The 54462-nt window shown below is 73.1% G+C and carries 52 protein-coding genes and 1 pseudogene (2 of these 53 cut by a window edge); 21 read left to right on the top strand and 32 right to left on the bottom strand.

All coding sequences use genetic code 11. The features are described 5' to 3' along the window. Positions 1-284: the 3' portion of a 1,4-alpha-glucan branching protein gene (locus ACIHAR_RS00980; RefSeq protein WP_365456350.1), read on the top strand. The gene continues 295 nt to the left of window position 1, outside the view; only the last 284 of its 579 coding nucleotides appear in the window; its start codon lies beyond the left edge, outside the window; it ends in the stop codon at positions 282-284. A 343-nt stretch (positions 285-627) separates the two neighbouring features. Here ACIHAR_RS00980 and ACIHAR_RS00975 read toward each other — a convergent pair whose 3' ends face one another. Further along, on the bottom strand, positions 628-2127 hold the full coding sequence (locus tag ACIHAR_RS00975) for a long-chain fatty acid--CoA ligase (protein WP_400015686.1): 1500 nt from the start codon (positions 2125-2127) through the stop codon (positions 628-630). Positions 2128-2276: 149 nt separating this feature from the next. Here ACIHAR_RS00975 and ACIHAR_RS00970 point away from each other — a divergent pair, with 149 nt between their 5' ends. Further along, positions 2277-3482, top strand: coding sequence for a PucR family transcriptional regulator (locus tag ACIHAR_RS00970; protein WP_400015684.1), 1206 nt, complete (start codon positions 2277-2279; stop codon positions 3480-3482). Between the two features lie 133 nt (positions 3483-3615). Here ACIHAR_RS00970 and ACIHAR_RS00965 read toward each other — a convergent pair whose 3' ends face one another. Further along, positions 3616-4152 carry a winged helix-turn-helix transcriptional regulator gene (locus tag ACIHAR_RS00965; protein ID WP_400015682.1) on the bottom strand — a complete coding sequence of 179 codons (537 nt, stop codon included), beginning with the start codon at positions 4150-4152 and terminating at the stop codon, positions 3616-3618. Between the two features lie 79 nt (positions 4153-4231). On the opposite strand from ACIHAR_RS00965, the gene ACIHAR_RS00960 reads away from it, so the two are divergent. Further along, on the top strand, positions 4232-5665 hold the full coding sequence (locus ACIHAR_RS00960) for an MFS transporter (RefSeq protein WP_400016310.1): 1434 nt from the start codon (positions 4232-4234) through the stop codon (positions 5663-5665). A gap of 399 nt (positions 5666-6064) precedes the next feature. On the opposite strand, the gene ACIHAR_RS00955 is transcribed toward ACIHAR_RS00960, so the two are convergent. The 4 genes from ACIHAR_RS00955 to ACIHAR_RS00940 form a co-directional block, all read right to left on the bottom strand. Further along, entirely contained in the window at positions 6065-6952 is an 888-nt protein-coding gene (locus ACIHAR_RS00955) for an arginase family protein (RefSeq protein WP_365456362.1), read from the bottom strand. A gap of 235 nt (positions 6953-7187) precedes the next feature. Beyond that, the gene (locus ACIHAR_RS00950) at positions 7188-7595 is read right to left on the bottom strand and encodes a DUF6336 family protein (protein WP_365456365.1); all 408 of its coding nucleotides are present in this window, start codon (positions 7593-7595) and stop codon (positions 7188-7190) included. Between the two features lie 68 nt (positions 7596-7663). Then, positions 7664-8053 carry a hypothetical protein gene (locus tag ACIHAR_RS00945; RefSeq protein ID WP_400015679.1) on the bottom strand — a complete coding sequence of 130 codons (390 nt, stop codon included), beginning with the start codon at positions 8051-8053 and terminating at the stop codon, positions 7664-7666. A 112-nt stretch (positions 8054-8165) separates the two neighbouring features. Then, the gene (locus tag ACIHAR_RS00940) at positions 8166-10319 is read right to left on the bottom strand and encodes a hypothetical protein (protein ID WP_400015677.1); all 2154 of its coding nucleotides are present in this window, start codon (positions 10317-10319) and stop codon (positions 8166-8168) included. Positions 10320-10496: 177 nt separating this feature from the next. Between ACIHAR_RS00940 and ACIHAR_RS00935 the strand changes: the two genes are divergently transcribed. Further along, positions 10497-11837, top strand: a complete 1341-nt coding sequence (locus ACIHAR_RS00935; RefSeq protein ID WP_365456374.1) for a DUF4241 domain-containing protein — start codon at positions 10497-10499, stop codon at positions 11835-11837. A gap of 155 nt (positions 11838-11992) precedes the next feature. Here ACIHAR_RS00935 and ACIHAR_RS00930 read toward each other — a convergent pair whose 3' ends face one another. From ACIHAR_RS00930 to ACIHAR_RS00910, 5 genes are all read right to left on the bottom strand, one after another. Then, positions 11993-12571, bottom strand: a complete 579-nt coding sequence (locus tag ACIHAR_RS00930) for a TetR family transcriptional regulator (RefSeq protein WP_365456994.1) — start codon at positions 12569-12571, stop codon at positions 11993-11995. A 117-nt stretch (positions 12572-12688) separates the two neighbouring features. Then, positions 12689-13759 carry a sialidase family protein gene (locus ACIHAR_RS00925; RefSeq protein ID WP_365456377.1) on the bottom strand — a complete coding sequence of 357 codons (1071 nt, stop codon included), beginning with the start codon at positions 13757-13759 and terminating at the stop codon, positions 12689-12691. 469 nt (positions 13760-14228) lie between these two features. Then, on the bottom strand, positions 14229-15551 hold the full coding sequence (locus tag ACIHAR_RS00920) for a cytochrome P450 (protein ID WP_400015673.1): 1323 nt from the start codon (positions 15549-15551) through the stop codon (positions 14229-14231). A 235-nt stretch (positions 15552-15786) separates the two neighbouring features. Then, a complete protein-coding gene (locus ACIHAR_RS00915; RefSeq protein ID WP_400015671.1) occupies positions 15787-16515 on the bottom strand; it encodes an SDR family oxidoreductase in 729 nt (242 codons plus the stop codon). Positions 16516-16768: 253 nt separating this feature from the next. Further along, a complete protein-coding gene (locus ACIHAR_RS00910) occupies positions 16769-17437 on the bottom strand; it encodes a nitroreductase (protein ID WP_400015669.1) in 669 nt (222 codons plus the stop codon). A 144-nt stretch (positions 17438-17581) separates the two neighbouring features. Between ACIHAR_RS00910 and ACIHAR_RS00905 the strand changes: the two genes are divergently transcribed. Next, on the top strand, positions 17582-18232 hold the full coding sequence (locus ACIHAR_RS00905) for an NAD(P)H-dependent oxidoreductase (RefSeq protein WP_365456389.1): 651 nt from the start codon (positions 17582-17584) through the stop codon (positions 18230-18232). A gap of 335 nt (positions 18233-18567) precedes the next feature. Here ACIHAR_RS00905 and ACIHAR_RS00900 read toward each other — a convergent pair whose 3' ends face one another. Next, the gene (locus tag ACIHAR_RS00900; RefSeq protein ID WP_400015667.1) at positions 18568-19053 is read right to left on the bottom strand and encodes a MarR family winged helix-turn-helix transcriptional regulator; all 486 of its coding nucleotides are present in this window, start codon (positions 19051-19053) and stop codon (positions 18568-18570) included. A gap of 192 nt (positions 19054-19245) precedes the next feature. On the opposite strand from ACIHAR_RS00900, the gene ACIHAR_RS00895 reads away from it, so the two are divergent. Beyond that, positions 19246-19380, top strand: coding sequence for a hypothetical protein (locus ACIHAR_RS00895; RefSeq protein ID WP_400015664.1), 135 nt, complete (start codon positions 19246-19248; stop codon positions 19378-19380). Positions 19381-19741: 361 nt separating this feature from the next. On the opposite strand, the gene ACIHAR_RS00890 is transcribed toward ACIHAR_RS00895, so the two are convergent. The 4 genes and pseudogenes from ACIHAR_RS00890 to ACIHAR_RS00875 all read right to left on the bottom strand — a co-directional run bounded on the left by ACIHAR_RS00890 (position 19742) and on the right by ACIHAR_RS00875 (position 23944). Beyond that, positions 19742-20395 (bottom strand): class I SAM-dependent methyltransferase, encoded by a 654-nt coding sequence (locus ACIHAR_RS00890; protein WP_400015662.1) that lies wholly within the window; start codon positions 20393-20395, stop codon positions 19742-19744. Further along, positions 20392-22521, bottom strand: a complete 2130-nt coding sequence (locus ACIHAR_RS00885) for a SpoIIE family protein phosphatase (RefSeq protein WP_400015660.1) — start codon at positions 22519-22521, stop codon at positions 20392-20394. Before ACIHAR_RS00885 ends, ACIHAR_RS00890 begins: the two co-directional genes overlap by 4 nt. Positions 22522-22525: 4 nt before the next feature. Next, positions 22526-22954 (bottom strand): hypothetical protein, encoded by a 429-nt coding sequence (locus ACIHAR_RS00880; RefSeq protein ID WP_400015658.1) that lies wholly within the window; start codon positions 22952-22954, stop codon positions 22526-22528. A gap of 109 nt (positions 22955-23063) precedes the next feature. Next, a pseudogene (locus tag ACIHAR_RS00875) lies at positions 23064-23944 on the bottom strand (AraC family transcriptional regulator N-terminal domain-containing protein). Here ACIHAR_RS00875 and ACIHAR_RS00870 point away from each other — a divergent pair. Beyond that, positions 23826-24689, top strand: coding sequence for an SDR family NAD(P)-dependent oxidoreductase (locus ACIHAR_RS00870; RefSeq protein ID WP_400015656.1), 864 nt, complete (start codon positions 23826-23828; stop codon positions 24687-24689). The pseudogene ACIHAR_RS00875 and the gene ACIHAR_RS00870 sit on opposite strands and share 119 nt — an antisense overlap. Here ACIHAR_RS00870 and ACIHAR_RS00865 read toward each other — a convergent pair. Next, the gene (locus ACIHAR_RS00865; protein ID WP_400015654.1) at positions 24574-24909 is read right to left on the bottom strand and encodes a hypothetical protein; all 336 of its coding nucleotides are present in this window, start codon (positions 24907-24909) and stop codon (positions 24574-24576) included. The two genes, ACIHAR_RS00870 and ACIHAR_RS00865, sit on opposite strands and share 116 nt — an antisense overlap. Before the next feature lie 130 nt (positions 24910-25039). Here ACIHAR_RS00865 and ACIHAR_RS00860 point away from each other — a divergent pair, with 130 nt between their 5' ends. Beyond that, on the top strand, positions 25040-25537 hold the full coding sequence (locus ACIHAR_RS00860; protein WP_400015652.1) for an aminoacyl-tRNA deacylase: 498 nt from the start codon (positions 25040-25042) through the stop codon (positions 25535-25537). A gap of 41 nt (positions 25538-25578) precedes the next feature. Here ACIHAR_RS00860 and ACIHAR_RS00855 read toward each other — a convergent pair whose 3' ends face one another. Further along, positions 25579-26031, bottom strand: coding sequence for an SRPBCC domain-containing protein (locus ACIHAR_RS00855; RefSeq protein WP_400015650.1), 453 nt, complete (start codon positions 26029-26031; stop codon positions 25579-25581). Positions 26032-26505: 474 nt separating this feature from the next. Between ACIHAR_RS00855 and rox the strand changes: the two genes are divergently transcribed. After that, a complete protein-coding gene (gene rox, locus ACIHAR_RS00850; RefSeq protein ID WP_400015648.1) occupies positions 26506-27942 on the top strand; it encodes a rifampin monooxygenase in 1437 nt (478 codons plus the stop codon). A 431-nt stretch (positions 27943-28373) separates the two neighbouring features. Further along, positions 28374-29558 (top strand): PP2C family protein-serine/threonine phosphatase, encoded by a 1185-nt coding sequence (locus ACIHAR_RS00845; RefSeq protein ID WP_365456413.1) that lies wholly within the window; start codon positions 28374-28376, stop codon positions 29556-29558. A 165-nt stretch (positions 29559-29723) separates the two neighbouring features. Here the strand turns inward: ACIHAR_RS00845 and ACIHAR_RS00840 are convergent, their stop codons facing one another. The 3 genes from ACIHAR_RS00840 to ACIHAR_RS00830 form a co-directional block, all read right to left on the bottom strand. Next, positions 29724-29891 carry a hypothetical protein gene (locus ACIHAR_RS00840; protein ID WP_365456416.1) on the bottom strand — a complete coding sequence of 56 codons (168 nt, stop codon included), beginning with the start codon at positions 29889-29891 and terminating at the stop codon, positions 29724-29726. Positions 29892-29965: 74 nt separating this feature from the next. Next, positions 29966-32098 carry an MMPL family transporter gene (locus ACIHAR_RS00835; protein WP_400015646.1) on the bottom strand — a complete coding sequence of 711 codons (2133 nt, stop codon included), beginning with the start codon at positions 32096-32098 and terminating at the stop codon, positions 29966-29968. Positions 32099-32227: 129 nt separating this feature from the next. Then, positions 32228-32737, bottom strand: coding sequence for a MarR family winged helix-turn-helix transcriptional regulator (locus ACIHAR_RS00830; protein ID WP_400015643.1), 510 nt, complete (start codon positions 32735-32737; stop codon positions 32228-32230). Between the two features lie 125 nt (positions 32738-32862). On the opposite strand from ACIHAR_RS00830, the gene ACIHAR_RS00825 reads away from it, so the two are divergent. Then, entirely contained in the window at positions 32863-34383 is a 1521-nt protein-coding gene (locus ACIHAR_RS00825; protein WP_400015642.1) for an SDR family oxidoreductase, read from the top strand. Positions 34384-34452: 69 nt separating this feature from the next. Beyond that, the gene (locus ACIHAR_RS00820) at positions 34453-35817 is read left to right on the top strand and encodes a cryptochrome/photolyase family protein (RefSeq protein WP_400015640.1); all 1365 of its coding nucleotides are present in this window, start codon (positions 34453-34455) and stop codon (positions 35815-35817) included. Between the two features lie 30 nt (positions 35818-35847). On the opposite strand, the gene ACIHAR_RS00815 is transcribed toward ACIHAR_RS00820, so the two are convergent. Together ACIHAR_RS00815 and ACIHAR_RS00810 are read right to left on the bottom strand one after the other, a co-directional pair. After that, a complete protein-coding gene (locus tag ACIHAR_RS00815; protein WP_400015638.1) occupies positions 35848-36672 on the bottom strand; it encodes an SGNH/GDSL hydrolase family protein in 825 nt (274 codons plus the stop codon). A gap of 208 nt (positions 36673-36880) precedes the next feature. Continuing rightward, positions 36881-37789 (bottom strand): LysR family transcriptional regulator, encoded by a 909-nt coding sequence (locus tag ACIHAR_RS00810; RefSeq protein ID WP_400015636.1) that lies wholly within the window; start codon positions 37787-37789, stop codon positions 36881-36883. 171 nt (positions 37790-37960) lie between these two features. Between ACIHAR_RS00810 and ACIHAR_RS00805 the strand changes: the two genes are divergently transcribed. Further along, a complete protein-coding gene (locus tag ACIHAR_RS00805) occupies positions 37961-38656 on the top strand; it encodes a type 1 glutamine amidotransferase domain-containing protein (RefSeq protein ID WP_365456437.1) in 696 nt (231 codons plus the stop codon). 2 nt (positions 38657-38658) lie between these two features. Continuing rightward, positions 38659-39216 (top strand): TetR/AcrR family transcriptional regulator, encoded by a 558-nt coding sequence (locus ACIHAR_RS00800; protein WP_400015634.1) that lies wholly within the window; start codon positions 38659-38661, stop codon positions 39214-39216. A 95-nt stretch (positions 39217-39311) separates the two neighbouring features. Here ACIHAR_RS00800 and ACIHAR_RS00795 read toward each other — a convergent pair whose 3' ends face one another. Beyond that, complete coding sequence (locus ACIHAR_RS00795) at positions 39312-40322, bottom strand: MerR family transcriptional regulator (protein ID WP_400015632.1); 1011 nt, start codon at positions 40320-40322, stop codon at positions 39312-39314. A gap of 136 nt (positions 40323-40458) precedes the next feature. Between ACIHAR_RS00795 and ACIHAR_RS00790 the strand changes: the two genes are divergently transcribed. Continuing rightward, entirely contained in the window at positions 40459-41088 is a 630-nt protein-coding gene (locus tag ACIHAR_RS00790) for a sigma-70 family RNA polymerase sigma factor (protein WP_365456446.1), read from the top strand. Between the two features lie 414 nt (positions 41089-41502). Continuing rightward, positions 41503-41943, top strand: a complete 441-nt coding sequence (locus ACIHAR_RS00785) for an SPW repeat protein (protein WP_365456449.1) — start codon at positions 41503-41505, stop codon at positions 41941-41943. Positions 41944-42016: 73 nt separating this feature from the next. Here the strand turns inward: ACIHAR_RS00785 and ACIHAR_RS00780 are convergent, their stop codons facing one another. The 3 genes from ACIHAR_RS00780 to ACIHAR_RS00770 form a co-directional block, all read right to left on the bottom strand. Then, complete coding sequence (locus tag ACIHAR_RS00780) at positions 42017-42784, bottom strand: metalloregulator ArsR/SmtB family transcription factor (protein WP_365457003.1); 768 nt, start codon at positions 42782-42784, stop codon at positions 42017-42019. 55 nt (positions 42785-42839) lie between these two features. Next, on the bottom strand, positions 42840-43589 hold the full coding sequence (locus ACIHAR_RS00775) for a phosphotransferase (protein ID WP_365456452.1): 750 nt from the start codon (positions 43587-43589) through the stop codon (positions 42840-42842). A 138-nt stretch (positions 43590-43727) separates the two neighbouring features. Continuing rightward, on the bottom strand, positions 43728-44504 hold the full coding sequence (locus ACIHAR_RS00770; RefSeq protein ID WP_400015629.1) for a GNAT family N-acetyltransferase: 777 nt from the start codon (positions 44502-44504) through the stop codon (positions 43728-43730). A 180-nt stretch (positions 44505-44684) separates the two neighbouring features. Here ACIHAR_RS00770 and ACIHAR_RS00765 point away from each other — a divergent pair, with 180 nt between their 5' ends. Further along, positions 44685-45161, top strand: coding sequence for a nucleoside deaminase (locus ACIHAR_RS00765; RefSeq protein ID WP_388749424.1), 477 nt, complete (start codon positions 44685-44687; stop codon positions 45159-45161). A gap of 58 nt (positions 45162-45219) precedes the next feature. Here ACIHAR_RS00765 and ACIHAR_RS00760 read toward each other — a convergent pair whose 3' ends face one another. Then, complete coding sequence (locus tag ACIHAR_RS00760; protein WP_400015627.1) at positions 45220-45906, bottom strand: chaplin family protein; 687 nt, start codon at positions 45904-45906, stop codon at positions 45220-45222. 269 nt (positions 45907-46175) lie between these two features. On the opposite strand from ACIHAR_RS00760, the gene ACIHAR_RS00755 reads away from it, so the two are divergent. Both ACIHAR_RS00755 and ACIHAR_RS00750 read left to right on the top strand, forming a co-directional pair. After that, positions 46176-47774: an alpha/beta hydrolase gene (locus ACIHAR_RS00755; RefSeq protein ID WP_400015625.1), complete on the top strand. Its 1599-nt coding sequence runs from the start codon at positions 46176-46178 to the stop codon at positions 47772-47774. Next, positions 47775-49277, top strand: coding sequence for a glutamate synthase-related protein (locus ACIHAR_RS00750; protein WP_400015623.1), 1503 nt, complete (start codon positions 47775-47777; stop codon positions 49275-49277). It begins immediately after the preceding gene. Here the strand turns inward: ACIHAR_RS00750 and ACIHAR_RS00745 are convergent. The 3 genes from ACIHAR_RS00745 to ACIHAR_RS00735 form a co-directional block, all read right to left on the bottom strand. After that, positions 49264-50040, bottom strand: a complete 777-nt coding sequence (locus ACIHAR_RS00745) for an alpha/beta fold hydrolase (RefSeq protein WP_365456470.1) — start codon at positions 50038-50040, stop codon at positions 49264-49266. The two genes, ACIHAR_RS00750 and ACIHAR_RS00745, sit on opposite strands and share 14 nt — an antisense overlap. A gap of 167 nt (positions 50041-50207) precedes the next feature. Beyond that, the gene (locus tag ACIHAR_RS00740; RefSeq protein WP_400015621.1) at positions 50208-50432 is read right to left on the bottom strand and encodes an acyl carrier protein; all 225 of its coding nucleotides are present in this window, start codon (positions 50430-50432) and stop codon (positions 50208-50210) included. Between the two features lie 1207 nt (positions 50433-51639). Beyond that, complete coding sequence (locus ACIHAR_RS00735) at positions 51640-51867, bottom strand: hypothetical protein (RefSeq protein WP_400015619.1); 228 nt, start codon at positions 51865-51867, stop codon at positions 51640-51642. Between the two features lie 117 nt (positions 51868-51984). Between ACIHAR_RS00735 and ACIHAR_RS00730 the strand changes: the two genes are divergently transcribed. Both ACIHAR_RS00730 and ACIHAR_RS00725 read left to right on the top strand, forming a co-directional pair. Next, on the top strand, positions 51985-53079 hold the full coding sequence (locus tag ACIHAR_RS00730; protein WP_365456476.1) for a chemotaxis protein: 1095 nt from the start codon (positions 51985-51987) through the stop codon (positions 53077-53079). 70 nt (positions 53080-53149) lie between these two features. After that, on the top strand, positions 53150-54163 hold the full coding sequence (locus tag ACIHAR_RS00725) for a Gfo/Idh/MocA family protein (RefSeq protein WP_400015617.1): 1014 nt from the start codon (positions 53150-53152) through the stop codon (positions 54161-54163). Positions 54164-54200: 37 nt separating this feature from the next. Here the strand turns inward: ACIHAR_RS00725 and ACIHAR_RS00720 are convergent, their stop codons facing one another. After that, on the bottom strand, positions 54201-54462 hold the 3' portion of the coding sequence (locus ACIHAR_RS00720; protein WP_365456482.1) for an SsgA family sporulation/cell division regulator. Its footprint extends 161 nt past the window's final position; the window shows 262 of its 423 coding nt (coding positions 162-423); its start codon lies off the right edge, out of view — the gene reads right to left on this strand; the stop codon is at positions 54201-54203.

Raw genomic sequence — 54462 nt, 5'->3', positions numbered from 1 at the left:
CGCGGTGGATCTACGACGGCGTCCACGACCCGGTGGTGATGGCGCAGTTGCGCGCCCTCCTGCGCGGTGAGGCGACGCCACAGCACCAGAGCAGGAGCGACGCCCCCGACCCGACCGTCACCGTGGACGGAACCGGCCCCGGCGACGGGCTCGACGTCCGCGTCAACCGCGTCCTGCGTCCTGGGGAGGCCGCACACGGGGAGTCCGGACGCCTCGTCGCCGGGTGGACCTGGCCGGACGGGACGGCTGCGCGGGGAGTGCTCGCGACCTTCGCGCCTCGGTGAGAGGTCCCCGGTGGAGCCGTGCCGGGGGGCGGGCCCGCGGAGAGGCGCTGCGGTGGGGCTCCGGCCGGCACGGGGCCCGGCGGAACGCCGTGGCCTGCACGGGGCCCGGCGGAACGCCGTGGCCTGCACGGGCCCGGCGGAACCCCGTGGCCTGCACGGGGCCCGGCGCGGAACCCCGTGGCCTGCACGGGGCCCGGCGGAACCCCGTGGCCGGCACATGGTCCAGCGGAACGCTGTACCGACCCGGGCGTTGAGGCGTCGGCGGTGGCCGCGCCGGCGGTGGGCGGACACCCGCCCACCGCCGGTCCCGTCCGCCGAGGACCGGTGAACCACCGAGCAGCCGTCAGGCCATCGCTTCCGCCGCCGGAGCGCTGATCTCCCGCTTGAGGATCTTGCCGCTCGGCCCCATCGGCAGCGTGTCCCTGAGCCACACGGTCCGGGGGTACTTGTACGCCGCGACCCGGTCCTTGACGTACTGCCGCAGTTCCTCTGCCGTGGCCCGCGCACCCGGGCGCAGTACCACCGCGGCCGCGATCTCCTCGCCGAGCTCCTGATGCGGTACGCCCACCACCGCGGCGAGGGCGACGGCCGGGTGCTCGTGCAGGACCTCCTCGATCTCGCGGGGATACACGTTGTAGCCGCCGCGGATGATCATGTCCTTCTTCCGGTCGACGATGTAGAGGTAGCCGTCCTCGTCCTGCCGGGCCAGATCGCCGGTGCGCAGCCAGCCGTCCGGGATGGCGACCGCCGTCTCCTCGGGACGGTTCCAGTAGCCCTTCATCAGATTGGGGCCGCGCACGGCGAGTTCGCCGATCTCTCCGGGGCCCACGTCCTGGCCCTTGTCGTCCAGCAGCCGGACCTCCACGTCCTGGATGGGGGTGCCGATGGAGCCGGCCTTGCGGGGCCGGTCCAGGTGGTTGAAGGTGACCACCGGACTCGTCTCGGACATGCCGAAACCTTCCAGCACCGCGCAGCCGAAGCGCCTCTCGAAGCCGTGCAGAACCTCCACCGGCAGCGAGGCGCCGCCGGAGACGCACATCCGCAACGTCGACACGTCCGCGTCGGTCGGGTGCTGCAGCAGAGCCGCGTACATGGTCGGCACCCCACCGAACACGGTCGCCCGGTCGCGGGCGATGGCGTCCAGCACGGTCTGCGGATCGAAGCGCGGGATGAGCGTGAGCGAGGCCCCGCTGCGGACGGCCACGCTCATCGTGCAGATCTGGCCGAAGACGTGGAACAGCGGCAGGCATCCCACCACCACGTCGTCCGGCGTCATCCGCTGGACGTGGAGCTCATTGGTCTCGGTGTTGTGCCGCAGCCCGCCGTGGGTGAGCGCGGCGCCCTTGGGCTTGCCGGTGGTGCCGGAGGTGTACAGCAGGACGGCCACGTCGTCGTCCGCCGTCCGCGCCATTTCGGTCAGCGGCTCGTGCACGGCCAGCAGCGCGGCGAACGACGAGGGCTCCACCGCAAGGCGCCGCACGCCGGCGGTGGCGGCTCCCTGCGAGCCCTCCCCCGGCGCCTGGTGCCATTCGAAGAGCAGCACGGCCCCGGAGTCGGTGAGGTGATAGGCGGTCTCCCGCTCCTTCAGCAGCGGGTTCAGCGGCACCACGATCGCCCCGGCGCGCAGCGCACCGTAGTAGAGCACGACGAACTCGGGAACGTTCGGCAGCATCAGGGCGACGCGGTCCCCGGGCCGTACGCCTTCCGCCCGCAGCAGCGCGGCGGTACGGGCGCTGCGTTCGTCGAGCTCCGCGTAGGAGGTGGGGTGCGATCCCAACCGCAGTGCGGGACGTTCCGGCTGCCGAGCCGCCGTCTCCACCAGGAACTCCGCCAGATTGGCCATGGACCGCCTCCACCGACTCACCGTCGACATCCGTTGTTCACGTGGGCGACATCGTGCTTCGATCCGCCGCCGACGCCTATGGGGGCGGTGACACCGTCGCCCGCCCCTGACTGTTCCTGGGAACAAAACGACGGCATTAAGCTGCGCTGATGGACCTCTCAGACGTGATCGCGGTGATCCATGGCCGGCTTCCCGGGCTGGGTGAGCGGATCGCGGAACGCATCCGCGCGGACGTCCCCGCCTACGCGGACGAGTCGCTCATCCCGTACGACTCGCTGCGCGGATCCTGCACGGCCAACGCGGACCTCGTCCTGAAACACCTGCACCGCGCCGGGGTCCCGGAGACCGGACCCGCCCGTGAGACCGGCAGGATCCGCGCCGAGCAGGGCATGCCGCTGGCGGACATCCTGCACGCGTACCGGATCGGCTTCGAATTCGTGTGGTCGGAGATCGTCACGGAGGCCCGCACCCATCCCGCGCTCCCCGACTTCCAGCTGGTGGACCGCTCAGCGGAGATCTGGCACCTGTTCGGCCTGTACGCCGAGGCGGTGGCGGCCGCGCACCGCGAAACCACAGCGGAGTTGGCCGTGCAGCGCGGCGCCCGGCGCTCGGCACTGGTCGAGGCGCTGTTCTCCGGCGTGCTCGCCGACCGCATCACGCTGTGGGACGCGGCCCGCGAGCTGGGCCTGCCGGAACGCGGCCCCTACGCCGTCGTCGCGGCGGCGGCGGACTCCCCCGGTGTGGAGCCGCTGCCGGGCGTGGAAGCCTCGCTGCGCCAGGCCCATCTGGCATCCGCCTGGCGGCTGTTGCCGGATCAGCAGATCGGCCTCATCGCCCTCGCCACACCGGAGGCGGAGGCCACCGGCCTGCGCATCCTGCGCCGCGCCGGCGCCCGCGTGGGCGTCAGTCCCCGGTTCGCCTCGCTGCGCGACACACCGCGGGCCCTGCGCTTCGCCCGGCTGGCCCTGGAAGGTCTGCCGGGCACCGCCCCCGGGGTGGCTCGCTTCGACGACGATCCGCTCGCCATGCTCGTCGCCGCAGCCCCCGCGGAGGCCGCGCACCTGATGGACGTGGTCCTGAAGCCCGTCCTGGACCTCCCGGGTATCGAACGCACGCGGCTCCTGCACACTCTGGAGAGCTGGTTCTCCGCCGGAGGCTCCGCGACGGCCACGGCGGAACGCCTCTACGTCCACCCCAACACCGTCCGCTACCGGCTGCGCCGTGTCGAGGAGCTGACCGGCCGCTCCCTGTCGGATCCGCGCACCGTGGCCGACCTCGGCGCCGCGCTGCTGGCCACGCGAAGCCCCGCGGTGGGACGAAGCCCGGACACGGACAAGGCGACGCCGCCTGTATGACCTCCACCGCGTCGGCGCGAGCAGGGAATCCGCCCCGCGATCCCTGGACGCACGCCGCTCCAGCGGGGCGCTCGGCGCCGGGGAGGGGCGAGATCGACATTGCCGAGCGGCGGCCCTGTCTCTGCCGCCCGTCTCACGCCGGTTGCACCTGACCGGTCTCGATCGGCTCCAGCAGCCTCTTGGGCCTCAGCAGTGCCCGGCTGACCGGATCGACCGGGTCGGGGTCGAGCCCCGGCCCCGGAAGCATGAGGACGTCCGGCACCGGCACGACGCTTCCGCAGGTGGGGCACTCACCGTACGGGCCGAGTTCGGTGCCGCAGTCGGCGTGCTGGAAGATCCGCAGCTTGGTCTCGCCGAAGTGCTCGCGTCCCCAGACGCCGAGCGAGCGCAGGGTGGGCCACAGGGCGAGGCCGCGCTCGGTCAGGACGTACTCGTCGCGCGGCGGTGACTGCTGGTAGCGCCGCTTGACGAGGATGCCCTCGGTGGTCAGCGCCCGCAGACGGGCGGCCAGGACGGCGCGCGGGGCGCCGAGGTGGACGAGGAAGTCGTTGTAGCGCCGGACGCCGTAGAGCGCGTCGCGCACGACGAGCAGCGTCCAGCGCTCGCCGACGATCTCCAGAGCCCGAGCGATCGGGCACTCCTGATTCGCATAGTCCTTGCCGAGGGGCATGACGTCCACTGTAGCCATTTCCGATCTACAGGTTCAATGAACGAACCTGAGCTGTTACGGTCGGAACGTGAGTGGATTCATTGAAAGAACCGACGCCTCTGCGTCCGGAACAGCCGCGGCAGGACCTCAGCGAACGGCACATGCCGCGGATCCCGCCGCAGATCCCGTTGCGGGGCCCACGCCCGTACACCCCGCCGCCACCCTCGCCGTCACCAGTGGCGCCACCGCCCTCGCCCTGATGGCGTACACCGCCCCGGCGGTCACGCTCGTGGACACCGCCGCCTCCCTGCACACCTCGCCGTCCGCCCAGGCGTGGCTGATCAACGGCACCCCGCTGGGCCTGGCCGCGGCGCTGCTCGTGGCGGGGAGTCTGGCCGACGACCACGGCCGCCGCCGGATCTTCGTCGCGGGCACCCTGGCCCTCGGTCTGACCACCCTGCTCGGCGCGTTCGCCACGACGACCTGGCAGTTCACCCTGGCCCGGTTCGCGCAGGGCGCGGCCAGCGCGGCGCTGCTCGCCAGCAGCCTGGGACTGCTGGCGCACGCCTTCCCCAGCCCGCGCGGCCGACTGCGGGCGACGGGCGTGTGGGGCGCGTGCATCAGCGCCGGGATCGCGGTGGGCCCCGTCCTCAGCGGCGCCCTGCCCGGCTGGCGGCTGGTCTACGGCGTCCTGGGCGTCGCCACGCTGCTGGTCGCGGCCGTCGGGACCCGCACCCTGACCGAGTCCCGCTCCCCGCGTGGCGGCCGCCCCGACCTGCTCGGCGCGGCCACCTTCGGAGCGGCGCAGGTGGCCCTGGTCGCGGCGCTGACCCTGGGCCGCGACGGCTGGCTGCGTCCGTCGGTGGGCCTGCTGTTCCTGGCCACCGTCGTCCTGCTGGCCCTCTTCGCGGCCGCCGAACGCAGGACTGCCACTCCGATGATCGACCTGTCCCTGTTGCGCAGCCCCCGATTCCTGGCGTCCTCGGCCGGCGGACTGTTCACGGGGCTGGCGGTGATCGGCCTGTTCAGCTTCCTGCCGACGCTGTACCAGCAGACGCTGGGTCTGTCCCCGATGGACGTGGCCTGGCTGTTCCTGCTGTGGTCCGGCCTCTCCTTCGCGGTCGCGCTCCAGGCCCGTCGCCTGGCCGGCCGCCTCCCCACGCGCGCCCAGCTCGTCCTCGGTTTCGCCCTGCACGCGGTGGGTGTCCTGGCGATGCTCGGCGCGCTCGACGCCGGCTCCTGGCGTCGACTGCTGCCGGGCCTGATCCTCGCGGGCGTGGGCAGCGGGCTGCTCAACGCCGCCCTGCCCCTGCTCGCGGTGGAGTCGGTGCCGGCGGCCCGCGCGGCCATGGGCTCGGGGGCACAGCAGACGCTGCGGTACGTCGGCTCGTGCGCGGGCGTCGCACTGACGATCGCGATCGTCGCCGGGACCGGCGAGGGGCCGGCTCGGGGCGCGGACGTGGCGCTGGCCGTGTCGGCGGGGTTGGCCCTGGTGGGGGCGGCGGGGGTGTGGGCTTTCCGGGAGCGGGGGTGACGGCGGTCGTACCCGACGAAGGGGTTCCCTGTGGACCGTCCGGGACGGGACGAGGCGGGTGCCGGCCGCGCGGGCGGAGGGGCCGGGCTCGGAGGTTCCGGTTTCGGAGGGGCCGGTCTTTGAGCGTCCGGTCTCCGCAGCCGCCGGTCTCGGCGCGGCCGGATCGCGCGTCGGGGCTATCCGGGACGGGACGAGGCGGGTGTCTGCCACGCGGGCTGCACAGCCGGTCTCGGAGCGGCCGGTCTCGCAGCGTCCGTATCACGTGTTGTCGCCCGTTTCGGGCGGGGTGAAGGTCCTCCTGCGGATGCCAGCGCCTGCCCGTGCCGACGAGCCGCATCGCGGGCCAGCCGCATCGTCGGCGGCCGCCACCGTAGGCAACCCCGAACCGTGGCGAGCCGGTCAGTCCCGCTTCCCGAACGCGCGCAGCAGACACTCGGTCAGCCGTGCCGCGATGGCCCCGTCCGGGTCCAGGCGGGGATTGAAGATGGTGACGTCGAAACCGACGGCGCCACCGCCGGACAGAGCCGTGTGCAGGATGGTTTCCAGCTCCTGCCAGGCAAGGCCGCCGGGCAGCCGGTAGTCGACGGCCGGCATGACGGCGTCGTCCAGCACGTCGACGTCGAGGTGGATCCAGTACCCGGCGACCGCGCTGTCACCGGTCAGCAGTGCGATCGCGCGACGCGCCGCCTCCGCCGCACCCAAGGCGCGCACCGTCTCCAGATCCATCGCGCGAAGCTGGCGTGGCAGCGGCTGCGAGCCGGCCTCCGTGGACTCCTCCGTGTCCCGGAAGCCGAGGGCGACGACGTCCTCGTCCTGCACCAGCCGGCCATGACCCTCCAGATCGGCCAGTTCGCGGGGGCCGCGGCCGGTGGCCAGGGCGAGTTCCATGGAGGCCACCTCGCCGGCCGGTTCCGCCGACGGCTGGTAGAAGTCGGTGTGGCCGTCGAGGAAGAGCAGGCCGTATCGGCCCCGGCGGCGCAGCGCGAGCAGATTGCCGAGCAGGATGCTGCAGTCGCCACCGAGGACCACCGGAAACCGGCCGTCGTCGAGGACACCGCCCACCGCGTCGGCGAGGGCGGAGGAGTACGCGGCGATGCCCGCCGGGTTGAGGACGCCGGTGTCCGGGTCCCGCTCCGGTGCGTAGGGAGGGGGCAGCACCCGGCCTGCCCGCACCGCACCGAGCCCCGTGGCGAGACCCGCACCGAGGAGAGCCTCCGGCAGGTCCTCGACCCCGGTCGGACGCAGCCCCAGCACAGACGGAGCCTCGATGATCCCCGGGTCCCGCATCCGGCTCCCTCCTGGCCCGGCGGTGCCGGACGACACGGCGTCCAGCCCATGAGCCCACCGTAACCGCCGGACGGACAGCCGGCGTGGCGGCGCCGGGCGGAGTCACGGGTGAGGCGCCGCGGACACGGTGCTCAGACGGCTGGTGACCAGGCAAGGCTGTTCGGCGTCACAGGCGATCGGCCGGTGGTCGGCCGGTGGTCGGCCGGTGGTCGGCCGGTGGTCCTGGGAACAGACCTCAGTGGCTGTACAGCCAACTGCCGTACGCGGCGTCGTCCACGACGTGGTACAGGCCGAGCGCCGCTGGACCGAGGACCAGCAGGAGCATGCCCACGCGCAGGCACATGGGAGCCACGACGGTCACCGCTCCGGTCTGGCCGGTGATCGTGCGCCAGTCCCTCCAGCGCCGGACCTCGCCCGCACTGGCCCACCAGAAGAACGCACCGATCACGAGCAGGAGCGCCCCGAAGAGGAGGAAGACGCCTCCGACGACGGACAGGAACTCCTCGCGGTCGTGGTGGTCACCGATGGACAAGGCCGCGACCGCGAGCGGTACGACGCCGACCACGCCGAAGACAGCCCCTCGCCGTACGACGTCCCTCACGCGCAGCCGGGGCAGTATCACTCCGTCCTGATCCCTCGTCATGACGGCACCCTAGCCCGATGATCAGGTAACGACGGCAACGCACGTCGGCGTGGGGGACGTGGTGAACGTCAGGAGCCGCCGAGGAAGTTCTCCATGGCCCGCCCGGTCATGGCGACGGTGACCGCTCCTCGCTGTGCCTCCGCGGGAAGGTGGGCACGGTCCTCCTCCCTGCGAAGGACGACCGGCCGGTCCGTCGGGGACACGCTCGCGCCGAGACGGTCCACCAGCTCGGCCAGGATGTCGAAGAACCGGCCGGGCGGGTAACGACTGACGGCCAGGCAGACCTCGTTGACGTCCACCTCGACCTCGTGGCCGTCGGCGGCCCGGATCAGCACGCCGCCCTGGAAATCCTCGTCGGCTGCGATGACGTACGGTCCCAGGACCTCCCGCACCAGAGCCATGTCCAAGGGCTCCGGCTCCCCTTCCCTGTACCGGAGCACGAACACGCTGCGACTCATCGCCCCTCCCCCACACGCCCTGGCGGCCGCCTGTGCCGACGCACATCCCCGACGGGGCGGGGGCACGGCCGTGCTCGGGCGATCGTACGGCGGCGAGTGATGCCCCGTTGGCTCAGGGGGCGGGGGCCGTGAAGGCGGTGACGAGCGTCCGGGCGCGGTGACGGAAGGTCTCGTCCTCGCGGATGATCCGGTCTTCCACTCCCGAGCGGATGGTCCGCGCGTCGCCGTCGGCGAGGGCGGACAGTCGGCGCAGGTGGTCGGAGGTCAAGGCGGCGGAGCCGAGGGCCTCCAGGGCATCACAGGCTCCCGTCGGATCGGCTTCCCGTTCGGCGGATAGCAGGACGGCCGCGGCGAGCGCCGTGCGGTCCAGCGAGGCGGGCTCCGCCACGGCCGCCAGGGCCAGCACTGCGGCCGGTACCTGCACGGGATGGTCGAGCAGGGCCTCCAGGCGGGGGGTGAGCGGCCGGCCTGCCGGGCCGAGGAGTGCCGATACCCGGGCGGCCCGCACCGCCGCCCACTGGGACCAGGGGTTCTGGGCGGCGCGGGCGAAGACCGAGTCGAGGGCGGCGACCACCGCGGCGTCGTCCTTCGTGGCGCGCCACAGAGCCTCGGCCAGCGCCGTGTCCGCGTCGAGGACGGGCGTGATCGTGGCGCCGGTCGGACCGCTGAGCGCCTCACGCAGGGCCGGCACCAGGGCGGCCGCCCGGGGACCGAGCGCGCCGGCCGTGGCCGCGGCCTCCGCGAGTCGGCGACCACCGCTGTGCAGCTCCCGGTCGAGGCAGTGCACCAGGGGTTCGTGCTCTCCGACGAGGTCGTACAGGGCCTTCGCGGCCGGGAGCGAGCCTTGACCCGCCGTCGTCCGCAAGAGCGTGACCGCCCGCGCGCGTTCACCGGGCGAGCTGTCGACGGCGATGGCGGCGACGGCCGGGGCGGCCTGGCCCGGGAAGTGCGCGAGCGCCTCGCACAGCTCGGGCAGCGCCGACTCGGCCTGCGCGCCCCACCCGCTCAGCAGACTCGTCAGCAGCCCCGGTTCCCTGCCGCTCAGGGCCTCGGGCCGGACGAGGCGGTGCCGGATCGCGGCGAGGAGTTCGCCGCTGTACGGGAAGGCGGCGGATTCCGCGGGATGCGGGACCCCGGCGGCGGCGTCGAGTGCCCGCGGCCGTCGTCCGAGGCCGGCGGCCAGGAGCGGCGCGGCCTGGCCCGGCGCGACCAGGACGAGCGCGGCAAGAGCGCGGTCCGCGTGGTCGTCCGCCTGCTGCGGGTTCCGGCCGGCGAGCGGGGCCAGGACGTCCGCGGCCGCTGCGGCGGCGGTGCCCAGACGGCCCAGCAGCGACGCCGTCGCCACCACGGACTCCTCGTCGACGGCCGCCGCGCGCAGGCCGTCGAGCAGCCTCCGCGGAGCGCTGCGGGAGAGCATGCAGGCGCGGTCGGCCGCCCACACGGCCTCGGCCCGCACCTCGACCCGGCCGTCCCGCAGGGCGGTGTCGAGCAGCGCGAACGCCGCCTCCCGGTCCGCGTGGCGGTTCCTGTTCAGCAGCGCCTCCACGACGGCCGCGAGCGGCTCGTCGCGTTCGAGGTCGAGGGAGTCGCCGCCGAGCGGTCCGGCCGGCAGGAGGGACAGCATCGTCGCCCGGTGCGCCTCCGTCCAGGGCAGCTCCGCGTCGAGGCAGGCGAAAACGGCGGCCAAGCGCAGCTCGGCCGGCCCGGAGGGCTCCAGGACGGTGGTGGCGGCCGCCGCGCCGGCAGCCGGGTCGAGCCGGGACATCCCGGCCAGGATCTCCGCACGCACCAGCGGCTCGGCCTCCTCCTCCCAGCGCCTGCGGAGGGCGGGCAGCACGAGCGCGTCCGCGCGGGTGTGGGACACCGCCCACACGGCGGTCCGGCGGGCCTCCGGGTCCGCGGCGCCCAGCAGGGGCAGAAGTAGCGGGAGTTGTCCGGCCACGGCCGCGCGGACCGTGCCTGGTGCCACGCCGTGCTCGTCCTGGCTCTCGGCCATGCCTCCGAGCAGCATCAGCACGTCCGCCACCTGGTGGCCGGCCGCCGCGATCCTCGCCAGGAACGGTGCCGCCTCCGCACTGGCGGCATAGACCGTCCCCTGGTGCAGCACGCTTCCGTACAACTCCGACAGCGCTTCGCCCGCCGCGCCCGCGTCGGTACCGGCCAAGGCCCGCAGCAGATCGGGGAGGTCCTCCGCGCTGCCGTAGGCGTGGCTGAAGGTGCACCAGGGAACGGAGTCCAGGCCGTCGAGCGGGTGTACGAGATCCATGCCCCGCATCGTGCCAGCGATGTCCGACATCGAGGACCTGCAGGCCGGCTCACGAACGCACCCGGCCGACCACGGCGCTCACAGGCACCCGGTTCGGGCGGCGTCCGCCGGCGGTGCCACTGACTGTCAGAGGTCACGGTTAGGGTGCGGGAGCCGTTCGAACCGGGGAGTGGGATCATGCGTTCGCATCACACCGTTGAGGTCATGTACTGCATGGGGTGGGATCCGCGGATGCGGCTGCCTGTGGGCGCGATGAGCGAGGACCGGGCGCGCGAGCGTGACGCGGCGGGAGAGGCGTACGCGGTGCTTCTCGGAGGCGGGGACCGACAGCGGGCGCTGTTCCAGGTGGAGTGGAAGAACCACTACCTCGGGGTGTTCCTCTTCGATGAACAGGAGCGCCGCGTCCGGGCCTACGACTACCGGGAACTGTCGGCCGGCCTGCTGCATCTGCGCTGCTACGAGGAATGGCGCCCGGCCTCTGCCGACGAGCCCGAATTCCCGGAGAACGGTTGGCACTTCACGCTCACCGCCAGACCCGGAAGCGAGACGGCGGGTGTCCGACTGCGCCATCGTGGCAGCCTGCACACCGTACGAGGCCTCCCCGAACACCACCGGACCCTGCGCCGCGCGGCATTCGGCGACTGGGCGGCGTACGTCGACAGCCGGATGCTCGGATGCGCAGCGGACGGTGCTCTGTCCCTGGCGCTCGCCACCTACGACGGACAGCCCGAACCCGCCGCCGCAGTCTGGTCCGTCCCGACGGGGCTTCGTCCCCGGTACCTGGAGGCCCTGTTCACCCCGGGCAGCCGCTTCGTGGACCCCCATTTCGGCACGGCGGTCGTCACGGCACCGGAGGAGGCCGGAGTCCTGCGGCTGCCCACAGGCTCGGTCATCGCCGCAGACCCCGGCACTCTGAGCGCGAGCGACCAGCCGTTCACCGTGTCGGTGCCGAAGGGCGAGTACCCCGTACTGACCGCCACCATGAAATGGGAGGCCGAGGGATGGGGCGAGTGCACCGCCGCCATGCTTCGCGTCCTCGACAAGCCCACCGCGAGCTGGGAACTCGCCACCCGGCCCGGTCAGGACACACGGCTGCTGGGCAAGGGGGAGTTCTACGGCTTCGGCGTGGACTCCGGCTTGGGGTCGTTCCTCGACGCGGCGGGGCGTGACGTCCTGGCCGCGGCGTTCGAGGACCTGCCGAAGTTGGGAGAGACCAGCGACCCCGACACGGGTACCAACCTGATCGCTTATCACAGCGGCAGGGGCGACGGATCGTACCCGGTTTGGATCGGACGTACGGCGGAGGGCGAGGTGACCTGCCTGGTCGCCGACATGCTCATCCTTCACCACGCCCAGGCCCTGCCACCGACCGAGCCGGACACCACCGTCTTCCTGTCCCCGGCCACGGCGGAGGAGCTCCCTCGGCCTCGCCCGGGCAGTGCGGGAGACGCGGCCGCGTTCATCGGCGCGATGGTTGCACAGGTCGCTGACTTCGCGGAGGGCCTGCGGAGGCGATAGCGGAGCGTCGTTGCACCACCGAGCGGCTCACGAAGCGCGGAGGCCGCTGTGGTCACGGCCGTAGCGGTCGCCGCGCGTCGTCGGGACGTGGCCGAGGTGGGCGGTGGTGAGGGCGGCCCTGATGTCACTAAGGGCGAAGCCCGCCCTGCAGCCGCCTACTCCGCCGCCACGATGCGCTCGACCGCGGCCGTCACCAGTTGTTCCCGCTCTGCCTCGGTGAAGACGTCCGGCAGGGTCAGTTGCTCGACGATCAGCCAGTTCAGCGCCAGCATGAGCAACTTGACGGCCATCGCGTCGCCGGGCAGGCCGGAGGCCTCGTGGTAGGCGACGTTGGCGTCGACGTCTGCCCGGACTCGCTCGGTGAGGACCTTGCGCAGCTCGGGGCGGCGAGTGGCCTCGAGGCGGAGTTCGAGCAGCGCGAGGTAGCCGGTGCGGAAGGAGGCGACACGGCCGACGAGTTCACGCATCAGCTCCGTGTAGGTTTCGCGGTCGCGGTCGGCCGCCTGCTGACGGGCGATCGTGGCCTCGTCGGGCTGGAGCCGCTCATAGACACGGGCGCCCGCCTGGGTCAGCAGGTCGTCTCGGCTGGCGAAGTAGTTGGACGCCGTCCCGACGGGTACGCGTGCCTCGGTGTCCACCGCACGGAAGGTCAGGCCCCGTGCACCCTCCCTGGCCAGGACCTCGATCGCCGCGTCGACGAGGGCGGCGCGCCGCTGGTCGTTCCTTCTCACCATGGAGACCACTCCAACCGTAGCACTACAGTCAAATCACTCCAGGCAGAGTACTACGGAGAGGCTGTCCAAAGACGCGCAAGCTCATCATCGACCTCGTCCAGTGGAGCCGGTGCCCTCTCAGCTGCCACCGCCGAGAAGGAAGGACGTCCAGCGGACACCGTCAGCGGATATGCGCCAGCTCCCGGCACCGGAACTGTCGCCCCACAGATAGCCGAACGCGGTCGTGGTCACCCAGCCCGAGATGCCTGCGGATCTCCCGTGGCGCGTGAAGGAACGACCGCCGTCGAGGCTGCGCCAGACTCCGTCCTCGCTGTGGACCGTCAGACTGCCGTCGGACCCGGCCACCGGGGTTCCAAGGATCGAGCGCGGCTCCACACCCTTGCGGTGTCTCCAGACCTGCTCCCAGGTGCGCCCGCCGTCCGTACTGCGGTGCAGGCTGAGAAGGCCGTTCTTCACGTCGGCTTCGTCCGGCAGTTGACCCGGTCGCGCCGCGTACAACACCTCCCCGGCACCGACCACCCATGCGGCCCTTTCCTGCCCCTCCGCCCCCGTCAACCGGGAGGTGCGCCAGCTACGTCCCCGGTCCTCGCTGACGGCGAGCGCGGGTCGTCCTGAACTCGGCTCTCGGCCGGAGACGAAAAGCAGATCCCGTGCCTTCTCCCCCGCTGAGCTCGTGGTCTCCCCCGCCGGGGCGACCACGCCCTTGAGCGGGGGCTGGGCGGCCAGGGTCCAGAACTGCCCGGTCGTGGGCTCGACGACGAGCAGAGGAGCCGGCGCGCACCCGTTGCCCTCCCGGTCCGCCCGAAGGCAGCCCTCGACCAGGACACCTCCCTCGGGCACCACCGCGATCGTGCCCGAGGGACTGCTGGAGCCCTGCCGCCAGTGGCGTCCGCCATCGCTCGTGAACCAGGTACGGTCCGGCGGCGGCCACCTGCCCTCGGTCATCAGTGCGCGTCCGGGTCCCAGCACCGTGAGCCCTGCCGAAATCCCGTCGCCATCCGTCGTGTCCGCCAGCGGCGACCGCCCGAGCCGCCACGCGCTCGCGCCCTGGTCCAGCACGGCGACTCTGTGCCGGCACCCGGCCTTCCCGCACTCACCCAGCAGCGCGAATCCACTGCCGTCGCCGGCGAAGCCGACATCGACCGGGTCGCCGGGCAGATCCGGTGCCGACGGGATCCGGGGAGACATCACTCGTGATCCCGACGGGATCAGGGGAGACAGCCCCCCTGACCCCACCGCGACACGCTCGCCCGCGCTCGTGCCCGACCCCGAGCACGCCGCGATCAACGCCAACACGCCCAGTAGGGCAACCCCCACCGCCCTGCACTTGACCCCCTGCATGGAACCCCCCGATCCAACTCGCCCGCGATGTCCCGTCGCTTCTGGTACACCGCTCACCGCGCTCGGGTTCCCACTTCGTGTAAAAGCCGTTCCCTCGCCCCCGGGCAGCGGCCCGTCGCGAGTGGGGGGACGAGCCTGCGCGCAGCGTCCGCGGTGACGAGGTCACCGCGGGAGCGCACGGCGGTGCATCGGAAGGCCGGCCGCCGTGACGCCTGTGTACCCACCACAGCGGTGCCCGGTTGCGCGCTGGGGCCGTGGGGCCGTCGGATCTGCTCACCCGCAACGGACGCAAGCGGGCCGCGGACCCGGTGCTGGTTCACCTAAGGGCGGTGACCCGCAAGGGTGCCCGGAAGGACAGCAGACCGAGCATCGGGGGCTCCGCCGCTCCCGCCGCCTCCGGCCGTGCTCCGGGCAGTCGAGTGGCCGCCGCGCGCAGGGCGATCGCCGCCTCCGTGCGTGCCAGGGACGCGCCCGGGCAGCGATGGCGGCCGACGCCGAACGCGAGGTGGTGACGGATGTTCGTCCGGTGCGGGCACATGCGCTCCGGCTCGGGGAAGACCTGCGGGTCGGAGCCGGTACCGAGCAACATCAGCAGCAGCTGGGCTCCGGCGGGGAGGCTCACCCCGCCCAGGTCGGTCGGGCGGGCCGTGATCCGGCGCCAGGTGGTGACCGGTGGTTCACGGCGCAGCACCTCTTCCACCCACGCCTCGGCCAGACCCGACTCCCCCGGCAGGCGTGGCCAGAGGCCGGGTTCGGCGAGCCCTCGCCTCAGCACTGTGGCGATGAGCTGGCCGGTGGTGGACTGTCCGGCGATGAACACGAAGAAGCACGCGGCCACGGCTGTTCCGACGTCCAGGGGCTCGCCGTCGGGAAGGCGGTGGCGGGCCAACGCCCCGACGAAGGACTCGGGCGGGGCGGTGCCGTCGCGCACGGTGGCGGTCAGCCACTGGTGGAACTCGCCGACGAGCTCCGCCAGTTCTCGTTGCCTGTCGGGTGTGGGCCTGCCCCAGAACAGTTCGAGAGAGGCGTCGCTCCAGCGGATCAGGGTGGCCGGGGCGATCCCCTGGATGCCGAGGAGCTCCATCAGCACACGGCAGGGCAGGACCTGCGCGAAGGAGGCGAACAGGTCGCAGTGGCCCGTGGTGTCGATGTCCGACCGCACCGCGTCGAGGAGTTGGTCCGCGATGCGCCGGATCATCGGTACGGCCGCGGCGACGCGCTCCGCGTTGAAGAAGCGGGTCACCAGGCGCCGCAGGCCGGGGTGGCTGGGGCTGCCGTTGTTGGCGAGGGCGGGCGGGAGCGTGAAGCCGGCCCGGGCCAGGATCCGCAGTGCCGAGACCGGCAGCGGGGTGACGGCCTGCAGCGCGTTGTCCGGGTGGAACAACGCCGGGTCGAGGAGTACGTGGCGCACGTCGTCGTAACGGCTGACCAGCCACAGTCCGGTGGCGGAGTCGTAGTGCACGGGGGACTGGGACCGCAGTTCGTCGAGCCAGGGGTACGGGTCTCCGACGTAGGCGTCGCCGAACAGATCGAGGAGGCCGAGCGGATCACGCGTGTCGAGGGCGCCGTGGCGGACGGCCGGGCCCGCCCCGGCAGTCCCGCTCTCGGGTGGGAAAGGGTCCAGAGCCGGGGAAGTCACGGCCGGACGCTAACACGCCCGGACGCGGCCCCCGTCTCCCCTGTGCGCGGCATCACTCGCCCACTCGCCGACATCATGGCGGCACGCATGCCGCACCACGCAAGGGCCAAGGTCTGTCCGGTGGCCGCACGCGGTCGACCGCCTGCGGCCAGCGGGCAGCGCATCGACCGCGTGCGGCCACCGGACAGAGCACCGACCCCCTGCTGCCACCGGACAGAGCGCTGTGGTGAGCGGGTCAGGAGAGCCAGTCGGCGTAGCGGGTGGGGGCGAGGTGCGCGTGCTTGTCGGTGAGGACGTCACCCTTGATGGCGGCGAACGCACCGGCGGTGGAGTCGGTGACGACCGTGCGGGTGTCGCCCTTGTGGGACAGGGTGATCCGGCCGAACTCGTCCAGCGAGAAGATCTCGGGACCGGCGATGTTCCGGATGCCGTTGAGCGGTGGGCCCGCGGCGACCTCCGCCACCGCGGCGGCGACGTCCTTGGAGGCGATCGGCTGGATCGGCGTGGCGGGCAACCGGACGGTGTCGCCGTCGGCGGTCCAGGAGAGTACGGCCTCCATGAATTCCATGAACTGCGTCGCCCGGACGGTCGAGTAGGAGACGGGCCCGGCCGCGAGGATGTTCTCCTGGAGCGCCTTGGCCCGGTAGTAGTCCAGCTCCGGCACCTGGTCCACGCCGACGATCGAGAGGATGACGAAGTGGCCGACGCCGCCCTTCTGGGCCGCGGCCAGAAGATTGTCCATCGAGGTCTGGAAGAAGGCCGGGGACGCTTCGTCGAAAGTCGGGGAGTTCGTCAGGTTGACGACGACGTCGGCTCCCGCCACCGCCTCGTCCAGCCCCTGGCCGCTGATGACGTCGACCCCGGTGGACAGCGAGTGCGGGACCGCCTCGTGCCCGGCAGCATTCAGATTCTCGACGACCTGCGACCCGATCAGCCCGGTACCGCCGATGACTGCGACCTTCATGACATGCCTTTCGTCGGGGAGCATGTCCGCAATATGGCATATAAACCGTAATGTGGTCGTGGCATGCGCCAAGGGAGGGCCCGAGGGAAGACGTCCGACGGAACCTCGGGTCAAGGCGGCCGAGTACGCGCTTCTCCGGCGACCGTTCTCGATCAGAGCGCTTCACACCGTCGCGACGGCCCTGGCCGGGCGTGAATCCGTGTGAAGATCCGACGGCGGGCGAGCCGGCCACCGCGGCCGAGAGCCGCGGCCATCAGCAACCGTCGACGAACGTGACCGTCTCGTCGAGCGGCGCCCGGCCCGTACGGGTGTAGCCCACCGTGGTGTCCTCGAACCCGATCGACATGCCACAGAAGAGGAGGAGCTCCTCCGGCGGCGACAGGACCTCCGCGACGGTCCTGCGGTACTTCGCCCACGCCATCTGTGTGCAACTGTGCAGCCCTTCGGCGCGGAGCAGCAGCATGACGGTCTGCACGTACATGCCGACGTCGGACCACTGGGCCGAGCCCATGTCGCGGTCGATGTAGAAGAACAGGGCGGCGGGGGCGCCGAAACAGTCCCAGTTCGCGGAAGCGGCCCGCTGGCGCGCCTCCAGGTCCTCGCGGGCGATACCGAGTGCGCCGTAGCGCTGCTCGCCGAAGGCGGATCGACGCTCGCGGTACGGGGACTTCAGCGCGGGCGGGTACTGCTCGTACTCCGGCTCGTCCCAGGGGTCACCCGAGGTCAGGCGCTCGCAGGCGCGCTTCTTGAGCTCGGCCAGCGGCCCGCCGGTCAGCACGTAGACGTGCCACGGCTGGAGGTTCGACGCGGACGGTGTCCACGCCGCGGCACGCAGCACACGCTCCAGCACCTCCCTCGGAACTTCCCGGTCGGTGAAGCCGCGCACTGCCCGACGGCTCGTGACCGCCTCGTAGACGTCCACGTTCGTCCACCTCCACGCTCAACGCTTCCAGTCCGTTGCACTTGCGATGGTATCATTCAATACCATCTCGTGTTTGACTATCGCTGACACGAATCTTCAGTCCCCCTGGTTCCCCGCCTCGGGCACCGCTCCTTGGAGAAAGCCATGGCCACGCTTCTGCACATCGACTCGTCCGTGCTCCCCGGTGAGGCGTCCTCGTCCCGCTCGGTCGCCGCCGCCTTCCGGAAGTCCTGGGAGGAGCAGCACCCGGGAGGCACGGTGATCCACCGCGACCTCGCCGCCGACCCCGTCCCCCACATCACCGCCGCCGCCTGGTCCGCCGGGTACGCCTCCCCGTCCGAGCGCACCCCGGAGCAGTCCGCCGCGTTCGCCGCCCGCGTGAAGCTCATCGAGGAGCTGGAGCAGGCGGACGCCGTCCTGATCGGCGCCCCCATGCACAACTTCTCGATCCCGTCGACCCTCAAAGCCTGGCTGGACAACGTGCTGCTGCCCGGCCGCACCTCGGGCGAGACCCCCTCCGCCCAGGGCACCCCGACCGTCGTCGTCGCCAGCCGCGGCGGCTCCTACGCGCCGGGCACGCCACGTGAAGGGTTCGAGTTCGTGCAGACCTATCTGGAGGCCGTCCTCAAGGACACCCTCGGTCTGGACCTCGCCTTCATCGTCCCGGAACTCACCATGGCGCCCCGGAACCCGGCCATGTCCACGCTGGTCCCCCTCTACGAGGTTTCCCGCAAGCGCGCCTTCGAGGACGCAGCCGCCAAGGCCGAGGAACTCGCGAAGCGCCTCGCGGTGTAAGTCCCGGCCCCACAGATCCGCAGCCGCCGTGTGACGCCTCGCCCGCAGGGCGTCACACGGTGCCCTCGTCTCCGACGTCCTCCGACGGTGACCGCGGTGCCCTGCCCCTGCGGGCCTCCTGGGGATTCACCGACCGATGGGCCCGAGGTCGAGACGACGGCGACGCGTGCGGGGGTGAATAGCGCCCGCGCTTGCACGCCGCGCACCGGCGACCCGGCCGACGCAGCCCCTTCGACGGCCGCAGCGCCCCACGCCGGGTCGCCGCGCATCCCGCATGACGTGCGAGCGCGCGCACGCGGCAGGCAGGCAGGCAGGCAACCGACGCGTCGGCGCGCCTACGCCTCGTCGACCGCGGGATAGGCGAACCGGGTGAGCAGGTTCGTCAGCTGCTCGGCCTCGCCGGCATCCATTTCGGCAACCAGACGCTCAGCCAGCGACTCCGCCGCCACATGAGCTGCGTCGAACAGCTCGAGTCCCTGTGGCGTGATCTCCACCGCGCGCACCCGCCGGTCCCCCGGAACGGTCTTGCGTACGGCCAGCCCCTTGCGCTCCAGGTCGTCGACGACGCGCATGATGCCCGCCTTGTCCGCTCCCGTCGCCGCCGCCAGGTCCCGCTGCACCGTGGGCCCGCGGTCGACCAGCACGATCAGCACGGCGAAATGCCGCAACTCGATGCCGAGCGGCCGGAGTGCCTCCGACATCACCGTGGCCGCGCGCATGTGCGCCCGGCGCAGCAGCAGACCGAGAGCGAAGGGCGACGCGTCCCCGGGGCGGCCGGTCGCCCGCGGGACGCTGGTTCTGGGAGGGACGTCGGCTGTCATGAGGTCACACTACAGCCACCTGTTCACTCGATACGGTTTCATGTGAAATGAAATCCGGCTATGTCCCTCCAACACAGGCCGTGGGCCCGGACACCGCGATCCGGGAAGTCGGCCTGAGCTCGGTGTGAAGCCGCGGTCTCAGCGCCCGCCGGCACCGTTCGGCCGTTCGCGCTCTCGCGGGAGGGCGGCTCGATGGGCGCCAGTGGTTGGGACTACGTCACCACGTTCGACGGGGACGTCGAGACGGCTGTGGCAGCTTTGCAGGACAGGGTGTTCCAAGAGGAGTACGGCGACGGCGCCGACCACCGCAGCCTGGAGGACCTGTAGGAGGACGAGGAGTTCATGGGGAACGAGGGCACCCATACGATCCTCGACATCGACAGAGTCGTGGCCACGGATGACCCGCCGGCGCAATTCCGTCCCTCCCGAGGAACTCGTCGCGGCTGCCCATGAGGCCACGATCCACGAGGAACACGTACGGAGCCCGCTCGGCGAGTGTCGGATGCGGTGGACCGGGTGTTACGTCGTTCTCTCCTCCGATGACAGGCCCACTCACCTGGGAATCTTCGGCTTCTCGGGCGATTAGGACCCACCCGGTCGATCAGGTGGCTGCCCGCTGTTCGGGTACCTGCGGCACCGCGCCGGCCGGCACACCGCCTGGCTCCGAACGTGATCGACCGGACAAGTCCTACGTTCTGACGGCGCTCAGCTGCGCCGCCCTCGCCGCCATGCGGGTCGGGGGGTCCCAGGTCCAGGTGCGGACCGAGGTGAAACCGGCCCTCTGGGCGGTGGCAGCGAGGGTGCCGAGGTCGGTGGGGAGCCACTTCTCGTGGGTGGAGAGGACGAGGCGGCCGCCGGGGCGCAGGACGCGGTGGAGCTCGGTGAGGGTTGCGGGGACGTCGGGCCAGAGCTGGACGTTGTTGACGGAGATCACCACGTCGACGGAGGCGTCCGGTTCGCCCGTGTCGGCGGCAGTGCCGGGGGCGAGGCGAAGGCGCCCGCGGGCGATCAGGGGTGCGCAGCGTCGGCCGGCCATGGCCAGCATGACGTCGGACGGGTCGACGCCGATGACGTGGGCCGAGCGGCGTGCGGCGGCTGCGAGGCCGACGCCGGGGCCGGGGCCGACGACCAGGACGACCTCCTGTTCGGCGGGCGCGGCGAGCGCGACGGCATGGCGTTCGGTGGCGGCGTTGCCGTGGGCCATGAGCCGGCCGCCGACACGGCCGAGCAGACCTCTGGGCAGACCGAAGCCGTTGACCAGGAGCCGCCCCGTGATGCTCCGCAAAGGGGCGTCACCGCGCCTGAAGGGATAGGAGCGCTCGGGTCCGCAGTCGGTGTTCATCGCGGGTGGATGAGGAGGAGGGCGATGTCGTCGCAGCGGGGGGCTGACTGCCGGGCGTGCTGGATGAGGGTGTCGGCGAGGTCATCCATGGTGTGGCGTTCGGCTCGGGTGAGCTGGTCGGCGAGGTCCTGTGTGGCGTCGTCGAGGTCGATGCCGACGGCTTCGACGAGTCCGTCGGTGTACAGGGCGAGCACGGAGCCGGGCGGCAGGGTGATCTCGGTCGTCGGATAGTCGGCTCCGGGGTCGATGCCGAGCAGGAGTCCGGGAGGCAGGTGGAGGACTTCGGTGTGCCCGTCGGGATGACGCAGCAGCGGGGGCGGGTGGCCTGCGGTGGCCAGGCACGCGGTGTGCCGGGCCAGGTCGAGGTGGGCGTACAGGCAGCTGGTGAACAGGCCGGGGTCGAGGTCGTTGAGCAGGCGGTTGGTGCGGGCGAGGACTTCGCCGGGTGGCGCGCCGGCGGTGGCGTGGACGGCGGTGCGGACCTGGCCCATCAGGACGGCGGCGTGGACGTTGTGGCCCTGGACGTCGCCGATGGCCGCGGCGGCCGTCGTGACGTCGAGGCGGATGAGGTCGTAGAAGTCGCCGCCGATGCCCACGCCGTGGCCGGCGGGGAGGTAGCGGGCGGCCACCTCCAGACCGGGGATGCGGGGCAGCGTCTGGGGCAGCAGGCCGGCCTGCAGGTTCTGCGCGAGGTGGTGTTTGGCGTCGTAGAGGAGGGCGCGGTCCAGGGCCTGGGCGATGAGCCCGGCGATCGAGATGAGGCCGCCGCGTTCCTCCGCGCCGAACGACTGGGGCCGGTCGTAGGCGAGGACGAGCGAGCCGACGGGGCGGCCGGAGGTGATCAGCGGCAGGAAGACCCAGGCCGCCATGCCGTCCCGCAGGAGAGCCCGTGGATACGCGCGCTGCAGTTCGGCGGAGGTGGCGAAGAAGTCCGGCACGCCGGTGTTCAGCACCTGCACGGCGGGGGTGTCCGAAGTGAGGGGGACGCCGTCGACACGGTCCATGAGTTCGGCTGCGTAGCCGCGGTAGCCGATGACCCGCAGTCGGCCCTCCTCCGCGGTCATCAGCGCCATGGCCCTGGCGCCGGCGGCGGGCAGGACGTGGTCGGCGACGCGGTCGACGACGTCCTGCACTCCCACGGCCTCGGTCAGCGTGACGGCCAGATGCATCAGGTGGTACAGATCCCGCGCCCGGCTCGGCGCGACGGGAGGCGCGGGGTGCAGCACCTTCGCGGTGGCCGGGGTGGGGACCGAAGCGGCGGGGGCGATGCGGACGCTGATGCCCGAGGCATCCGGGTAGAGGTGAAAGGACAGCCATCGGTCGGGTGGGCGCAACGCGGTGAACGATGTGGGCTGTCGGCTGAGGACTGCGGCACGGTAGCGGTCCTTGAACACCGGATCGCCCAGCCACGGCAGCGCCTGCGGGGGAAGCGCGCCCAGCAGATCGGACGCCTCGGCGCCCACGAGGTCCGCGGCGGTGGCCGTGACGAAGGTGATACGGCCGTCCATGTCCAGCGCGCAGCAGCCACCCGGCAGGCGCTCGGCGAACTGGACAGAGGCCCGGGTCCCGGACTGGGCCGACTCGGCTGAAGGGCTGGGCTCCGGAGGCAGCACGCGTGGCTCCGGCCCCGGCAGCACGGGGCGGCCGTCGTCGGCGGCCTGCTGCAGGAGCGCGCCCAGACGGCCACAGGCGTCGATGATCATCTGGCGCTGCCGCGGGCTCAGTCGCGGTGTGGGTGCGGGGGGCCAATGCAGGACCAGGCCGCCCCAGATGGTGGTGTCGGTGGTGATGGGTGCGGCGGCCAGCGCGAAAGGGTAGGGCAGAACGAGCGCGAGCTGCGGATAGCGGCGGGCCAGCTCCTCCTGATCTCCGACCCACAGCAGGCGTCGTTCCCGCACGGCGTCGGAGATCGGGGTCGTGGCCTCCACGTCCACCCGCGCCCAGGGCGCGGCGATCTGCCACGAGACACCGCTCAGCAGCGCGAGGCGCAGCACCTGCCGGCCCGCCGGCAGCAGGTACACGGCGCTCACGTGGGCCCCGGTCTCCCGCGCGACCTGGGCGACCGCGGGATCCAGCGACTCCAGGCCGCGGCCATCCGAGGGATCCGCGCTGGCGGCGTCCGGCACGCTCTCACCTTCCCTCGCACGCACCGGGTGGAGAACCGCGCGTACGCCCGTAGCGGCCCCGGGCGGCCTCCGCGCTGATGCCCAGGCCGGCGCCGATCTGCGCCCAGCTCGCTCCGGCCCGCCGGTCGGCCAGCACCGCAGAGTGCACCAACTGCCCGGCCAGACCGGGCACATGGGCGACGGCGGTACAGTGGCGGCCCGGCGCTGCTTTCCCCCGCCAGGGTGCGTCATCGGTGTGCTGGGCCGCCGCCCGCACGTGGGCGAGCAGCTCCGCGCCGACGAGCACCATCTCCTTCCGCGCCTCCGCGGCCGCCCGCCAGCGCCTGCGGGCGCGCCAGGCCGCCTGCCGGTGCGCCGGGTGGCAGTACCGGCGGCCGCGAGCCGCCGACTCCGGCAGCGGGTCGCCGCACCAGCCGCAGCGAGCATCACCCATGTACGGACAGTACGCCCGCTGTGATGTGACGGCATCCCGGTGCTCTCCGACGCGGGCTCGGGCAGCGTTACGGGCCAGTGACGCGCTCCTCGTCCGTTGTCCCGCCGGCTCAGGGAAGGACACCTGCCGGTGTGCGTACGCTCTGGCGCAGACGGGCGGCGTCCCGGCTCGGTGGCGCACCGAGCCGGCGACGGTACTCCCGGCTGAACTGCGACGCGTTGTCGTAGCCGACGCGCCGGCCGACTCCGACGACGTCGCCCGGGTGGGTGGCGAGCGGCAGCCGGGCCTCCTGCAGCCGGATCTGCTTCTGGAACTGGATGGGGCTCATCGCGGTCACCGCCCGGAAGTTGCGGTGGAAGGCGGAGACGCTCATCCCGGAGAGGCGTGCCACGTCCTCGCCCCGGAAGGGCTCCGCGTAGTGCTCGCGGATCCAGCGAACGGCCCGGGAGACATGGCTGAGGCTGCTGTCGGCGAGGCCGAGCTGCCGAACCGTCGCGCCCTGTGGGCCGGTGATCAGGCGCCACAGGATCTCGCGCTTGACCATCGGGGCCAGTACGGCCCTGTCGCGGGGCTCGTCGAGCAGGCGCAGCAGCCGGACCACCGCGTCCAGCAGCGCGGCAGGAGCGTCGCTGACGACGATGCCCGGCGGCGCGCCCCCACCGGTGCGGGGGGTGTCTCCGGGCTCCGCCCGCAGCAGCAGCTCCGCCACGGCGGACGGTTCCAACACGAGGCCGAACCCGAGTGTCGGCTGCTCGGGGGCCGCCTGGGTGAAATGGCCGGTGACGGCAGATCGACGGATGCGACCAGGTACTGACCGGCACCGTACTCGGGGACCAGGTCGCCCAGGGCGAGTCGTTTGGCGCCCTGGGCGATGACCGCCAGCACCGTGCCGGACATCGAGGGCGCCGGCGGATCCGGCCGGTCGACCCTGGAGAGGAGGACGCCGTCGATGGCGGTGGTCCAGTCGGGCCGGGCATGCCGGGCCAGCAGGGCCGTCGCGCTGCCGCTGGACGTCGGCGAGACCGGCCCTTTCGCGGCCTTCCGCGACACGGTGGCCGAGGTGCTGCGCGACACCTGGCAGCCTGACACGTTCGACTACCTGGTGAACAACGCCCGTCTCGCCCAGGCATCGCTGATCGAGGACACGACCGAGGAGACGGTCGACAGGCTCATGCGAGCACTGCTCAAGGGACCGTACTTCCTGACGCAGAAGCTGCTGCCGCTGATGACGGACGGCGGGGCCATCCTCAACACGAGCAGCAACGCGACGTCGACCGGCCTGGAACCCGGCTACTCGGCCTACGCGTCGATGAAGGGGGGACTGGACGTGCTCACCCGGTACATGGCCGAGGAACTGAGCGGGCGGGGCATCCGCGCCAACGCCGTGTCGCCCGGGTCGACCCGCACCCGTCTCGCCGACGGCGCCTCCACCCGGTTCCCCGAGGTCATCCCGGCCCTCGCCGCGAAGACCGCGCTCGGCCGGATCGGTGAACCCGGCGACATCGGGGCGGTGATCGCCACACTGGTCTCCGACGAGAACCGCTGGGTCACCGCCCAGACATCGAGGTGTCGGGAAGGGAACCGGGTCCGGTGCCCGGCACCCACGGCCGCGGCGACGATCACTCCGGGTGGGCCACCGCCTGCTTCTGCAGTTGCACCGCCGCCAGCAGGCTCAGCTTCGGCTCGGCCTGGCGCAGCGCCTTCACCGCCGCGACCGAGGCGATGTCCCCCGTGAAACCGACGGCCTCCAGCCGGGAGCGGACCCAGCGGGCGCGCAGCTCGGTTTCGGTGGCGGCCGCGGTGGACTCGACGAGCGCGGCGGCGCGTTCCAGGCCCGGGCGTTCCTCCGGCGGGGCGTCGGCCAGCGCCTGGCGCAGGGCCGCCGCGACCATGTCGGCGTCCCGGATGACCAGCACGGCGTTGTGTTTCTTGTTCAGTCCCGCGAATCCCGACATGTGGATCATCGTGGCCGTCATGTCCACTGACCGCCAAGCGACTTGAGGAGTCTCAGAGGCTCGGGTCCGTTCGCGGTGCCGTCCGTCGCCGCGACCGGCCGGAGGCGCCGCGCACGGTAATCTCGGCGAGGTGATCGATCCCGTACCGGCCGGCCCGATCGACGTCCTCACGGCGCTCGGCGCGCGCTTCCGGCTGCACGAGCATCCGGACCTGGTCGTGCCCTCGGAGGTGTGCGTCGCGCTGGGCGTTCCGCTGGAGCGGACCGTCAAGACGTTGGCCTTCGTCACTCCCGAGGACCACCTCGTGCTGGCGGCACTCCCCGGCCACGCGAGACTGCGGTACGGCGCGCTCGCCCGGGCGGTCGGGATCCGCCGTGTCGACCTGGCCCCGGCAGGGGCCGGCCGGCTGGCGAGGGCCGGCATGCGGCCCGGCGGGGTGTGCCCCGTGTCCGCGGACCGCTCCGCCCTGGTGGTGTTCGACGAGACCGTGCCCGGCCTCGGCCGCGTGCACTGCGGTAGTGGTCGGCCCGACAGCAGCATCGAGATCGATGTGGCGGAGCTGATGGGAGCCCTCCCGACCGCCGCGACGGCGCCGATCGCTGACTTCCCGGCACCTCGGCGGGCATGACCGTCCGTCGGGCCATCGCTCGTCGGCGAACTGACGGAGCTTCAGTTGCTCGCCTCGTCGGTCAGGAAGGCGCTCAGGCCGTCGAGGAGCATGGTGCTGCCCTGCTCGGCCATGTCGCGTTCCTCGGCGGTGTCGCAGGTCTGGTGGAGCACGATCTGCGTGTGGTGGCCGTCCTGTTCGGCGAGTTCCATGGTCATGGCCAAGGGCTCGGGCTTGCCGGGTACGTCCATGCCGACCACCAGACGGCGGTTCTCCGCGACCTCGAGGTAGGAGCCGGTCAGCGGGAACCGACCGCCGTCGGGGGTGACCATCGTGGCCTTCCAGGCTCCGCCCGGCCGTACGTCCATCTCGACGGACCCGGCATCGGCGTTGGCCCACCGGGCGTACTGCTCGGGGGTCGTCCATGCCTGCCACACCTTCGCCGCGGGGGAGGCCAGCGCGCGGGTCAGTGTGTAGGAGAAACCGTCGGCCGCGGTGGTCTGCTCGGTGCTCATGTGTTGTCGTCTCCTCGTCTCCGGCTCGTTCGTGCTGTCGCATCTGTGGACACCCGCGGCCGCGGAAAGTCATCGGTCCATTGGAATTCCTTCCGGAGCACGCGGAGCCGTGGGCTTGGTGGCGTGCCGGCGACGTCCTCGTGGAGTGGTGCCTGCGGTCCGGCCATGGCGTTGAGGTTCGGCCATGCCGCAGGGGCTCGGCCCACCGATGGCGTTCGGCTATGCCCCAAGGGTTCGGCCGTGCGGCCGGCGCTCGACCGTGCCGCAGGGGGTTCGGCCGTGCGGCCGGCGTTCGGCGATCCACCGCACTGCGTCGTACGACGCGCCCCGGCCCCCGACATGACGATGGGCAAGGGGGAACACCCGCTCCTTGCCACTCTCAACGTATAGCGCACAGGGGGGCTTGCGGCAAGGCCCCGGTCGTGCCGGAGAATTCCCGGCCGAAGGCGATGACCTGCGGAAATGGGGGCTGTGATGATCGATGTGATCGTTGCCGGGGGCGGACCGACCGGGCTGATGCTGGCCTGCGAGCTGCGGCTGGCCGGGGTGCGAACGATCGTGCTCGAGAAGTTGGCCGAGCCGACCGGACAGTCCCGCGGGCGCGGCCTGCACGTGCGCAGCGTCGAGATCATGGACCAGCGCGGGCTGCTGGCACGGTTCCTGGCGGTCAGTGAGAAGTTCCGGGCCGGTGGTCTGTTCGGCGGCATCGCCAAACCGTGGCCGGACGGGTTGGACACGGCGCACCCCTACGGCCTCGCCACCCCGCAGCCGGCCACCGAGCGGCTGCTCAACGAGCATGCCCTCGAACTGGGCGCCGAGATCCGGCGCGGCTGCGAAGTGGTCAGGCTGAGTCAGGACGACGACGGGGTGACCGTCGAGCTGGCGGACGGCACGCGCCTGCGCTCGCGCTACCTCGTGGGGTGCGACGGCGGCCGCAGCACGGTGCGCAAGCTGCTCGGCGTCCGGTTCCCCGGTGAACCGTCCACGGTCGAGACGCTGCTGGGGGACATGGAGCTGACGGAGGATCCGGCGACGGTCGCGGCCGTCGTCGCGGAGGTCCGCAAGACCCAACTGCGGTTCGGCGCCGTGCCCGACGTGGACGGCAACGAGGGGGTGTACCGCATCGTCGTACCCGCCGACGGGGTGTCCGAGGACCGAACGACCGCGCCGACCCTGGAGGAGTTCAAGCAGCAGCTGCGGAGCGTCGCCGGCACGGACTTCGGCGCGCACTCACCGCGCTGGCTGTCCCGGTTCGGAAACGCCACCCGGCAGGCCGAGCGCTACCGGGTGGGCCGGGTGCTGCTGGCCGGCGACGCGGCGCACGTCCACCCGCCGACCGGCGGGCAGGGACTCAACCTCGGCGTGCAGGACGCGTTCAACCTCGGCTGGAAGCTGGCCGCGGCGGTCAACGGTTGGGCGCCGGAAGGGCTGCTGGACAGCTACCACGCCGAACGACACCCGGTGGGCGCCGCCGTCCTGGACAACACCCGTGCGCAGATCACGCTGCTGGGGACCGATCCGGGGGCCACGGCTCTGCGGGAACTGTTCTCCAGGCTGATGGACGTCGAGGAGGTGAACCGGTACGTGACCGGCATCATCACGGCGGTCGACGTCCGCTACGACTTCGGCGAGGGCCATGAACTGCTCGGCCGCCGGATGCGGGACGTGGAGCTGAAGCGGGGCCGCCTGTACGAGCTGATGCACGGCGGTCGCGGCCTGCTGCTCGACCAGGCCGGGCGGCTCTCGGTGGCGGGCTGGGCGGATCGGGTCGACCACGTCGTCGACGTCAGCGAGGACCTGGACGTGCCCGCGGTGCTGCTGCGGCCGGACGGGCACGTGGCGTGGGTCGGTGAGGATCAGCGGGAGCTGCTCAGCCGGCTGCCGCAGTGGTTCGGCGCTCCCGTCGGCTGAGAGGTACGCAGGGGTTGGCCTGCGCGACCTCCCGCCCGCCACGGCAAGGGCGCCCGCCGGCGGGCCAGTGGGGACGAACGAGGGTCAGGCCGTGCCGCATCTGGTCCCTGTCGAGGTGGGGAGAGGCGAAGAACCCGGCGAGGAACTCCTGTGCGGAGTCCTCCTGGAGCCGGCCGATCAGCTCGCCGGTGAGCGCGTCGGGGCCGAGGCCGCCCACCGGACGGCCGAGTCGGCGCCGTCCAGGCAGCCCGTGAGTCACCGGGCACCGTGGGCAGTCGCGCCGGCGCCGGTGGGGGTCCGCGTCCGGGCGCCGTCGGTGTGCCGGCGGGTTCCGCTACGGGCCGCAGGAGGGAACGGCCGAGCGTGCGCGGAGGCGTGGGCGGTGTGAGACTGCTGTCGGGCCGATCGAGAGGTGAGGTGGTGGTGGCGGCGTGTCGCCTCAGCCGCAGGAGGAACCGCTGGAGGTGTTCCTCGCCGACCGGCGCAACCTGACCGCCGATCTGTCGACGGCCGTCGCGCGCTGTTCCAAGGCTCTGGGGCTGCAGCACGCCGTGGTCTACCTCGCCGATCTCCAGCAGCGTCACCTCGTGCCGCTCACCGATGTGGCGTCCACCCTTCCGATCGACGGCTCGCTGGCCGGCTGGGCCTACCGCACGGAGTCCCTGCGGGTGGAGGAGTCGGAGACCGGGGACGTCGTCACCGTCTGGTTCCCGCTGCTGGACGGGGCCGAGCGGCTGGGCGTGCTGGCCGTCCACACCTCGGCCCTCACCGCGACCACCCTGGTCCGCGGCAAGGCGCTGGCCGGCCTGCTGGCCATGATGACCACCTCGAAACGGACCTACAAGGACACGTTCGTCCGGCGTACGCGCACCGAGGCCATGGAACTGCCGGCGGAGATGCTGCGCGCCTTCCTCCCGCCACGCACCATCGGCACCGCGCGCGCCGTGTCCACGGCGGTCCTCGAACCGGCCTACTCGATCGGCGGCGACGCCTTCGACCACGCGCTCACCGGCTCGATGCTGCACGCTTCCGTCTTCGACGCCATGGGGCACGACCTGGCGTCGGGGCTGACCACCGCGGTGGCGCTGGCCGCCTGCCGCAACGCACGCCGCACCGGAGTGGACCTGCCCGGCCTCGTGGAATGCGTGGACGACGCACTGGCCCAGTGGCTTCCGGACCAGTTCTGCACGGCGGTCATCACCCAGCTCGACCTGGAGAAGGGCGTGCTGCGGTGGAGCAACTGCGGTCATCCTCCGCCCCTGCTGATCCGGGACCAGCAGCTCATCGCCGACGCCATGGTGGGCGAGCCCGAGGCGCCCATGGGCCTGGTGACGCTCCTCGCCGCGCGGCCCCGGCGCACGCACACCCTCCAGCTCGAACCCGGTGACCGCGTGCTGCTCTACACGGACGGGGTGACCGAGGCGCGTACGCACGACGGCTCCCTGATGGGGCTGGAGCGCTTCGCCGACTACGTCATCCGCGCCACGGCCACCGGCGAGCCGGCGCCGGAGACCCTGCGCCGGCTCATCCACTCCATCCTGGATTCGCAGGACAACAGTCTCCGGGACGACGCGACGATCCTGATGTTCGAATGGCAGCCCGCGCAGCGACGTTGACCGGACACGGTGCGGAGCACCGGGCCGGCGTGCCGTTCCCCGCCCCCTCTCCTACCGGCCACGACCCCGCTTCGCGGCGTGGTCGGCGAGCTGCTGGAGCGGCGGGGAGGCGGCACGGCCGCGTGGCAGGTCGCCGGTGGACGGGGGCCTGCGGCCCCCGTCGGCTCACTCGTCGTCGCCGGCCGGCTCGACGACGAGGAAGGCGTCCGACTTCAGATCCATGACGACCGTCGCGGGCTGTCCCTCGGCCCTTCGCCTCGCCGCGTACTCCTCCGCCGGCCACGATCCGCGCGGAGCTCCCGCAGGAAAACGCTCCAACACCTTCGCGCCCATAGCGGCAGACACCTCCCGTCTCGGAACGGACAACTCCCTTCCTCTGCGCCTTCCCTGGATCGGCGCGGGCATGTTCACGCCCGTTCGGCCGGTTCCCCGCCGCCCGTGGCGCCGCTGCGGCTGAGCCGTCCCGGCCACCAGGCCCGCCGCCCGATGTCCCGCGCCAGGGCGGGCACCAGCAGGGAGCGCACCACGATCGTGTCGAGCAGTACGCCGAAGGCGATGATGAAGGCGATCTGCGCGAGGAAGGCCAGCGGGATCACGCCGAGCGCGGCGAAGGTGGCGGCGAGCACCACGCCCGCGGAGGTGATGACGCCGCCCGTGGTCACCAGGCCGCGCCGGACGCCTTCGCGCACGCCGAGCAGCAGGGACTCCTCGCGGACCCGGGTCATGAGGAAGATGTTGTAGTCGACGCCCAGCGCCACCAGGAAGACGAAGCCGTACAGCGGCACGGAGGGGTCGGTTCCGGTGAAGCCGAAGACGTGCCGGAAGACGAGGGCGGAGACGCCCAGGGTGGCCAGGAAGTTCAGGGCCACCGTGGCCACGAGCAGGGCGGGCATCAGCAGTGAGCGCAGCAGCACGGTCAGGATGAGGAAAATGATCGCGAGGACGACGGGCACGATCAGGGTGCGGTCCCGTTCGGCCGTGCGCAGGGTGTCGTACTGCTGGGCGGTGTAGCCGCCGACCAGGGCGTGGGCGCCGGGTACGGCGTGCACGGCGGTGCGCAGCCGCGCCACGGTGTCCTTGGCATCGTCACTGTCGGCCGCCGCGCGCAGGATGACGTCGACACGGACCCGGCCGTCGACGACGAGCGGCTTGCCGCCAAGCTGTCCGGAGGCGCCGACCGGTGCGGCGGAGGCGACGCCCTCGGTCGTCTCGGCCGTCGCGACCACGCGCTCGAGGCGTGCCGCGTCGGCGATGACCACCGTGGGATTGCCCGAGCCGCCGGGGAAGTGCCGGGCGAGCGTGCGTTGGGCGGCCACCGACGGGGCGTCGTTGACGAAGGTCTCGTCGAGCGGGACGCCCCGGGAGGCGAGGGTGGGTGCGAAGGCGGCGCAGGCGAGGAGGCCGGCGAGCGACGCCGCCCAGACCGCGCGGGGAGCCCGGTCGACCAGGTCGGCGACGCGGTGCCAGATGCCGGCGCCGGCGGTCGGACGGTCCGCCGGGCGGGGACCCGCGGGCCAGTAGGCGGCGCGGCCGAGGAGGACGAGGACGGCGGGCAGGAAGGTCAGGGTGCTGACGACGGCGGAGGCGATGCCGATGGCTCCCACCGGTCCCAGGGCCCGGTTGTTGGTGAGGTCGCTGAGCAGCAGGGCGAGCAGTCCGAGGGCGACCGTCGCGGCGCTGGCCACGATGGCGCCCCAGGACTGCCGCAGGGCGGCGCTGGCGGCGGTGAAGCGGTCGGTGCGGGAGGCCAGTTCCTCACGGAAACGGGCGGTGAGCAGCAGGGCGTAGTCGGTGGCCGCGCCGATCACCAGGATGGAGAGGATGCCCTGGACCTGTCCGTCGACGCGCACCACGCCGTGGTCGGCGAGCGCGTAGACGACCGCGCAGGCGAGACCGAGGGCGAAGACCGCGCCGAGGATGATCACCAGGGGGAGCAGCACGCTGCGGTAGACGAGCAGCAGGATGACGAGGACGGTGGCCAGCGCGACGGCGAGCAGCAGGCCGTCGATGCCGGCGAAGGCCTCGGACAGGTCCGCCTGGGTCGCGGCCGGCCCGGCCAGGTGGACCGTGGTGCCGGGGACGCGTTCGGCGGCGGCGCGGATGCGGTCGAGGGCCGGGGCGAGCTCGTCGCCGAGGTCGGTGCGCAGGGGAACCACGCCTTCGATGGCCTTGCCGTCCTTCGAGAGGAGCGCCGGCGAGACCTGTCCCCTGACGCCCGGGGCGTCGGCGAGGGAGGCGAGCGCCCGGTCGGCGGCCGCCCGCCGGTCCTGGATGCCGGTGTCGTCGGCCGCGGTCGCGGCGCCGGTCCCGGTCGCCGTCCAGACGACGATCGCCGGGAGCGTCTCGTCCTGCCGGAAGGCCCGTTGCGCGGTGATCACCTCGGTCGACTCGGCGCTGCGCGGCAGGAAGGCGGCCTGGTCGTTGGTGGCGACCTCTCCCAGGCGTCCGGCGTACGGGCCGAGGACGCCGCCGACGCCGAGCCATACGGCGACGAGGAGGAGCGGCACGAGCCGGCGGGCGCGACGGGGGGTGATGGACATGGTTCTCCCAGGAGAGATATCTCGACGAAAAACAATCTCAATGATTGAGTTAGTTGCCGCGAGAGATCGTAGACGGCACTCGTCCTTCCGCGGGTACCCGGTCCCCGGATGCGCCGCACGGGCCTGTTTTCAGCGGCGGCCGGGGGGCGTGATGGCGGAGAGCTCCTCGCACATCGCCGTGAGGAAGCGCAGCACCACCGTCAGCTCGTCCGCGGTGAAGCGGGACCGGGCGGCCTCGGTCGCCTCGGCCAGCGGCCGGAAGTGGGTGCGGGCGGCCGACCGGGCGTCGGCCGCGTAGTGGAGGTGGACCACGCGCCGGTCGGCGCTCTCGCGGACCCGTCGGATGTGCCCGGCGCGTTCCAGCCGGTCCACGCACGCGGTGACGGCCCCGGAGGTGAGTCCGAGGTGTTCGCGCAGGCGCTTGGGGGTCATCGGCTCGTCGGCGTCGAGTATCGCGGCGAGCGCCTGGACGTCCGTCGCGTGCAGGCCGTGGTCCCCCGCGAACGCGTGCACGAGCCGGTTGATCTCGCCGTTCACGCGCCTCAGCCGGACGGCGAAGGCGTGCAGGTCGGTCGGTGCCTCCGGCGCGTCCGGCTGATCCCCGCGCGCGTGGAGCTCACGGTCGTTCGCTGTGGCCACGCGGTCAGCGTAGTCGCTGCGCACGATCACCCGATCGGGAGCGGTACCCCCGGCGGCCGCATCCGCGAACCGCTGCCGGGGGGAAGTGTTGTCCGGGGGACGTCGAGGCGAAGGACCGAGGACCCATGACCGCAGACGGCGACAACGGCCGGGCGCCGCTCGCCCTCGTGACCGGCGCCACGGGGTACATCGGCGGCCGGCTCGTCCCGGAGTTGCTGGCGGCGGGCCTGCGGGTGCGCTGCCTGGCCCGCTCCCCGGAGCGGTTGCGCGACCACCCGTGGGCCGGCGAGGCCGGGATCGTGCGTGGGGACGTGACGGACGCCGCGTCGGTCGCGGAGGCGATGCGCGGTGTCGACGTCGCCTACTACCTGGTGCACGCCCTGGGCCGGGGCAAGGACTTCGAGGAGACCGACCGGCGAGCCGCGCGGATCTTCGGGGAACGGGCCCGTGCCGCCGGGGTGCGCCGCATCGTCTATCTCGGCGGCCTCACCCCGGCCGGCGTGCCCGAGCGGGAGCTGTCGCCTCACCTGCGCTCCCGCGCGGAGGTCGGTCGCATCCTGCTCGGCTGCGGCGTTCCCACCACGGTCCTGCGGGCGGCGGTGGTCATCGGCTCCGGCTCGGTCTCGTTCGAGATGCTGCGCTATCTCACCGAACGCCTGCCCGTCATGGTGACCCCGAGCTGGGTGCACACCCGGATCCAGCCCGTGGCGGTGCGGGACGTGCTGCGCGCCCTCGTCGGCAGTGCCGGGATGCCCGCCGACGTCAACCGGTCGTTCGACATCGGCGGCCCGGAGGTCCTGACGTACCGCGACATGATGATCCGCTACGCCACCGTGGCGGGCCTGCCGCGCCGGCTCATCCTCCCGGTGCCGGTGCTCACCCCCGGCCTGTCCAGCCACTGGGTGGGCCTCGTCACGCCCGTGCCGGCCTCCATCGCACGGCCGCTCACCGAGTCGCTGCGGCACGAGGTGGTCTGCAGCGAGCACGACATCGCCCGGTACGTGCCGGATCCCCCGGGCCACCCCGTCGGCTTCGACGAGGCGGTGCGGCTGGCCCTGCGGCGCGTGCGCGACGCCCAGGTCACCACCCGCTGGTCCTCCGCCTCCCTCCCCGGCGCGCCCAGCGATCCGCTGCCGACCGACCCCGACTGGGCCGGCGGCAGCCTGTACACCGACTGCCGCGAACGGTCCGTGGACGCCTCGCGCGAGGCTCTCTGGCGGGTGATCGAGGGCATCGGCGGGGACAACGGCTGGTACTCCTTCCCGCTCGCCTGGGCGGTGCGCGGTTGGCTGGACCGGCTGGTCGGCGGAGTGGGGCTGCGCCGGGGCCGGCGGGACGCGGCCCGGCTGCGCGTCGGCGACTCGCTGGACTTCTGGCGGGTCGAGGAGATCGAGCCCGGACGCCTGCTGCGGCTGCGGGCCGAGATGCGGCTGCCGGGCCTGGCGTGGCTGGAGATGTACGCGGAGACGGACGGCGCCGGCCGCACCCGCTACCGCCAGCGCGCCCTGTTCCACCCGCACGGGCTGCTCGGCCAGGCGTACTGGTGGGGCGTCTCGCCCTTCCACGCGGTCGTGTTCGGCGGCATGGCCCGCAACATCGCCCGGGTCGCGGCGGCGGAGGAGCCCGTGCCGCAGACCGCCGTCTGACCCCGCATCCGACGGGCGCCCCGCGACGGAATCACGGGCGGCCCTCCCACCTCGTCCGGAGTCATCCCCATGAACGTCTCGGTCGTCCTGTTCACCTCCGACCTGCGCCTGCACGACCATCCGCCGCTGTGCGCGGCGCTCGAGGGAGGCCGTGAGGTCGTGCCGCTGTTCGTGCGGGACCGGGCCGTCGACGACGCCGGTTTCGCCGCCGCCAACCGGCTGGCGTTCCTGGCCGACTGTCTGCGGGACCTCGACGCCGGGTTGCGGCAGCGGGGCGGGCGGCTCGTCGTCCGCTCCGGGGAGCTGATCCGGGAGGTGTGCCGGGTGGCCGCCGAGGCGGGCGCCGACGAGGTGCACCTGGCGGCGGACGTGAGCGCCTACGCCCAGCGCCGTGAGGATCGGCTGCGGCGCGCGCTGGAGAGCGAGGGAGTGCGCCTGCACGTCCACGACGCGGTGACGACCGTCGTCGCGCCCGGCACGGTCACCCCGTCCGGCTCCGACCACTTCGCCGTCTTCACGCCGTACTACCGGCGCTGGGCGGAACGGCGGCCACGGGACCTGCTCGGGGCGCCCCGCAGCGTGCGGGTGCCGGAGGGGCTCGGCTCGCAGGAGCCGCCGTCGTACAAGGGCGTGTCGGAGGACCTGGCCCCGGGCGGCGAGACGGAGGGCCGCAGGCGGCTGGCCACCTGGCTGCGCCATGGGGTGTCCGCCTACGAGGACCGGCACGACGACCTTGCGGGCGACGCGACCTCCCGGCTCTCCCCCCATCTGCACTTCGGCACCCTCTCCCCCGTCGAAGTGGTCCACCGGGCGCGCGCGGTGGGCGGTCCGGGCGCGGAGGCGTTCGTGCGGCAGCTCGCCTGGCGCGACTTCCACCGCCAACTGCTGGCCGCCCGGCCGGACGCGTCCGTCGCCGACTACCGCCCGCGGTACGACCGCTGGCGCACGGAGCGGACGGCCCGCGCGGACATCGAGGCATGGCGGGAGGGCCGCACCGGCTACCCGGTCGTCGATGCGGCGATGCGGCAACTGCTCCACGAGGGCTGGATGCACAACCGGGGACGGCTCCTGACCGCGAGTTTCCTCACCAAGACGCTGTACGTCGACTGGCGGATCGGCGCCCGGCACTTCCTGGACCTGCTCGTCGACGGGGACGTGGCCAACAACCAGCTGAACTGGCAGTGGGTCGCGGGAACCGGCACCGACACCCGGCCCAACCGGGTCCTCAACCCCGTCACCCAGGCCAGGCGCTACGACCCGGACGGGGCGTACGTCCGGCGCTGGGTGCCCGAACTCGGCGGCATCGAGGGCCCGGCGGTGCACGAGCCGTGGAAGCTGCCGGGGCCGGACCGGGCGGCGATCGACTACCCGGATCCGCTCGTCGGGCTGCCGGAGGGGCTGGCCAGGTTCAAGCGGGCCCGCTCGTACGGCTGACGGTCCGTACGGGGGTCGCGTCGCCGGGGGTCATAGGGGCGACGCGTCCGCCTCGCCCCGCCCGGACGGGCCGGCGACCGGCAGCAGCCCCGGTCGTTTGGCCGTACGACCGTCCCCGGAGGAACGGCCCCGCAGGCGTCGGCCGAGCCAGGGCCCCAGGAAAGCGGCGGCCCAGCGCAGTTCGGCGACGCCGGCCCGCCACCCGGCCGGGGCGGAGGAGTCCGGGGCGGGCAGCGGATGCGTCCAGGAGTCGTCGCCGCCCGGCAGGCCCAGGGCGTGCGCCACGGCGGCGGCGATGCGGGCGTGGCCGAGCGGTGAGGCGTGCAACCGGTCCGGGCTCCACAGGCGCGGGTCGGTCACCACCGCGTGGCCCGCCGTCTCCGCTACGGCGACACCGTGGCGGCCGGCCGCCTCGCGGATGCGGGCGTTGAGGGCGAGGACGCGTGGGGTGAGGGGGCGGGCCAGCGGGGTGAGGCGGGCGGCGTCGGGGAAGGTCACGGTGGCGACGCGGGCGCCCTGCGCGGTGAGCGCGGCGAACACGGCCTCCAGGTGGCCGGCGACCTCGTCGGCGTCGAAGCGGGGGCGCATGAGGTCGTTGACGCCGGCCACCACGGTGGCCAGGTCGGGCCGGAGGGCGAGGGCGGGGCCGAGCTGCTCGGTATGGACCTGGCCCGCAAGGCGCCCGCGCACGGCCAGATTGGCGTAGCGCAGGCCGGGGTTGTGGTGGGCGAGGTGTTCGGCGAGGCGGTCCGCCCAGCCGCACAGCCCGATGCCGTCGTCGCCGTCGCCGAGCCCCTCGGTCTGGCTGTCGCCGAGGGCCACGTACCGCGCGTACCGGATCTGCGTGCTGGTCATGGGCGGTCCCCTGTTCCCCGGATCGATCTGCCGCCCGCAGCATAGTCACCTTTTTGAGTATTCATATAGGTGCACGGGGAACCTCTGTCCGCGCCCCCGCCCAAGCCTCTGCCCGTGCCCAGCCCCAGCCTCTGCCCCTGCCTCTACCCCGGCCCCGGCCCCGGCCCCGGCCCCGGCCCCGGCCGCAGTCTCTGTCTCTGTCTCCGCCTCACCAGCTGCGGCCCGCACCCAGCAGAAGGTCGCGGACGCGCTTGACGTCCGGGTTCTCCACGGCGCCGGGACGCTGTACGAGGAAGGCGGTGTTGATCGGTGGGTCGTCCGGTTCGTGCAGGACGACGAGGGCGCCCGAGGAGAGCTCGTCCAGGCAGAGGTAGCGGGGCAGCACGGTGAAACCCGCCCCGGCGACGACCGCGGCCTGCACCCCGCGCAGGTCGGGCACGGTCACCGCGGCGGGGCCGGACAGCCGCCGCCCGAAGACATGCCGCCAGTAGCGACGGGCGATCGGCAGGTCCTCCGCGTACGTGACCAGGGGCACGGAGTGGAGCGCCGCGGGCAGGTCGGTGGCCGCCCGGTCGCGGACCCGCTCGGCCCACACCGGCGCGGCGACCAGCACGAACTCCTCGTCGGCCAGGGGCGCCGAGGTCAGGGCGCGGCCGCGCGGGCGGGTCGTGGCGATGACGAGGTCGTGCCGTCCGGACCGCAGTTCGTCGAGCAGCGCGTCGGTCAGACCGGTCGACACGCGCAACCGGACCCCGTCGGCCACCAGCGGGGCCAGGGCGGGCAGGACGCGGGTGCACAGCAGTTCGGCGGGGCCGGCGAGGTGCACGGGGTCGGCCCGGCCGACCGCCGCCGGATCCGGGCCGGCCACCGCGGCGAGTGCGTCGAGCGGGGCGGCGACCCTGGCCGCCAGCTCGTCGGCGACGGTCGTGGGGGCCACGCCGCGCGGTAGCCGTTCGAACAGCTCCCGGCCGGCCTGCCGTTCCAGAGCGCGCATCTGCGTCGTCACCGTCGGCTGGGACAGGCCGAGAAGCTGCGCCGCGCCCGTGAAGGAACCCGAGCGGTACACCGCGAGGAAGGTGCGCAGCAGGTTCAGGTCCAGGTGATGGGTGTGCTCCACCGGCCCCAGTATTCCGGCCGTCCCATTGTCTTTCCAATGCCAGTCATTGGATTCCCCATTGGTTCCCTATGGAAGATCCGCCTACTTTCTAAGACGTCGACAGGCTGACGCTCCGCATCGAGAACGTCAGGAACGTCGGCCAACACCCCTTCGCATCGTGGGAGACACACCATGGCCAAGATCCTTTTCGTGATGACCGGCGCCGACCACTGGACGCTCGAGGACGGCACCCGGCATGCCACCGGCTTCTGGGCCGAGGAGGCCGTCGTCCCCTACGAGGCCTTCCGGGCCGCCGGTCACGAGGTCGTCGTCGCGACGCCCGGCGGCGTCGTCCCGCCGGTGGACAAGGGCAGCCTCGCCGCCGAGGTCAACGGTGGGCAGGAGGGAGCCGACCGCGTCGCCGCCGCGCTGGACACCATGACAGAGCTGCGCCACCCGGTCCGCCTGGAGGACGTCGATCTCGGCGACTACGCGGCCGTGTTCTACCCCGGCGGGCACGGTCCCATGGAGGACCTCGCGGTCGACACGACCTCCGGCCGGGTCCTGGTCGAGGTCCTGGAGTCGGGCAAGCCCCTCGGGGTGGTCTGCCACGGGCCGGCCGCGCTGCTGGCCGCGGTGAAGGAGGACGGCTCCAACGCTTTCGCGGGCTACCGGGTCGCCGCCTTCACCAACGCCGAGGAGCTGCAGGCCGGTCTCGGCGAGAAGGCCCGGTGGCTGCTCCAGGACCGGCTGACCGAGGCGGGCGTCGACGTGCAGGTCGGCGAGCCGTGGGCGCCGAACGTGGTCGTGGACCGCTCCCTGGTCACCGGCCAGAACCCCGCGTCCTCCGCGCCGCTCGCCGCCGAGCTGCTGAAGAAGCTGGGCTGACCGTGGGCGCCGACCGGCTCACCGAGGTCCTGGACGCCACGTACGAGTGCCTGACCCGGTACGGCGCGCGGCGGACCACGATGGACGACATCGCCTCGACGATGGGCGTGTCCCGGTCGGCTGTCTACCAGTACGTCCGCAACAAGGACGACGCCTTCCAGCGGGTCGCCGCCCGGCTCCACGAGCGGGCCCTGGAGCGGGCCAGGTGGGCGGCCGCGGCGGAAGACGTCCCGTACGCCGGGCGGGTGCCGGGCGTCCTGGCCGCCAAGCTCGATCTGGCTCTGCGGCTCGCCGGGGACTCCCCGCACACCGCCGAGCTGCTCGACGGGAAGGGCCGCCGCTTCGGTGGCCTGTGCGCCAGGTTCCGCGCGGATCTGCGTGGTCTGCTGGTCGGCCTGTTCACGGAGGCCGGAACCGTGGACGGGGTCGCTCCGGCGGAGGCGGCGGACATCTGCCTGGCGCTCGTCGTGGGCCTGGAGGACGTGCCGGACGCCCGGCGCCTGCTGGGTCCCGCGGCCGACGCGCTGGTGGCGGGGCTGCTCGGCGAGGAATCCCGCTGACGCCGGGCGACAGCGGGACTGTTCGGCGAGGAACCCCTCCGGCCGTTCGGCGCTGGGGTCATCCGCCGACGCGGGAATCTTCCGCTGCCGCGGCGTCACGCGAGCGCCGACGGGCCGACGGACTCCGGTCCCGGCGGCTGCGCCCCGGACAGAACCTCCAGCGCCTCCCGCAGCCCGGCCGGCCGCGGCATGCCCGGCACCGCGCGCCCGGCCCAGCCGGGACCGCCGAGCACGACCGTCGGCCCGCGCCGCGCGCCCCGCACGCCCCACCGGGTGTCGGCGACGTGCCGGGCGAGCGCCAGGCTGGCCGTGGAGCGCGCCTGGGCCCACAGGACCACCGCGACCGGCCCCAGACGCTGGACCGCGGCTGTCAACGCCTCCGCGGGCACGGCGGCGCCGAACATGCGGGTGCGCAGACCGAGGTGGCTGAGCCCCGCGTTGAGCGCCTCCAACGGCAGGCTGTGCTGCTCGCCGGGGACGCAGGCCAGCACCACGGGTCCCGGCGCGCCGGCCCCCTCCCCCGGCGCGGCCGGCCCGGTGGCACGGCGCAGGGCGGTGGAGACGTGCCAGGACAGCAGGTGCTCGACCTCGACGTACCGGTCACCGGACGACGCCCACTTGCGTCCCACGGCGTGCAGCGTCGGCACCATCACCTCCTGCCAGGCGACGGTCAGCCCGTGACGTTCGACGGCCGCGCGGAGGTGGTCCTCCACGGCCGACGCGTCCAGCCGTACGGCGGCGCGGGCCAGGCCGCGGCACTCCTGGCGCACGTCGCCCCCGAGGGGCAGCGCCCCGGCCGCCCCGGACGGACCCGTGCCGGACGGCGCCGGTTCGGTCCACGGCTGTGAGCGCTCCCCCGCCCCTTCCCGAGCGACCCGCGCCGCCTCGGCGGGCGGCACCCCGGCCGCCGTCAGCCGGCACATCTCCTCCAGCACGGCCACGTCGCCCGGCTGCCAGCGCCGGTGCCGTCCGTCGGCGCGGGCCGCGGGCCCGATGCCGTACCGGCGGTCCCAGGAGCGCAGCGTGGTGGGCGCCACGCCCAGTCGGCGGGCCAGTGCACCGGTGGTCAGGCCCGCGTCGGCGCCGGGGCTGGGGAACTCGCGCATGGTCCCGACGATACGACGCGGAATCGACGCATGTTGAGGCGCCGAGGTCACGACTCGCACGATGACGGCACCGGGACATCCCGGGACGACGTCCGTACCGCCCCGGACGGGCCGCCCGACGTGAGGAGCCGCCGCCATGAGCCCGCTGTCGAGTGCGCTTCCCTGTGCCCCGGCCGCGCCACCCGCCGGCACCGCCCCGGCGCGGACGGCGGTCGCGGAGTGCCTGACCGACGAGGAACTCGCGCGCGGCCTGGCCGCGGGCGACGAGGCGTGTCTGGTGGCCGCGTACCGGCGCTGGTCCGCCCTGGTGCACACGCTGGCCCGGCGCTCCCTGGGCGACACGGGGGAGGCGGAGGACGTCACCCAGCAGGTGTTCCTCGGGGTCTGGCGCGGTCGTGCCGGTTACCGGCCCGAGCGCGGGACGGTCGGCGGCTGGATCGTGGGCATCACCCGGCGCAAGATCGCCGACGCGCTCGCCGCCCGCACCCGCCGCGCCGAGCTGGTCGCCTCGGCCGCGTCCGTCCTCGTCCTCACCGACCAGGGAGGCGACCGCGCGGAGACCGCCCTCGACCGGGTGCTGCTGAGAGGTGAGCTCGCCAGGCTGCCGGCGCCGCAGCGACGGGTGCTGCGCCTGGCCTTCTACGAGGACCTGAGCCAGGCCCAGATCGCGGCCCGCACCGGGTGGCCCCTCGGGACCGTCAAGAGTCACGCTCGGCGCGGCCTGCACCAGCTGCGCCGCCGCCTGGAGCCCGAGACCTCCCGCTGAGCCCTCTCGGCACGACTCTCGGCCTGGTTCGATGCACGAACGCTGCACCGAGGGCCACGACGCCGGCACGAGGCCTTTCGAGATATCCCGCATCCGAACGGCCCGCACCGGCGGAAGGCTTCCACGCGGCGCTCTTCCCCCTCAGGCGCCGCGGCCGGGAGCGCTGCGCCGCCGGCTCCCCCGCCCCCGGAGAGGGTCGGCGCTCTCCGGGGGCGAGCCCTCCGGCGGGACACCGGACCGGTTCGCGCCACCGAGGCGAGGGGCCGAAGCGCGGTGCCAGCGGATCACCGCATATCGGCACCTACCATTCAACCTCTACACATAAAGGTTAAATAAGCGCAGAATGAACCCTGCGCGGCGCTTACCGCACACCGCACCAGACGCGGTCGGCCTGCAAGTCAAAGGAGACGAGTCATGGCCAACGTCTCGCCCACCAGCGGCGACATATCGACTCATCCCGATGTCACCGAGATGCGGACGCGTTACGACCGCGTGCTCGGTGGTCGCGATGTGGCGCTCGTGGACGGACCGGTGTTCCTCCTCGGTCTGTACTGCGCCGTGTCCCCGTGGGTCCTCCACTACACCGCCAGCCAGCCCGCGCTCGTGCCGCACAACCTGGTCGTCGGCATAGCGATCGGCCTGCTGGCCCTCGGGTTCACCGCGGCTCCGGCCCGCATGTACGGCCTCAGCTGGGCCATGTGCGCGCTGGGCATCTGGATGATCATCGCCCCGTGGGTCGTCGGCGACAGCCCGGATGCCGGTGTCATCGTGAACAACATCATCATCGGTGCCCTGGCCCTGGTCCTGGGACTGGTGTGCGCCGGTACGGCGGCGAAGAGCGTCCCCAGGCCGTAATCCCGAGAAGAGGGGAATGTGCCCGGCCGGCCCGCACCCGCGGGCCGGCCGGGCCGCGTCCGCACACGGACGATCAGCCGCTGGGCACCAGCCAGGGCTCCTGGGGCAGCGTCCTGCCGGTCTCCAGAAGCGACTTGAGGTTGGACAGCACCGCGGGCCAGCCGAGCGACACGTCGGCGAGCGCCGTCTCGTCGAGGAGGTCCTCGTGGGTCACGGTCAGACGGACGATGTCGGCGTGCGGCCGGATGTCGAAGGTGACCCGGGAGTGCCGGTCCTCCCGTCCCTCCTCGCCGGGCTCCGCCCAAGTCGTGACGAGCCGGGTCGGGCGCTCGCTCTCCACGACGGTGCCGACGACGTCGGCGAGGCCGGAGCCGTCCGTGCGCACGTGCTCCCAACGGGAGCCGGGCCGCCAGTCCGAGACGTTGCTGTGGCCCCAGTAGGCGGCGGTCAGGTCGGCGTCGGTGAGCGCGTCCCACACCTTCTCGGGCGTGCTGGCGATGTAGGTGACGTAGACGAATGTGGGCTTGTCGGTCATGGCTTCCTCGGCTCGTCGCTTGACGTCGTGGAGCACGCGCAGCCGCGGGCGCTCGAACTTGTCGATCCACCGCTCCTGGATCTCGTGGAGCGGGACCGGATTGAGGTAGTGCAGTTTCTCCCGCCCCCGCCACACCGTCGCGACCAGGTTGGCGGCCTCCAGGACGGCCAGGTGCTGCGTCACCGACTGGCGCGTCATGTCGATGTGCTCGCACAGCTCACCGAGGGTCTGCCCGGCCCGCTCGTGCAGCCGGTCCAGCAGCCGTCGGCGTGTGTCGTCGGCCAGCGCCTTGAAGACCTTGTCCATCGTGGAGTCGCTCTCTGATCGCACACGCGACGTTATGCAGGCAAGCGACTGCATGTCAACGGCGGGCCAGCCGCTCCCGGTGCGCGGCGACCCAGGCGTGCGCCCTCCGCACCTCACCCACGACGCCTCGCTCACGCAGAGCCGTCATGGCCGGCTCTCCGCGGGCGGCACCGGCCTCGATGCCGCGCGCGCACCGCTCCTGCCACCACATCACGGTGTCGACGAGCCGGGGACGGTCGGTCAGCCCGTACGCGTCGCAGACGAGCCCGATCCGTCGGGCGGCCTCCGCGACGTCGGTCACGACAGGGCCGAGTTCGAGGTACTGCCAGCAGAGGTGGGCGACGTCGTGGACGCGCTCGCCGGGGGCCGCGAGGTCCCAGTCGATGAAGGCCACGGGACGCCACGCGGAGCCTTCGACCGCGTACACCGTGTTCTTCGGCGCGAGGTCGTTGTGGCACACGACCTCCTGTCCGCCGGCCGCCTCGGTGCCCTGCGTCAGGTCGTGGAAGGCGCGCACGAGCCGTACCGTCGCGACGAGGCTCGCGTCGCCGCGGGCCGCCGCGCGCTCCGTCGGCGTCAGAGCCGCCCGCCCCTCGATGTGGTCGAGGACCTCCCGCCCGCGGTCGTCGGTGCCGAGGAAGCGCGGCGCGCCCCGCCACCCACGCCGTTCGAACAGCGCCAGCAGCCCGTGGACGTAGGCCGCGCGGGGCGACGGCGTACGCCGCACCGTCGCGCCGACCCGCACCACACCGCTGACCGCTCCCCCGCCGAGGGGGAGTTCACCGTCCCGCACCGTCGCCTCCACTCGATTCCCCTGCCCGATGGCAGCACCGGCTCATGGACGCCGGCCGCAGTTTCACCCCGCACTCCCCGAGGGTGGGGCGAGGGTGACGCCCGTGCGCAGGGGGTCGCCAGGTCAGGGACGCGACGAGGTGGACGGCCGTCAGGGCGTGTACACGTACGGCGTCGTCGTGCTCAGGGCGGTGAAACCGAGCCGTTCGAGGATGGGGCGACTCTGGTCGGAGGCGTCGACCTGCAGGTAGCGGTAGCCGCGGTCGGCGGCCGCGCGGGCGCGATGGGCGACCAGGGCCCGGTAGATGCCGCGGCCGCGCCAGCCCTCGACGGTGCCGCCGCCCCACAGCCCCGCGAACCGTGTCCCGGGCACCAGCTCCATCCGCGCCGAGCTCACCGGCTCGTCCCCGGCGAGGGCGACGACGGCGACGAGAGTGTCCGGTTCCGTGGCGAGGCGGGCGAGCGTCTGGTGGCGCAGACGCGAGGCGTCGGTGCCGAACGCCTTCTCGTGCACGTCGGCCATGAGGTCGACCCCGGCCTGGTCGGTGACGGGCAGCAGGCGTACGCCGTGGGGAAGTTCGACGTCGAACAGCAGATCACGGGTCTCGCCGATCATCAGCGTCTCCTCGGGCTCGGGCCTGAACCCGGCCGCCGCGAGCCGCCGCCCGAGATCGGCCGGACGGTCGTGGCCGTAGAGCTTCCACTCGAACTCAAGGCCGAGCCCGGTGAAGTGGCCGATCTGTTCGGCGATCGCCGCGTCGGCGTCCCCCGCGTCCAGGGAGGACCAGACGACGCCGTTCCAGCCCTCGGCGGAGGCGACCTGCCGGACCACGCTCCCGGCGCGTTCGACGCGGGCGTCGGGACCGTCGGGCCGTGCGCCTTCGCGCATGTCACGGTCGTGGAGGGCGAGCACGGCGGCGTGATCCATGCCGCCCACTCCACCATCACGGCGCGGCCGGCTCAACGGAATTACCGAGCGCCCGCCCGGGCACGCCGGCGCGGGAGCCGGCTGCCGCCACCTCTGCGCGGCGATCCGTCGCCGGTCCCGGGGCCGGGACAGGACCTAGGCTGGGCGGCGAAGATCGTTGCAGTCAGGAGGGCGTACCCGATGGTGAGAGACGAGGAACTGCCGCATCTGCGCCGCTGCGTCGAGCTCGCCGCCGAGGCGTTGCGGGTGGGGGACGAGCCGTTCGGCTCGGTGCTGGTCGGCGGGGACGGCCGGGTGCTCGCCGAGGACCACAACCGGGTGGCGTCCGGTGACCGCACCCGCCACCCCGAGTTCGAGCTGGCCCGCTGGTCGGCGGCCCGTCTCTCGCCCGAGGAGCGGGCGGCGGCCACGGTGTACACGTCCGGCGAGCACTGCCCGATGTGCGCGGCCGCCCACGCCTGGGTGGGGCTCGGCCGCATCGTGTACGTGGCCTCCTCCGCGCAGCTCGCCGCCTGGCTGGCCGAGTGGGGCGTACCGGCGGCGCCGGTACGGGCCCTGCCGGTCCAGGAGATCGCGCCCGGGGTGGCCGTGGAGGGGCCGGTCCCCGAACTGGCGGAGGAGGTGCGGGGGCTCCACCGGCGGTTCTACGGCGCTTGAGGGCGAGGTGTCGCCCTCGACGCGCCGACCGGAGGACACCCCCTGGCCGTGGCGCGGATCAGCGCTCCGCGCCCGGCCTGAACCGGCGGTACAGGAGCGCTCCGCCGAGGACCAGCGCCGCGCTGCCCAGGAGGGCGGGGGCGGTGGCGTCCGCTCCCGTGTGGGCGAGGGAGGGGTCGCTCGCCCTGGGCGCCGGAACCTGGGGCGACCCGGCCGGCGGGACGGTCTTCGGCGTGGTCGGGGCCGGCTGGGACGCGGCGGGCGGCGTGTTCCGCGTCGGCGGCTGGGGCTCGGCCGGGGCCTCGTGCTCCTCCTCCGAGGTGTTCACGGACTTGTTGCCGAACACCGGGTTGAGGATGCCGACGCCGTTCGCGCTGTTGCCCGTGATGTTCGCGGGAACGTGGACCGGCACCTGGGCGTGGTTGCCGGAGACGACGCCCGGCGAGTGCGCCGCTTCCCCGGACGCCTTCGCGCCACCGCCGGCCCTCTCGTGCTCGGCGGTCGAGTCGACGTTGGCGCAGGCGTTGCCCGCGGTGGGGTTCAGCAAACCCACCACGTTCACGGTGTTCCCGCACAGATTCACCGGGATGTGCACCGGCACCTGCACCGTGTTCCCGGAGATCAGCCCAGGTGAGCCGACCGCGGAACCGTTCGCCGCGGAGTCGGCGAACGCGGGCATCGTCATGGCCATCGCGCCCGATGCGGCGGCGACGGCGATCACACCGTTTCGGGTAACCCGTCTCATGGGTCCCTGCCTTCCAGACATGTCGCGGGCGCTCGCCCGCACCCCATAGAACGCAGACGAACCGTCCGAGTTATGCCTAATCGGTCTTTCACCCCATTGGGTGTCATCTCATCGAACTGGTGATACCGCCAGGGAGGGCTCCCCGCGCGTGCGCACGGTGACGGCCGCGGCCGCGCTCCCGTCCGTCCGGAGGCGGCCCCCGCACGCCCCGCCTATCGTGGGCGAGGGCGCTGTTCCCGGTCCGCTGTGGAGCGCCCCTGGAGGCACTGATGCTGGCCAAGCTGTCGAGGGGGCCCGCGCGACGGCGCTGTGCGCTCGCCGCGGCCGCCGCACTGACCCTGCTGGGCGCGGGACTGCCCACGGCGGCCGCGGACACGGACGGTGACCGCCGCCCCGGTCTGTCGCGGTTCTACGACCAGAAGATCACCTGGGGCGCGTGCCAGAGCGAGGGGATGCCCGCCGATCTGCAGTGCGGCAAGGTGACCGTCCCCCTCGACTACGCGCACCCCAAGGGCGGCACCCTCGACCTCGCGCTCGCCCGTTACCGGGCCACCGGCGACAAGCGCGGCTCGGTGCTGCTGAACTTCGGCGGGCCCGGCGGACCGGGCGTCCCCGAACTGGCGTACGGCGGCAAGGAGTTCCTGGAACTCACCGACGGCTACGACGTGGTCAGCTTCGATCCCCGGGGCGTCGGCCGGTCCTCGCCGGTCAGTTGCGGGGACGGAGAGGAGGACGCGTTCGCCGCCCTCGACAACACCCCGGCCGACGCGGTCGACCCGCAGGTGCTGCTGGCCCGGCTCAGGAAGGCCGCCGCCGCGTGCACCGAGCACTCCGGACCGGTGCTGCCGCACATAGGCACGGTCGACGCGGCCAGGGACCTGGACGTGATGCGTGCGGCCCTCGGCGACAAGAAGCTCAACTACCTGGGGTTCTCCTACGGCACCCGGCTCGGCGCGGTGTACGCCGCCCAGTTCCCCGACCGGGTCGGCCGGATCGTCCTGGACGGCGTCGACACCCTCACCGAGCCGCTGGCGGACCAGGGCCTCACGAGCGCTCGCGGGCAGCAGGTGGCGCTGGAGGACTTCATCGACTGGTGCGCCGACGACGTCGCCTGCCCGTTCGGCCAGGATCCGCGCAGGGGCCGGGAGGAGGTCGTACGGCTGGTCCGCTCGCTGGACGAGGACCCGGTGGCGACGGACTTCGGCGAACAGTTCACCGGTCAGGACCTGGTGGGCGCCATCGGGCAGGGGCTGTACAGCAAGGACCTGTGGCCGGCCCTGGAACGTGCTCTCGCGCAGCTGGTCGAGCACGGGGACACCAGCGGGGTCATGGCGTTCGCGACCGGAGGAATGGCGCTGCCGTTCCGGGCACCGGACGACGACGATCCCACGGGCGGCCTGGTGGACGAGGAGGACATCCCGTTCGACAACCTGCCGGCGGCGCTGATGGCGATCAACTGCGCCGACGACCCCGACCGTCCCGGCCCCGAGCAGGTGACCGCCGACCTGAAGCGGCTGCGCGGCGCCTACGAGGAGGCGTCACCGGTCTTCGGGCGGTACCGGCTCACCCAGGTGCTGATGTGCTACGGCCGCCCCAAGGGCACCGACTACATCCGCGACGAGGTGAAGGACCTCGACACACCGAAGATGCTGCTGGTCGGGACACGCGGCGACCCGGCGACGCCGTACCACTGGACCGTGGAGACGGCGGAGCGGCTGGGGCCGTCGGCGGTGGTGCTCGACAACCGCGCCGAGGGCCACACCGGGTACGGCTCGTCGAAGTGCGTGCACCGCAAGGTGGACGACTTCCTGCTGTACGGCTCGCTGCCGCCGAGCGGCAGCTCCTGCGGGGCGGACGAGGACGGCTGAGTGCGCCGCTACCTGGTGCTGCTGCTCGTCGTCCTCGGCACGGCCGGGGCGACGGCCGCCGCGTGCGCCCTGTCCGCCTGGTGGTGGTGCCTGGCCGGGCCGCTGCTGGCGCTGACCGGTGCGGGCTGCCGGGACCTGCTGCAGCGCCGGGAGCCGGTCCTGCGCGGCCGCCCCCTGGCCGGGCGTCCGCGGGGCGGGCGGGCCGTCGTCCTCCAGGAGCGCGCCGCGGGAGTGGACGTGTACGCGGTCGGCCATGAGTTCCTGGTGCCGTCCCTGCATCCGGTCGAGCCGCCCGAGGAGCCGCCCGTGGTGCGGGTGGGCGGGCCCGACTGCCGGCAGCCGTACGACATGGCGTTGCTGAACGTGTCCGGCATGAGCTTCGGGGCGCTGTCGTCACGGGCCGTTCTCGCGCTCAACCGGGGCGCGGAGCTGGGGCGGTTCGCACAGGACACCGGGGAGGGCGGGCTGTCGGACCACCATCTGCGCGGCGGCGGGGACCTGGTCTGGGAGATCGGCACGGGGTACTTCGGCTGCCGGACCGACGACGGCGGTTTCGACGCGCGGGAGTTCGCCGACAAGGCGGCGCTGCCGGAGGTCAGGTGCGTGTCGCTGAAGCTCTCCCAGGGCGCCGCGCCGGGCGGAGGCGGGATGCTTCCGGGGGTGAAGGTGAGCGCGGCCGTCGCACGGGAACGGGGTGTGCCGGTGGGTGAGACGGTGGTGTCGCCGCCGCGCCACCGGGTGTTCTCGACGCCCCGGGAGCTGGTGCTGTTCCTCGCGCGGATGCGGGAGCTGGCGGGCGGCAAGCCGGTCGGGTTCAAACTGTGCGTGGGGTCGCGGCGGGAGTTCCTCGCGGTGTGCCAGGCGATGGTGGCCGAGGGCGTGACACCGGACTTCGTGGTGGTGGACGGGGCGGAGGGCGGGACGGGCGCCCCGCCGGCGGAGTCCGCCGGACGGCTGGGGATGCCGCTCACCGAAGGCCTGATCACGGTGCACAACGCGCTCGTCGGCACCGGTCTGAGGGACCGGATCCGCATCGGGGCGAGCGGGCGGGTGGCCACGGGCCCGGACATCGTCAAGCGCCTCGTCCAGGGCGCCGACTACACCAACTCCGCCCGCGCGATGATGCGCGCCCTCGGCTGCGTCGACGCCGGGCGCTGCCACACCGGCACCTGCCCCGCCGGTGTCACGACCCAGGACCGGCTGCGGGCCCGCGCCCTCGACGTGGACGACAGGTCGCGGCGGGTCCACCGGTACCAGCGGGCCACGGTCCGCAGCGCCGTCCGCGTCATGGCGTCGATGGGGGTCCGGGAGCCGCGCGGGCTCACCCCCGCCCACCTGGTGCGGCGGACGGGGCCGACGACGCTCCGCTCGTACGCGGAGCTGTACGAGTGGCTGGAGCCGGGCGTGCTGCTCGCGGGTCCGCCGCAGTCGTGGGCGGCGGACTGGAAGGCGGCGGACCCGGACGGCTTCGCCCGGTGCGGGGACGGCTTCAGCGGGCGGTGACGAAGGCGTCGATCGCGGCCGTGAGCTCGGCCGGCTTCTCCACGGGCAGTTCGTGGCCGGCGTCGAGGACGCGGACGGTGGCGTCCGGATAGGCCTTGGCCATGCGCAGCATCTGCCCCACCGGCAGCTGGATGTCGTGGTAGCCGTGGATCATCAGGGTGGGGGTGCGGATCTCGCCCGCCCGGTCCAGCAGGTCGAAGGCCCGCATGGCGCCGTACAGCGTCATGACCACCTCGCGCGGGGTGTCCGCGGAGGACTTGACGTAGGCGCGGATCTCCTCGCGGGGATAGCCCGGGGCGAAGGCGCGCTGGATGTTGGCGGCGACGAACAGTTTGAAGGGGACGAGGGTGGAGACGGCCATCAGCAGGCCTCTGCCCCGGCTGTAGGCCATGCGGCCGATGGAGTTCACCAGCACCATCCGCTCGACCCGTTCCGGGTGGGCGAGGGCGATGGTCTGCGCGATCATCCCGCCCATCGAGTGGCCGACGAGCACGCAGCGCTCGATCCCGAGGTGGTCGAGGAGCGCGAGCACGTCCTTCGCCAGGTCGTCGATGGTCTTCACGCCAGCCCCGCCGCTGTCGCCGTGCCCGCGCAGGTCGAGCCGGATCACCCTGCGCCGCTCGGAGAAGTGCGCCACCTGGTGGTCCCAACGGTGCCGGTTCGCCGTCCAGCCGTGCACGAACACCAGAGGCACCCCGCCGCCGTCGCGCGGGCCCTCGTCGTCGTACGTCAGTGCTGCGCCGTCGACTTCGAGCTGTGGCATGGGTGCCCTCCTGCGGTGCGGTGCCGTGGTTACTGACGCGTACGGTAACCGGCCGCCGCGGCCGGCGTCACCGGCGTTCGCCGAGGAAGTCGAGGATGTCGGTGGCGGCACTCGTCGAGAGGGCGGCAGGGCGAGCGCCTGCGGCGGAGGTCGGGAGGGGGATGAGGTCACCCTGCCCGTGGCCGGTGGCCGGCTCCGGGCCAGCTGACCGGCTGCGCGTCGGCGAACACGACGTCGAGATTCAGCTCCACGCCATGGTCGCGCTCCAGCCCGGCCACGAGCTCGACGGCGTGCACCGAGCTGCCTCCGGCGCCGAAGAAGTCGGCGTCCGGGTCAAGGTGCTCCTGGCGCAGGTGACGACCGGCTGCGATGGCCGGGGCCAGGGCGTGCACGTCCCAAACGGGGTTGCGGGGCCGAGGGAGGCACGGAACTCGGCTCCGGGTTGGGCCTCCGCGGCGGGCACGGAACTCGGCTCCCGGTTGGGGCCTCCGCGGCGGGCACGGAACTCGGCTCCCGGTTGGGGCCTCCGCGGCGGGCACGGAACTCGGCTCCGCAGACAGCAAAAGCACCGCTGCCGCCGGGACCGGCACATGATCCGGCGTGGGCACAGGTCCCTGGTTGCGCGTCGGCACAGGTCCCTGGTCGGGCGCGGGCACAGGCCCCTGGCCGGGCGCGGGCACAGGCCCCAGGCCGGGCGCCTGCACCTGGTCCGGCACCGCACCGAATCTGTCTCCGACTCGGCCACGGGCACGGGGCTCGGGCTCCCGATCCCGCTCCGGATGCGGTTCCGGCTCCGCAGCCGATATCGACCCCTCCCGGCACGCGGCTCCGGCTCCGGCTTGGGCTCCGGTTCCGGCTCAGGGACCGGTTCCGGCTCGAACTCGGGCTCGCATCGGAAGCTGATCCGCCATCAACTCCTGGTCGGGCACACGATCCGGCGCCAGGGCTGGGTCCTGGGCCGGCAGGGCGTGCCCGTCCAGGATGCGAGCGGGGTCCGCCGCGGCGGACCCGCCCCCCCGGCCGCGCAGACGGCCGCACCTCCGCCACCGATCCCGGCACCTGATCGGGCACCGGCACAACTCCCTGGCTGGGCGTCGGCACCGGATCCTGCACCCACCACCCCCTTCCCGGCACGAACTACCGCTCAGACTCCGACTCCAATTCCGGCTCCGCAACCGACATCGTCCCGCCCCGACGCGGCTCCGGCCTGGGCTCCGGAAGCGGGTCCCGCACCGGCTCCTGGCCCGACGCCCGATCCGCCGTCGGAGCGGGGGCCGCAGGTCAGCATGACCATGGCCAGGAGCTCGGTGAGGCCCAGCCCGGTCCGCCCCTCTCGATGGCCTCGGCGGTCGCCCGCTGCCCTGCGTTCGCTGCCGCTTCCCCGTTACGGCACGCATCAGAGCCCTTCACGCTGCGCTGTGCACGGTCCTTTCCCTCCGCTGCGGTGCCGCAGCGGAGGGACGTCACTGGTCCCAGGACCGGAACGCCCGCAGTGTTCCGGTGTGGCCACCTCTCCAGCCGTTCGTCGTCCTGGTCGGCCCCCGCCGAGGGCGGCGACGATCCGCCGTGCGGGCGCGTTGCGCGGGGTGCGTTCGTCCGTCAACCGCGCCTTCGTGCGGCCAAGTTGATCCGCGCCCGGTCGGCGAGCCGGCCCGGAAGCCGTTCCTCGACGCCCCGTCCGAGGGCGCGGCAACTCATCAGCCAGGCCAGGACGTCGAGTCGGTCGCCGTCGGCGCGGACCGTGAGCGGGCCGACCCGGCCGTAGCCGCCGAAGCCCTCGCGAGCCGGCGGCCGTCCACCCCGCCCCGCCGCCACGTTGGAGGTCACGCCCGTCGGCCGCGTGGGCGCGGAGGGTGGGACAGCCGTGCGGAGCTGGAACTCTAAAGCATCTACCCGGAACGGGCACGCCATGCCCCGTACGCAAATCGGACCTATCGTGCTGCTATGGAGCACGCACTCAGCCCCGCGACCCTCTCCGAGCTGCGCCGTCCGCGCCCCTATCCCGCGGTGTCCGTGCTGACCCCGACGCACCGCCGGGAACCCGACAGCACCCAGGACCGGGTGCGACTGCGCAATGTCGTGGCCGAGGCAAAGAAACAGCTGGAGGCCGACCCGTCGGTCACCCGCGAGCGGCGCGTCGACGTCGCCGAGCAGCTCGACCGGGCCCTGGCCGAGGTCGACCTGACGCACGCCGAGGACGGCCTGGTCATCTTCGCCGCACCGGGCGAGCACCAGGTGTGGTCGCTGGCCCGTCCGGTGCCCGAACGCGTCGTCCTCTCCGACACCTTCCTCACCCGCAACCTCGTCTCCGCGCAGGCCGCCGAACGGCCGTTCTGGGTGCTGTCGGTCTCCGCCGACCGCGTCACGCTGTGGAACGGCGGCGGCGACCGGGTGGCGGAGGCGCACACCGGCGGATTTCCGCTGGTCCGGAGCCGGGAGAACTTCGACGCCGAGCGCATGGAGCGGATCGGCGACCTGCCCAGCACCTTCCGCGACGAGGGCACCCGCCACTTCCTGCGGGACGCCCACACCGCCATGACCCGGCTGCTGCGCCAGAACCCGCGGCCGCTGTACGTCACCGGCGAGCCGGCCGCGCTCTCCCTGCTGGACGAGTTCGGCGGCGCCGTCCGGGACGCGGTGCACATCGCGCACGGCGGCCTCGCCCACGCTTCCGCCGAGGCCGTGTGGCAGGCCGTGCGTCCGCTGCACGACGCCGAGGCCCGCCGGGACACCGCCGCCGTCGCCGGGCAGCTGGAGTCGGCCCGCGGCCACCGGACCTTCGCGGCCGGCGTGGACGAGGTCTGGCAGAGCGCCCGGGAGGGCCGTGTCCGGCTGCTGGCTGTCGAGGAGAACTACCGCGTCACCGTGCGCGACGACGGCGACCATCTCGTGCCCGCCATGAGCGGCGACCTCGACGCCCGCGACGACATCGTCGACGAGATCGTCGAGCAGTGCCTGGAGAAGGGCGCCGAGGTGCACTTCGTCCCGGACGGCGCCCTCGGCGACGTCAACGGCATCGCGGGCGTCCTGCGCTACTGAGGCGCCCTGCCCGGCGCCCCTCCCGGCGACGTACGCTACGGCGTGATCATCGCCGGGAGGGAGAAGGCACATGGGTGGCCTGCTGGGCGTAGCCGTACTGGGCGCCGGACACATGGGCGCAGACCACATACGACGCCTTGATCGCGTGGTGAGCGGTGCAAGGGTCGCCGCCGTGGCCGATCTCGACTCCGCCCGCGCGAAGGAGGCCGTCGCCGGGATCGGGGAAGTCTCCGTCCACACGGAGGTGGAAGCCGCGCTGGACGCCCCGGGCGTCGAGGCCGCCCTGATCGCCTCTCCCGGCCCCGCGCACGAGGAGGCGCTCCTCGCGGCCTTCGCCCGCGGCCTGCCGGTGCTGTGCGAGAAACCCATGGTGCCGGAATCCGCCGGCGCACTGCGCGTGCTGGAGGCGGAGGCGCGGCTCGGGCGGCGACTGGCCCAGATCGGCTTCATGCGGCGCTACGACACCGAGTACCGCAGGCTCAAGGCGCTGCTGGACGACGGGCGGCTCGGCCGCCCGCTGATGCTGCACTGCACCCACCGCAACGTCTCCTCGCCGCCCGATTTCACCAGCGCCATGCTGATCGACAGCTCGGTGTCGCACGAGATCGACGCGGCCCGCTGGCTGCTGGGCCAGGAAATCACCGCGGTCACGGTCCTGCGGCCGCGCCCCTCGTCCGGCGCCCCCGGGGGCCTGCTCGACCCGCAGTTCGTGCTCTTCGAGACGGACGGCGGCGCCCTCGTCGACGTCGAGGTCTTCGTCAACTGCGGCTTCGGCTACCAGGTGCGCTGCGAGGCGGTGTGCGAGGCGGGCAGCGCCCGCATCGGCGACGACCACGGCATGCTGGTGACGAGCCGCGGCTCCGCCGGCACGGAGGTGCCCCAGGACTACCTGGTCCGCTTCGCCGACGCCTACGACCGCGAGGTGCAGGCGTGGGTCACCGCCACCCGGCAGGGCAGGGTCACCGGCCCGAGCACCTGGGACGGGTACGCGGCCTCGGTCGCCGCCGAGGCCGGGGTCCGGGCCCTGGAGAACGGCACGCGCGTCACCGTCGACCTCGCCCCGCGTCCGGACCTGTACCGCTGACGGGAGGGAGCGCCGGACGGGTGGCGGCAGCGACGCCTCAGACGTTGCCGAGCAGGGCGTTCAGCCCCCGGTCCACCTCCGCTCCGACGTCCTCCTGGCCCTGCGCGACCACGGCGTAGCTCCGCAGCAGGAAGCGGCGCAGGGCGTCCGTGTCGAACTGGAGCAGCGCCAGCCCGAGCGGCGAGTGGAGCTCCATGACCGTACGGGTCCGGCCGCACGGCCAGATCTGCACGTCACCGCTCCCGGCGGGCCCGCGCAGCCCCTCTTCCAGCAGCGCACGCCCGAAGGTCCAGGTGACC

It is taken from the genome of Streptomyces sp. NPDC052016 (genome assembly GCF_044548445.1).
Lineage (GTDB): Bacteria > Actinomycetota > Actinomycetes > Streptomycetales > Streptomycetaceae > Streptomyces.
This window is presented reverse-complemented; position numbering and strand designations above follow the sequence as displayed.

Bases quoted from the DNA above. Each gene is read 5' to 3' on its own strand.
- ACIHAR_RS00975 (WP_400015686.1), bottom strand. From the start codon at position 2,127: ATGGCCAATCTGGCGGAGTTCCTGGTGGAGACGGCGGCTCGGCAGCCG.
- ACIHAR_RS00970 (WP_400015684.1), top strand. From the start codon at position 2,277: ATGGACCTCTCAGACGTGATCGCGGTGATCCATGGCCGGCTTCCCGGG.
- ACIHAR_RS00965 (WP_400015682.1), bottom strand. From the start codon at position 4,152: ATGCCCCTCGGCAAGGACTATGCGAATCAGGAGTGCCCGATCGCTCGG.
- ACIHAR_RS00955 (WP_365456362.1), bottom strand. From the start codon at position 6,952: ATGCGGGACCCGGGGATCATCGAGGCTCCGTCTGTGCTGGGGCTGCGT.
- ACIHAR_RS00950 (WP_365456365.1), bottom strand. From the start codon at position 7,595: ATGACGAGGGATCAGGACGGAGTGATACTGCCCCGGCTGCGCGTGAGG.
- ACIHAR_RS00945 (WP_400015679.1), bottom strand. From the start codon at position 8,053: ATGAGTCGCAGCGTGTTCGTGCTCCGGTACAGGGAAGGGGAGCCGGAG.
- ACIHAR_RS00940 (WP_400015677.1), bottom strand. From the start codon at position 10,319: ATGGATCTCGTACACCCGCTCGACGGCCTGGACTCCGTTCCCTGGTGC.
- ACIHAR_RS00935 (WP_365456374.1), top strand. From the start codon at position 10,497: ATGCGTTCGCATCACACCGTTGAGGTCATGTACTGCATGGGGTGGGAT.
- ACIHAR_RS00930 (WP_365456994.1), bottom strand. From the start codon at position 12,571: ATGGTGAGAAGGAACGACCAGCGGCGCGCCGCCCTCGTCGACGCGGCG.
- ACIHAR_RS00925 (WP_365456377.1), bottom strand. From the start codon at position 13,759: ATGTCTCCCCGGATCCCGTCGGCACCGGATCTGCCCGGCGACCCGGTC.
- ACIHAR_RS00915 (WP_400015671.1), bottom strand. From the start codon at position 16,515: ATGAAGGTCGCAGTCATCGGCGGTACCGGGCTGATCGGGTCGCAGGTC.
- ACIHAR_RS00905 (WP_365456389.1), top strand. From the start codon at position 17,582: ATGGCCACGCTTCTGCACATCGACTCGTCCGTGCTCCCCGGTGAGGCG.
- ACIHAR_RS00900 (WP_400015667.1), bottom strand. From the start codon at position 19,053: ATGACAGCCGACGTCCCTCCCAGAACCAGCGTCCCGCGGGCGACCGGC.
- ACIHAR_RS00895 (WP_400015664.1), top strand. From the start codon at position 19,246: ATGGGCGCCAGTGGTTGGGACTACGTCACCACGTTCGACGGGGACGTC.
- ACIHAR_RS00890 (WP_400015662.1), bottom strand. From the start codon at position 20,395: ATGAACACCGACTGCGGACCCGAGCGCTCCTATCCCTTCAGGCGCGGT.
- ACIHAR_RS00880 (WP_400015658.1), bottom strand. From the start codon at position 22,954: ATGGGTGATGCTCGCTGCGGCTGGTGCGGCGACCCGCTGCCGGAGTCG.
- ACIHAR_RS00870 (WP_400015656.1), top strand. From the start codon at position 23,826: ATGACCGCCAGCACCGTGCCGGACATCGAGGGCGCCGGCGGATCCGGC.
- ACIHAR_RS00865 (WP_400015654.1), bottom strand. From the start codon at position 24,909: ATGTCGGGATTCGCGGGACTGAACAAGAAACACAACGCCGTGCTGGTC.
- ACIHAR_RS00855 (WP_400015650.1), bottom strand. From the start codon at position 26,031: ATGAGCACCGAGCAGACCACCGCGGCCGACGGTTTCTCCTACACACTG.
- rox (WP_400015648.1), top strand. From the start codon at position 26,506: ATGATCGATGTGATCGTTGCCGGGGGCGGACCGACCGGGCTGATGCTG.
- ACIHAR_RS00840 (WP_365456416.1), bottom strand. From the start codon at position 29,891: ATGGGCGCGAAGGTGTTGGAGCGTTTTCCTGCGGGAGCTCCGCGCGGA.
- ACIHAR_RS00835 (WP_400015646.1), bottom strand. From the start codon at position 32,098: ATGTCCATCACCCCCCGTCGCGCCCGCCGGCTCGTGCCGCTCCTCCTC.
- ACIHAR_RS00825 (WP_400015642.1), top strand. From the start codon at position 32,863: ATGACCGCAGACGGCGACAACGGCCGGGCGCCGCTCGCCCTCGTGACC.
- ACIHAR_RS00820 (WP_400015640.1), top strand. From the start codon at position 34,453: ATGAACGTCTCGGTCGTCCTGTTCACCTCCGACCTGCGCCTGCACGAC.
- ACIHAR_RS00815 (WP_400015638.1), bottom strand. From the start codon at position 36,672: ATGACCAGCACGCAGATCCGGTACGCGCGGTACGTGGCCCTCGGCGAC.
- ACIHAR_RS00805 (WP_365456437.1), top strand. From the start codon at position 37,961: ATGGCCAAGATCCTTTTCGTGATGACCGGCGCCGACCACTGGACGCTC.
- ACIHAR_RS00795 (WP_400015632.1), bottom strand. From the start codon at position 40,322: ATGCGCGAGTTCCCCAGCCCCGGCGCCGACGCGGGCCTGACCACCGGT.
- ACIHAR_RS00790 (WP_365456446.1), top strand. From the start codon at position 40,459: ATGAGCCCGCTGTCGAGTGCGCTTCCCTGTGCCCCGGCCGCGCCACCC.
- ACIHAR_RS00785 (WP_365456449.1), top strand. From the start codon at position 41,503: ATGGCCAACGTCTCGCCCACCAGCGGCGACATATCGACTCATCCCGAT.
- ACIHAR_RS00780 (WP_365457003.1), bottom strand. From the start codon at position 42,784: ATGGACAAGGTCTTCAAGGCGCTGGCCGACGACACACGCCGACGGCTG.
- ACIHAR_RS00770 (WP_400015629.1), bottom strand. From the start codon at position 44,504: ATGGATCACGCCGCCGTGCTCGCCCTCCACGACCGTGACATGCGCGAA.
- ACIHAR_RS00765 (WP_388749424.1), top strand. From the start codon at position 44,685: ATGGTGAGAGACGAGGAACTGCCGCATCTGCGCCGCTGCGTCGAGCTC.
- ACIHAR_RS00760 (WP_400015627.1), bottom strand. From the start codon at position 45,906: ATGAGACGGGTTACCCGAAACGGTGTGATCGCCGTCGCCGCCGCATCG.
- ACIHAR_RS00755 (WP_400015625.1), top strand. From the start codon at position 46,176: ATGCTGGCCAAGCTGTCGAGGGGGCCCGCGCGACGGCGCTGTGCGCTC.
- ACIHAR_RS00745 (WP_365456470.1), bottom strand. From the start codon at position 50,040: ATGCCACAGCTCGAAGTCGACGGCGCAGCACTGACGTACGACGACGAG.
- ACIHAR_RS00730 (WP_365456476.1), top strand. From the start codon at position 51,985: ATGGAGCACGCACTCAGCCCCGCGACCCTCTCCGAGCTGCGCCGTCCG.
- ACIHAR_RS00725 (WP_400015617.1), top strand. From the start codon at position 53,150: ATGGGTGGCCTGCTGGGCGTAGCCGTACTGGGCGCCGGACACATGGGC.